Below are 52,751 nucleotides of genomic sequence, written 5' to 3'. Positions count from 1 at the left end.
CCTTGATGTAACCCTCCTCGATGACGATCTTGGCGCCCATCAGCTCCAGACCGTGCACGTGCAGGTTGACCGGACGGGCACCGATGGCGCAGCCGCCGGGCAGGGAGACGTCAGCCGCGCCAAAACGGGCTGCCAGCGGGCCCAGCGCCAGGATGGAGGCGCGCATGGTCTTCACCAGCTCGTAGGGGGCGACGTGGTTGTTCACGGCCCCGGTCAGCACGGTCACGTTGCCGTTCACCTTGGTGGTGGCGCCCAGCATCTCCAGCAGCTTGATGGTGGTCCCCACGTCTTTCAGACGCGGCACGTTGGAGAGGTGGATCTCCTCGTCACACAGCAGGGTGGCGAACAGGATCGGCAGAGCGGCGTTCTTGGCGCCAGAGATGGTCACTTCGCCGTTGAGAGTACAACGACCATCGATCTTGAATTTGTCCATTTACGTTTGATACCAAATCAGGAGGGCAGTAGAAATTTACGTTCGCGTTTCCACTCGGCATCGGTAAAGGCCTTGATGGAGAGTGCGTGAATGGTGTTGCTGGCGATCTTGTCCATCAGCGGGGCATAGATGGCCTGCTGCTTCTTGACCCGGCTCATGCCGTCAAACATGTCACCGACGGCGATCACTTGGTAGTGACTGCCATCCCCTTTGACATGGACTTCGGACAATGGCAGAGCCTCGAGGAGTATCGCTTCAATTTCAGAGACTTGCATTATGCGTCCTCAGTTGTGAGCGGGGTTGATTGAAACAATCCGGCCACTCCGTAGAGGTTGGCCAGGGTATAGAAATCAGCGGAGGCACCCACCAGTTGCGGTGTGGCGCCTCGTGCCAGAGCGGCTTTGGCCCATTTGACCAGCAGGGCCAGCCCGGCGGAATCCAGCGTGGTCACGTCGCCGAGCTCGAGCAGATCTTCCTGCCACCAGTCAGCCCGCCGTTGCCACAGCTCAATCACCTGAGCCGCCTGCAGCTCGCCGCTCAGTCTCATGACTTGAGCACCAGCGGCTTGGCATTGTGGGCGCGCAGCTGGGCGATCACCGCATCGATGCCGTTCTGGCGAATGAGGCCACCCAGCTCGTTCTGTTTGGCAGAGAGCAGGCTGATCCCCTCGGCGACCATGTCGAAGGCTTTCCATTCGCCGGTCTTGTTGTTCTTGCGCAGCTTGAACTCGAGGAAGATATCCGGCTTGCCGGCCTCTTTCACGCTGACGTTGACGGCGGTGATGTTGCTGTCACCGGCGGCCTTGCCCGGCTCGACCTTGACGGTCTGCTTGTCGAAATGGGCCAGGGCGTCGGCGTAGGAGCTCACCATGTACTCGGTGAACACCTCGACGAAGGCGTCACGCTGGGCCGGGGTGGTCTGCTTGATCTGGTTGCCGAGCACCTTGTAGGCGGCGAAGCGGTTGTCCACGTAGGGCAGCAGCTCTTCGCGGATGATCACCCGCAGGTGATCCGGGTTGCTCTTCACCTGGGCCTGATCGGATTTCAGGCGAGCGAAGGTCTGCTTGGCAGCCTGATCCACCAGGGCGTAGGGGTCGGTGGCGTCGGTGGCTTGCGCGGTCAGGGAAAACAGCATGCTGGTCATCAGGCCCAGCAACAGGGCGATCTTCTTGAACATGGTTACTCCTTACTTGCTGTCTGACTTGGTGTCGGAAGACTGGCTGTAGAGGAATTTGCCAATCAGGTCTTCCAGCACAATGGCGGATTTGGTGTCTTCAATCATGTCGCCATCCTTGAGCATGCTGGTGCCCATCTCCTCATCGGTAAAACCGGGTACCAGGCCGATGTACTGCTCACCCAGCAGGCCTGAGGTCAGGATGGAGAGGGTGCTGGTCTCGGAGAACTCGCCGGCGCTCTTCTGCATCTGCAGGGAGACGACCGGAACCTGGCTCTTGGCATCCAGGCTGATGTCGCTGACCCGACCGACCACCACGCCGCCCACCTTGACCGGAGAGCGTACTTTCAGGCCGCCGATATTATCGAAATGGGCGCGCAGGGTATAGGTTTCTCCTTCCGGTTTGAAACTCAAACCGGCCACTTGCAGTGCCAATGCCAGAATGGCACCGATGCCGGCCAGCATGAAGGTGCCAACCAGGAATTCTACTTTGCTGAACTTCATCTTTACCTTATCCAAACATGACTGCGGTGAGTATAAAATCCAGGCCGAGCACGGCCAGGGAGGAGTGGACCACGGTACGGGTCGTGGCCTGACTGATCCCGGCCGAAGTCGGCTTGGCATCATAACCGTTAAAGAGCGCAATCCAGGTGACCACCAGGGCGAAGATCAGGCTCTTGATGGCGCCCTGCATGATGTCATCCTGCCAGTCGACGGAAGCCTGCATGGCGGACCAGAACCCCCCCTCATCGACCCCCAGCCAGTCCACCCCGACCAGCTTGCCGCCGAAGATGCCGATCAGGCTGAACATGAAGGCCAGCAGCGGCATGCTGATGACCCCGGCCCAGAAACGCGGCGCCACCACCCGACGCAGCGGATCCACCGCCATCATCTCGAGGCTCGAGAGCTGCTCGGTGGCCTTCATCAGACCGATCTCGGCGGTGAGGGCGGAGCCCGCACGACCGGCAAACAGCAGAGCGGTCACCACCGGACCCAGCTCCCGCAGCAGGGAGAGGGAGACCAGCGGGCCCAGGCTCTGCTCGGCGCCAAAGTCCTTCAGGACGTTGTAGCCCTGCAGCGAGAGCACCATGCCGATGAACAGGCCCGACACCAGAATGATGGCGACCGACTGCACCCCGACCACATAGAGCTGCTGTACCAGCAGCGGAAAGTGCTTGCGCGGCGCGGGTTTGCCCGCCAACGCGTGAAACAACATGATAGTGGCGCGGCCGATGGCGCTGATGAACCGCACCCCGCTTCGCCCCAGTTTGCTTACCTGGCTTGTCAACATCAGAGATCCTGTAGCAGCTCGCCTGCCGGAAAATGAAACGGAACAGGACCGTCGGGCAGTCCCTTCAGGAACTGCTCGACCTCGGGATTGTGCTCCTCGCGCAGCTGGGCCGGCGTGCCGTGCGCCACCACCTTGCGGTTGGCGATGATATAGGCGTAGTCGGCGATGCTCAGCACCTCCTTCACGTCGTGGGTGACGATGACGGAGGTGATGCCGAGGGCATCGTTCATATCCTTGATGAGCTTCACCAGCACCGCCATGGTGATGGGATCCTGGCCGACGAACGGCTCGTCATACATGATGAGGTCCGGATCCAGCGCGATGGAACGGGCCAGCGCCGCGCGCCTGGCCATGCCGCCGGAGAGCTCGGAGGGCATCAGCTTTGCTGCGCCGCGCAGACCCACCGCCTGCAGCTTCATCATTACGATGGTGTGGATCAGCTCCTCGGGCAGGCCGGAGTGCTCGCGCAGCGGGAAGGCCACGTTGTCGTATACCGTCATGCCGGTAAACAAGGCGCCGCTCTGAAACAGCATGCTCATCCGCTTGCGCACTTCGTACAGGCGCGAGCGGGAGAGGGTGGGGATATCTTCCCCGTCAAACAGGATATGACCGGACTCGGGCTTGAGCTGGCCGCCGATCAACCGCAGCAAGGTGGTCTTGCCGATGCCGCTGGGGCCCATGACCGCAGTGACCTTGCCACGGGGAATGGTCAGGTTTATCCCGTCGTATAACAGCCGATCTCCGTGACTGAAGGTCAGGTCGGAGATGGTGATCAGGTCATCGTTCAAACAATTGTCCATCCGGTGTAAATGAAGAGCGAATTTTATGGGCTAGTCTAGGTCTAAGCAACAGCAAGGAACAACTATTGAACAGTCTGCCCATCCAGACGCGCGACAGTTTTTTGTAACCAATTGTCTCTCTTTTACGCCCAATAAGTATCCGATTCGCTTATCTCGACAGACTTTTTTATAATCCCGCAGCAAATTTCAGCCCGGAGCTGTGCCTTTATGTCTGTAAAGTCTGAAAAAGTGTCTGAACTGTTCGATTTTCGTCGCAGCGCCCGTACCGTGCTGGACATCGAGAAACAAGCGATTGATGGACTCTACCAGTACCTGAACGATGCCTTCGATCAGGCGTGCGAGATGATACTGCGTTGCAGTGGCAAGATAGTGGTCACCGGCATGGGCAAGTCAGGTCATGTCGGAAGCAAGATAGCTGCGACCCTGGCCAGCACCGGCACTCCCGCCTTCTTCCTGCACCCGGGTGAAGCCAGCCACGGCGATCTGGGGATGATCTCCGGCGGCGATCTCATCATCGCCATCTCCAACTCCGGTGAGAGCGACGAGATCCTGGCCCTGCTGCCGGTACTCAAGCGCCGCGGCATTCCGCTCATCTGCATGACCGGCAACCCGGCCTCCACCATGGCAAAAGAAGCCAACGTGCACCTGTGCATCAAGGTGGAGAAGGAAGCCTGCCCGCTGGGGCTGGCGCCGACCTCCAGTACCACCGCGACCCTGGTGATGGGCGATGCGCTGGCGGTGGCCCTGCTGGAAGCCCGCGGTTTTACCGCCGACGATTTTGCTCTCTCTCACCCGGGCGGGTCGCTCGGCAAGCGCTTGCTGCTGCGAGTCGGCGATCTGATGCACAGCGGCGAGCTGTTGCCCCAGGTGGGGATAGATGCCACCATCAGCCAGGCACTGCTGGAAGTGAGCCGCAAGGGACTCGGCATGACGGCGGTAGTTGATGGCAACGGCGTGCTGGCCGGCCTGTTTACCGATGGCGACCTGCGCCGCATTCTGGATCTGCAGGTGGATATCCATCACACCCCGATCAGCCGCGTCATGACGGTGAACTGTGTTACCGTGGGACCAGAGATGATGGCGGCCGAGGCCGTCAAGCTGATGGAAACCAGAAAGATCAACGGATTACTGGTCGTGGATGGCGACAAGCGCCCGCTGGGGGCCTTCAACATGCACGACCTGCTGAAAGCCGGAGTAATTTGATGCAAAACGTACCGACCCTCTATGGTCCGGTGACGCGCAGCCAGTTTGATCAGGCGGCGCAGATCCGCCTGCTGGTGTGCGATGTGGACGGGGTGCTCTCCAACGGCCTCATCTACATGGGAAATGACGGCGAAGAGCTGAAAACCTTCTGCACTCGCGACGGCGCCGGCATGCGGGCACTGCTCAATGCCGGGATCGAGATTGCCATCATCACCGGGCGCAACTCCCGCATCGTCAGCGATCGGATGAAGAGCCTGGGGGTGCAGCACCTGGTGCAGGGGGCGGATCAGAAGCTGCCCCACTTCGAGGCGCTGCTGGCCAAGCTGGGGCTGGATGCATCGCAAGCAGCCTACATGGGGGATGACACCATCGATCTGCCGGTGATGCAGGCCTGCGGCCTCGGCATTGCCGTGGCCGATGCCCATCCGCTGGTGCTGGCGCGCGCCGACATGGTGACCCGGCTGGCCGGCGGTGTGGGGGCGGTGCGCGAGGTGTGCGATCTCATCCTGCAGGCCCAGGGGCTGGGTGATTATCAGCCTGAGGCCTCGGTATGAGCAGACAGACCCTGTTGTTCGCCCTGCTGTTTCTGGTGGCGCTGGCGGCCTGGCAACTCGGCGATATCGAGCTGGCGCCGGAGCCGACCACCAAGGTGGAAAATTATCAGCCGGACTTCACCGCCAAGAATCTGGTGACGACCCGCTTCAACGCCGAGGGGCTGCGTACCGAGCGACTGGAGTCCCGCTATGCGGAGTATTACCAGATCCTGGAACAGGCCACCTTCGACAAGCCGGTGGTCTACATGTTCGACAAGCAGGGCGAGGCCGAATGGAAGGTCAACGCCGAGACCGGGGTGCTCAACACCGATGACAACGTGATCCTGCGGGACAAGGTGCATCTGGACGGTCTGCTGCCCACCTCCTTCATCTCCACGCTGGATACCCCCTATCTGGAGCTGGATCTGGTGACCCAGAACGTGAGAAGCAATCAGCAGGTCAGCATAGTGGGTAAGGACTTCCAGACCGAGGGCGTTGGCCTGAAGGGTCATCTGGAACGCAAATATTTCGAATTACTGGATCAGGGCCATGCCATCTATTTCAATGAAAAACGCTAATCTGGCCCTCGCGGCCTTGCTGCTGTGCGGCACCGTGAGCGCCAAAGAGTCCGACTTTGCCGAGAAGGTCTATGTGGACGCGGTCAAGCAGGTGGCCGAGCTGCAGGACAACCGCATCACCTTCGAGCAGGATGTGACCATCACTCAGGGCTCCATCAAGATCAAGGCCGACAAGGTAGTGGTGATCCGCTCCGGCGAGAAGGGGGCCGAGGTGATGACGGCCTATGGCAAGCCAGCCACCTTCTTCCAGATCCTGGACAACGGCAAGCCGGTCAATGCCCACGGCAACAGCATCCGCTATGAGCTGAAGAACCGGCTGGTGACCATTACCGGCGATGGCCAGCTCAAGCAGGAAGACAGCCAGGTCAATGGCGATCTCATTCGCTACGACATCGTCAAACAGAAGATGGTTGCCGAGAGCAAGACCCCGAACCAGAGGGTCAAGACGGTGTTCCTGCCGGATCAGGTCGAGAGTTTCGACAAGCCGGCCGATCAGAAGAAGCAGGGAAAATAAACCATGGCAGTGTTGAAAGCAGCCGGCCTGCAAAAGAGCTACAAGCGCCGCATGGTGGTCAGCGATGTGAGCCTGGAAGTGGGCACCGGCCAGATCGTTGGCCTGCTCGGCCCGAACGGTGCCGGCAAGACCACCTCCTTCTACATGATCGTGGGACTGGTGCAGAGCGATGCCGGTCTCATCACCATCGATGATCAGGACATCAGCCTGCAACCCATGCATATCCGTGCTCGCAACGGCATCGGCTATCTGCCGCAGGAGGCTTCCATCTTCCGGCGCCTGTCGGTGTTCGACAACCTGATGGGGGTCATGCAGACCCGCAAGGGATTGAGCCGCGAGGAGCGGGAGGACAAGGTCCAGCAACTGCTGGAAGAGTTCAACATCACCCATATCCGCGACAGCCTGGGCCAGAGCCTGTCGGGCGGTGAGCGACGCCGGGTCGAGATTGCCCGTGCGCTGGCGGCGGAGCCGCGTTTTATCCTGCTGGATGAACCTTTTGCCGGGGTAGACCCCATTTCTGTGATAGACATCAAGAAGATCATCCAGCACCTCAAAGATAGAGGCCTGGGCGTCTTGATCACCGACCACAACGTCAGAGAGACTCTGGACGTATGTGAGAAGGCCTATATCGTCAGCCACGGCAAGATGATTGCCGAAGGTGCACCGGCGGAAATACTCGCCGATGAGCAGGTCAAGCGCGTCTATTTGGGCGATCAATTCAGTCTATAGTAAGGGGGCATCTCTTCATTTCCTGTGACCACTGCCTCGCTGACCATAAGGATATCCCGACGTAGATGAAGCCGACATTACAGTTGCGTCTCGGTCAGTCCCTGACCATGACGCCGCAATTACAACAAGCGATTCGTCTGCTCCAGCTCTCCACTCTGGAACTCCAGCAGGAAATTCAGCAAGCGCTCGACAACAACCCCTTGCTGGAGCAAGAGGAAAACGACATTCAGGAGACCAGCCCGGTCGACCAGGTGGACGTCAGCCAGCTCGATTCCAGCGATGCCATGGCCCAGGACCAGATGCCGGACGAACTGCCGGTGGATACCACCTGGGAAGAGGTCTACTCGGCCGGCACAGCCCAGAGCGCAGGCCCCATCCATGACGGGGAAGACAGCATCTATCAGGGTGAGACCACCGAGAACCTGCAGGACTACCTGTTGTGGCAGATGCGCTTGACCCCGTTCAGCGATGTGGATGCCGCCATCGCCCTCGCCATCATAGATGCCATCGACGAATCCGGTTACCTGACGGTGTCGCTTGAGGATATTCAGACGGCGGTGAGCAGCGAGGATGTCGAGGTGGAACTCGATGAAGTGGAGGCCGTGCTCAAGCGGGTGCAGCATTTCGATCCGGTCGGCATCGCCGCCCGCTCGGTGCAGGAGTGCCTGCTGATCCAGCTGGGCCAGTACTCCCCTGACTTGCCCTGGCTCAACGAAGCCAGGGAGGTGATCCTCGAGCACATGGATCTGCTCGGCAACCGCGATTACCGCACCCTGGCCCGCAAGACCAAGCTGAAGGAGAACGACCTCAAGGAGGTGCTGGATCTCATCCAGCAGCTGGAGCCGCGGCCCGGCAACGGCGTCATCCAGAGCGAATCCCAGTACGTGATCCCGGATGTTTCCGTGGTCAAGAAGGGCAACAAGTGGGTGGTCGAGCTCAACCCTGACTCGGCCCCGCGCATCCGGGTCAACGAAACCTATGCCGCCATGGCCAGACAGGCCCGCACCAGTCAGGATACCCAGTTCATCCGCTCCCACCTGCAGGAAGCCAAGTGGTTCATCAAGAGTCTGGAGAGTCGCAACGACACCCTGCTCAAGGTGGCCAGCTGCATCGTCGAGCAGCAGCAGGGCTTCTTCGAATACGGTGAAGAGGCCATGAAACCCATGGTGCTCAACGACATCGCCGAAGCGGTGGAGATGCACGAGTCGACCATCTCGCGGGTGACCACCCAGAAGTACATGCACACGCCGCGCGGCATCTTCGAACTGAAGTTTTTTTTCTCCAGCCATGTGAACACCGAGGGAGGAGGAGAGTGCTCATCGACCGCAATTCGCGCGCTCATCAAGAAGCTGGTCACGGCGGAGAATCCCGCCAAGCCGCTAAGTGATAGCAAGATCGCGGATTTGCTGGCCGAACAGGGTATTATGGTGGCGAGACGCACGATCGCAAAGTACCGTGAATCCTTGTTGATCCCGCCATCCAATCAGCGCAAACGCCTGGTTTAGGCAAAACAAAAGGAAGACGTTATGCAAATCAACCTGACCGGACACCATGTCGAGATCACCGAAGCTCTGCGTGATTATGTGAACAACAAATTTGCCAAACTCGAGCGTCACTTTGACCACATCAACAATGTTCATGTGGTGTTGAGCGTAGAAAAACTGAACCAGATCGCCGAAGCCAAGCTGCATGTCAGCGGGGGTGAGGTGTTCGCCAACTCGCAGCATGCTGACATGTATGCGGCGATTGATACCCTGCTGGACAAGCTGGATCGGCAGATCATCAAGCACAAAGATAAGTTAAACCAAAAATAACCATGCAACTTGAACACATACTGAGTCGGGACTGCACCAAAAGTGCGGTCCCTTGTACCAGCAAGAAACGCGCCCTGGAGATCATCAGCGAGTTAGCCGCTGAGCGCCTGGGGACCTCTCGTCAGGTACTCTTCGAGTGCCTGCTGGCGCGAGAAAAGATGGGCAGTACCGGGATCGGAGCCGGTATCGCCATTCCCCACGGCCGGATCGGCGACGAGTTTCCGCCGACCGCGATCCTGATGACCTTCGCAGAGCCTATCCCCTTCGATTCCATCGACAATCAACCGGTTGACCTGCTGTTTGCCCTGCTGGTGCCGGAAAGCGAGTGCAAGCAGCACCTCAAGACCCTTTCCCTGATGGCATCCAAACTGGGCGACAAGGCGGTATGCCGCCAGTTGCGCCAGGCAACCAGCGATGAAGAACTCTATCAGATCATGACATCGGCCTGAGATGCAGGCCCTTGCAATGACGCCAAGCGGTGAGGGAACAAGATGCAATTAATAGTGGTGAGTGGGCGCTCCGGCTCGGGCAAGACAGTTGCCCTGCGTGTGCTGGAGGATCTTGGTTATTACTGCGTGGATAACCTGCCGGTCAACCTGCTGCCCCAGTTGATCGTCTCGGTCGAGAGCCAGTATGACAAGCTGGCGGTCAGCATCGACGTGCGCAACCTGCCGGCGAGTTCCGACAAGCTGGAAACCCTGCTGGCTCAGGTTCGCAACGAGGGGCGAGTGGAGTTCACGAGCTTCTTCTTCGATGCGGAAAACTCCACCCTGCTCAAGCGTTACGGCGAGAGCCGCCGGCTGCACCCCCTGTCGCGCAACAAGCTGTCGCTCGACGAGGCGATCCGGGAAGAGACCCACCTGCTGGCGCCGCTCTCCTCGACAGCCGACCTGCGCATCGATACCACCAACCTCAGCATTCACGACCTGAGCGAGCTCATCAAGACCCGGGTGCTCGGCAAGAAGGAGAACGAGCTGGTGCTGGTGTTCGAGTCGTTCGGCTTCAAGTACGGCATTCCCAAGGATGCCGACTTTGTGTTCGACGCCCGCTTCCTGCCCAATCCGCACTGGATCCCGGAGCTCAAGCCGTTTACCGGCAAGGATGAACCTGTAGCCCGCTACCTCTCCAGCCAGCCCGACGTGATGCAGTTCATCCTGCAGATCGAGAACATGCTGGCGACCTGGTTGCCCCACCTGGAGCGCAACAATCGCAGCTATGTGACGGTCGGGATTGGCTGTACCGGTGGTCAGCACAGATCGGTATTCATTGCCGAGCAGCTGGCCGGCGCCTTCCGCCTGCTGGGCAAGAACGTCCAGATCCGCCACCGCACCCTTGACAAGAGTGCGCCGCAATTTTGATGGACCAATAGGAAGATCAGATGACCGTCTCAGCCTCGGTGGAAGTGAAAAACAAACTGGGCATGCATGCCAGACCGGCCATGATGCTGTTCGAGCTGGTGCAGGGGTTCGATGCCCACGTGTTGCTGCGCAACGAAGAGGGAGTCGAGGCCGACGCGGACAGCGTGATCGGCCTGTTGATGCTGGACTCCGCCCAGGGCAAGCAGGTGGAAGTCCAGGTGGAGGGGCCCGAGGAAGTGGAGGCCCTGGCCGCCGTGGTGGCGCTGTTCACCTCGGGTTTCAACGAGGAGTAGCCGACCCCTTCATGCTCAAGGTGCGCTGCGTGCCAGCGCCTTGAAGGCGGCAAAGTCCCGACAAGCCAGCAGATTTCTGCTGGCTTTTTCGTTCATCAACGCCAGGAACAGGTCGTAGAGCCCCATCGCCTCCTCATAGTCGGCCTTGGCGATGGCCAGCACGAAGACGAGGGTTGCGCTCTCGCCGTTGCCCCAGTCGATCCCCTGCGGGGCCAGCACGGTATAGACCAGGGTGCGGCGCGCCAGCAGGCCGAGGGAGTGGGGCAGGGCGATGCCGTCCCCCAGCAGGGTGGAGACGATCCGCTCCCGCTCCTGCAAGGATCCCCGAAAGCCGCTCTCCACCAGATCCTCCGCCTCCAGCTGGCTGCAGATGCGATCAAACAGCGCCCCCTGGCTGAGCGGTTCGCTGACCACCATGAAGTGGTCGGCATCGAAGTACTTGTCGAGCAGGTAAGGGCGGGTGCGATCGACCAGCACCAGCTTGCCGAGCTGCTCCAGCTGGTACTGGGTCGGGAAGGGAGCGACCTGCACCACGGGCACGTTCTTGTCGCTCACCTTGACGGTGCTGATCACGAAATCCTGCTCGACTCGCGCCAGCCCTTCGTAATCCCGCACCGACTCCAGCGTGGTCAACTGCAGCTGGGGATATTCCCGCTTGATGCGGGCCTCCAGCACCCGGAAGGTGGCGTTGCCCGCATCGCACAACAGCAGCGCCTGGGGGCGGCGGGTGTAACCGATGTCGTAGTGACGCTCCAGTCCGACCCCGATATGGATCACCAGATAGCCTATCTCGTGGTGGGTCAGCCGGTAAGGGGTCTGCTTGATCCACTCTGAAATGGCCGCCAGCGTGATGTCGTAGGCGAGGGGGTAATACTGCTTGATATGGTCTGCCAGCGGATTGTGGCTGCCAATCTGGTATTTGACCCGCAGCAGCATGGCACTGATATGGGTCTGCAGGTCGGCCCGCAGTTGCAGGTCGCCGCGCAGGTCATAGGGGTAGTGCTGGTGGATGTAGGCCAGCAGATGCTCCACCAGTTGTTCGCTCTCGGCCGCCATGGCCGGGCTGAGCTGGGGGGAATCGGCGGTGAGGCGGGCCTGGATCTGGATGGCGAGGCAGGCTATCTCCTCCTCCCCCGGCGGGGTCAGGGTCGGCAGCTCGCCATAGATGTCGTGGGCGACCGCCAGCAGCGGCGCCGTGAGATCCTCGCTGGTGAATTGGCGCAGCTCGTGGCCCGCGGCCTGGCGCAGTAGGGCGACGGCGCAGTAGATGGCGAGCTGCTGCAGGCTCTCGTCGGCCAGGCGCAACTGGTGGCGGCCGAGTTGCTCGTGGATGTGATTGCCCACTACCTCCAGCGTCTTGCTAGGACAGAGGTTGGGCAGCAGGCTCTGCAGCGGGTTGCTGTGCAGTAGTTCCTGATAGAGCAGCTGGGTGAGACAGGCGCGGATGGCCGTCTCTCCCCCCTGGATCCGCATCCCCTGCCTGGGCTTGCTGTCGATGGCGAGGTCGAAGTGGGCGAGCCGCTCCCGCACCTCCGCCATGTCCCCCTGCAGCGCCGCCCGGCTCAGATACCAGGTGTCCGCCAGTTCGTCGAGCTTGATGCCCTGCTCCGCCGTCAACAACAGGATCTGCAGGTGCAGCACCCGCTCACGGCTTGTGCGAGGCAATCCGCTCTCCTGCTCCTGGGCCGCCAGCAGTGCCGCGAACAGCTCCTGATTGTAGATCTTGAGCTGATAGCCGCTGCCGCGCTGGTGGATCAGGTGGGCGCCCCGGGTGGCGATGATCTCGTTGAGGGTCGCCACGTCGGTGCGCACGGTACGGGTGGAGACGTTGAGGCGGCGGGCCAGCTCCTCCTGCGGCAGCGGTTCGGCGTGGAGCAGGGTGAGCAGTTGCTGGAGTCTGGGGTGGGACAGCTTGGTCATGAGGGGGATCGGACTCCTGTCGCGGAATAGAAAATCGATGTTAACAAGCGAGTCAATGACAAGCCAGGCACCGGCCAGTGATCGGACCGGTGCCTGAGGGCGATCAGGCCAGCAGCCGCTTCACCGTGGCCAGCAGGGTCCGCACGTCCTCGGGACGGGTCTGACCGCTTGCGCTGTCGATGATGGAGCTGTAGATGTGGGGGATCACCTTCTCGACGCCGGCATCCAGCGCAATTCGCACTATCTCCTCGAAGTTGTCGAGATCGATGCCGCCGGTGGGCTCCAGCCAGAAACCGTGCCGCGCACAGGCCTCGGCCACTGCCTGATACTCGGTGCGGCAGGTCAGCCCGCCCATGGGGAAGAACTTGACCGAGCTGCCACCCATGTCCTTGAGCAGGGCGATGGCGGTATCGATGGGGACAATCCCGTCCGGCTGCCCGGCGCTGAGCGGGCCTGTGGAGATCTTCACCATGCCCGGCGTACCGGTAGGGGAGATCAGCCCATTCACCAGCGTTTGCGATTGGCCGAGCAGCGCCCGGCTGGCGCCGACCCCGGTGAACACCTGGTTGACATGCTGGGGCTGCAGCTGGCGAGCCAGCTCGGCCACCATGGCGGACTGGCGCGGATCGCCGGCCCCCAGTCCGATGGAGAGGGCGTTGTCGATTAGCTTGGCGTAGGCCTGCATGTCAGCGACGGCGGAGGGCACATCCGGGTAGTTCTTGGAGAGCACACCGACCAGCACGTGGCCCTCGGCAGCCTCATAAATGTCGACGGCATTCTGTCGGGAGCCGGCCAGCACGTTGAGGCAGACCCGATCGTGGTAGTAATTGGGAGTAAGAGACATCAGTTGTTCTCCTGAACGAGGTGGGCAATGGCGGCATGGATCTGGTCGAGCTGGGGCAGGGTGACGCTGCGCACGTCGATCTCGATGTGCCCCTCGTTGGCCTTGTAGCCGCGGCAGTAGATGGCAGGCGTGCCCTGCTGCAGACGGGCGACGACCTGCACTGTGGTCATGCCGATCTGCTGGTGGTCGAAGGCGATATCGGTGCGGGCGATGTCGCGCCCCGCACTGTCCCATACCACCTTGGCGGTGACACCGGACAGCTGGTTGAGCCGCTCGATGAAGGGGGTCATCTTGGCGACCATGGCGGCGCCGCTCTCCTTCTCTTTGGCCAGGTAGCGCTCGATGGCGTGGGTGAGGCCGAGGATCCCCTCCTTGCCCACCTTCATGGCTCGGCCGATGCCGTTGGCCTGCTGCTTGACCCACTCCACGTACTGACGCTTGCCGAGTACCAGCCCGCTGGTGGGCCCTTCGATGGCCTTGGCACCGCTGTAGATGACCAGATCGGCCCCCAGGTTGTAGTAGAGACGCAGCTCCTCCTCGGCCGCCGCATCGACGATGAGCGGGAGCCCGTGGGCCTTGGCCACCTCGGCTGCCTCGGCCACCGACAGAATGCTCTTCTGCACGCAGTGGTGAGACTTGATGTAGAGGATGGCGGCGGTATTGGCATTGATGGCGGCGGCCAGCTGGGCGGCAGAACACTCGTTGGCGTAGCCGGCCTCCACCACCTTGCCGCCACCCAGGTTGACCATGGTGCCGACCGGGGCGCCGAAGTTGACGTTGTGTCCCTTGGGCAGCACGATTTCGCTCGGCACATTGTGGGCATGAGCGTGCAACTGTTCGAGGCGGTAGGGGTCGCCGCGCACGATCACGGCGGCCACCGACTGGGCGATGCCGGCACTGGCGCAGGAGACCACCACCGCATCTTCCACATCCAGCAAGCCCGCCAGGTAGGCGCCGGTCTTGTTGACCAGGTCCTTGACCTCGAAGTAGTGGCCGAGGCCGAAGTTGACCGCATCGACCACCTCCTGCTCGGGGGTGGAGACGCCGAGAATGGTCATGCGCCCGGAGGCGTTGATCACCGGTTTGAGCTGATATTTCTCATACACAGAAGACATGGTGTGATTTCCCATAGTGAGTCAGAACCAGTTCACCACCGACCAGGGCGGCGAGGGGCAGCAACTGCCGATCGCCATTGCGGGCGCCGGCTTCGGTATCGGTAAAGAGGGTGGGGCCGCTCATCACCTCGAACAGGGTCAGATCGGCAGCGGCGCCCACCTCGAGTCGCCCCTTGCCGGACAGGCGCAGGGCATCGGCAGCATGGTGGGTGACGCAGGCCAGCACCTGCTCCAGGGTCATGCCGATGGCGAGAAACTTCGACATCACGTGGGCCAGGCTGTAGACCGGCCCCTTGATGCGGTTCTTGCAGTAGATATCGGAGCTGATGGTGCGGGGCAGGATCCCCTGAGCAATGGCCAATTCCGCCACCTCGAAGCTGAAGCTGGCGCCGCCGTGGCCGATGTCGAGCAAGAGGCCCCGCTGCATTGCCTCACGCACCGCCTGGCGCAGCTCGCCGGCCGGGGTCAGGATGCGGTTGGGCTTGCCGTTGAAGCAGTGGGTCAGCAGATCGCCATCCCCCAGCAGGGCGACGATCTCGTCCAGATCCGGCGGCGTGTTGCCCACGTGTACCATCAGCGGCAGCCGGCCGTGGGCCTGTTGCAGTGCCTTGGCCATGCGCAGCGGCTGCAGGCCGCTCTCGCCCACCACGCTGCCGCTCATCCGCGCCTTGATGCCGACGATGAAGCCGGGGTGGCGGGCAATGGCCGCCGAGGCGAGATCCATGTCGAGGTCCCGGCTGTCGGCCAGCTCGTTCTGGCGCAGCAGGCCGATACGGGAGATGTTGAGCAGGGCATGCACCCGGGTCTTGCAGCCAGCGGCGAGACGCTGGAAGTTATCCACGTCGTCGGCCCCGGTGCTGCCGGCGTCGATGACAGTGGTGACACCTGACGCTACCCCCACCTTGTCCGGCTCATCGTGATAGAGGGGGGACGCGGGGTAGCAGTGGGTGTGGCCGTCGATCCAGCCGGCGCTCACATGAACCTGTCCGGCCAGAGTGAGGGTTTGCTTCGCCTCAGTGCTCTCTGGCAGCGAACCCAGCGCCGCTATCTTGCCATTCTTGATGGCGATGTCGACGAGCTGCCCGTTTCCCAGGCGTCCCGCCCTGATGATCGTGTCGTACATGCTGATGGCCTCTAGCGTGCCGCCCCGCAGGGCGGCGGATGGTTATGCAAGCGCAACCGGGAAGAAGGTACCCAGCAGCATGGCCCCCAGGATGGCGCCACCAGTGATGGGCTTGCCCCACACGTAGAACAGCAGCGCACCCAGCAGGGAACCGATGCCGATGGGGATGGAGGCGCCCATGGCGGAGAGGATGATGAGGGGGCCGAGGAAACGGCCCGAGCTGTTGCCGGCCCCCATCATGACGTCTGCCCCGTAGGTGGAGTTGCTCTGGTTGATGGTGAACTTGCGCGCCAGGATGATCACATAGCCGATGGCCAGACCAATCACCATGCCGGTCACCAACGAAGCGGGGAAGTTCTCCACCGGATAGATGATGCCGGCCCCCAGCAGCAGGGCAGGCACGCCTAGGCCCACCCCGGTCTGGATGGCACCGCCGATGTCTAGGATCCCCACCAGAGAGCCCTCGATGATGCGGGCAAACAGGAAGCTGGCGCCGAAAGCCGCCACCGCACCATAGGCACCGGTGTCCATTCCGGCTTTCAACATGGCGACGAAGGCTACCTCGTTGAAGGCGCCGACCCCGTACAGATAGAACATGTGGGTACCGGCAAAGACCCCGGCCGAGAGCAGGCCGACGAAGATGGGGAAGGACCAGTCGGCATACCAGAAGTTGTTTTTCAGTTTCTCATCCATGGCATGACCCCTTATTTGCCGCTCAGCAGGTTATGGACGTTTTCCAGCCACAGGGGAACACCCAGATGGAAGGACTCGATGAGTTTCATGTCGAAGCCGCGGAAGAAGCCGCTCAGCACGAACAGCAGGACGATGGCGGCCATCATCACCTTGGTGACGTGGTTCCAGCCGCTCTCTTCCACCCCCTTGCCGATCAGGATGCCGAGCACCAGACCCGGTACCGCGTTGCCCATGATGAGCTGGGCCAGACCGCCGAAGATGGTGGCCCAGAAGCCGGACTTCTTGCCCGCCTCGATGGCGGCCAGCCAGAAGATCACCGGCATGACGGTGTTGACCAGCAGGTTGGCGGCCGGCACCAGTACCTTGACCGCGGTGACCTGCAGGGCGGCCGGCACGGCGGCGGCGGTGCTGTTGAGGAAGGCGACCACGATGGCACCTATGATGCCGCAGGCGATGGCCATCTTCTTCGGGTCATGCAGGGTGGTGGCGAGATCCCGGTTCTTGATCATCAGGGCTGCCGCACCCCAGTTCGGCAGGATGCGGTGATCCACGTCCTGGGTGAAGGCGCCGGCTGCGACCGTGGAGGCCCAGGCGTTGAAGAAGAAGCCCAGACCAAACGAGAAGTGGGAGGCGGGATCCCCTTCGCAGGAGTTGAGCTCGCCCAGGGTTCGGAAGGCGCCCATCCCCTGCACGGTCGGGGCATGGAACATCCGTGCCGCGCCGGCCCCCACCCCGACGCCAACCAGGCCGCCAATGATGAGTGACTTGATAAATATGATTAGAAACATCCCATGTATCCTTCTTGTGGCGGTGTTGCCGCGGGCGGCGTCACACCCGGGTAAAGGTCACCTTGTCGGTGTCCAGGCTGGTGACCCTGACCGTGATGGCGAGCCGAACCCGGTATTCGTGGCGTTGGCGCGGCAGGAAGAAGAACAGGAACTTCTCCACCCGGACCGACTCCTCGGCCTCGATCACCTCGACCTCGACCGGTTCGATGCGCAGCAGCACCTGCGGGTTGTCCTTGAGCAGCGTGGATTGCACCTGGCTGAGGGCGGCGGCGAATGCCTGCTGACGGGTCGCGCCCTTGCCGTTGACGGTGACCCGGGTGGTGAAGTCCTCTTTCATCATGCGCGTCCGTGTTTCTTGGCGAAGGCTTCGATCAGCTTCTGGCCCAGTTCTTCCTTGTCCATGAAGCCGAAGCCCAGCACCACGCACCCCTCGTTGATGGCGGTCACGCCCTCCTCGATGGAGCGCATGCCGTAGCGGCACTTGTAGCCGTACTTGGTCTGGGCTGTGATGGCGCCGGCACCGCCGCTGCCGCAGAAGGAGATGCCGAGATCCGCCTGCTCCTTGTTCATCACGTCGCCGAGCTTCATGTCGGCGGCCATGCCGGGGATGACGGTCACGCTGGCGCCGGCGGCTTCCGCGCCTGCCCCCACTTTCTGGCCCTTGCCGAGGCGATCACCGATCACGAGTTTGATGGCTGTCATTTAGCATTCTCCTTTGACTGAACTGAGTTCGTTTTCTTTGGCTACTTCGAAATGGACGGACAAGAGGTGTGCCTCTTCATAGGCGAGCCGCTCCAGCCAGCTGACGACCTGTTCGGCCAGACGCAGGGAGAGCGGGGAGATCTCCTCGAACAGGCTGAGGTCGACCTCCGGCAGCGGTTCGCCACTGTGGGAGCGCCACACCATGGCTTTGGCGTGAGAGGCCAGCATCTGCTGCTGTACCTCGTTGGGGCGGATGCCCTGTTCGGCCAGCAGGATATGGATACGCGCCAGGATCTGGTCGGTTTGGCGCAGCAGGGCCGGGCTGTCCGGGGTCAGGGGCTGGTCATGGGTCTCTGTGTGCAATGTCTGCTCTCCAAGGCTGGCAGAAGGGATAGCGTTACCCTAAGCCGGTCATGTTCGGGAGAGGAGGCACCGTTTTTCCGATTCGAAGCGGAAATTCGCGCGTCAGCTGGCCAATTGAAGCCGCTTTTGCTGCATCAAGCGGAAAAGAGATCTCATTGGCGCCTATTTTGTGTGATCAGGGGCGCACTTGGGGTTGGATGAAGGGCTGCTGGCCCTTGGCTGAAACTGTGAGTCGCCTCACGGCCGGGAGGGGAAAAGGGAGGAGAAGGGGCGACTCGTCGCCCCGATCGTGGAGATGTCAGCTGGCGGTGGCCGCACTAGCGCTGGCCCGGTTCTGGTAGCGCAGATCCTCTTCGATGGTGACCTCCACCTCGAGCGGTTTGCCGTCGCGGATCACCGAGATGGTGAGTTTGGTGCCGGGCCGGCTCTCGACGATCTTGTCCATGGCGGCCCGCACGCCGCTGATGGCCTCGCCATTGATCTTGAGCAGCACGTCGCCCCGTCGCAGTCCGCCCTTGGTGGCCGGCCCGTTGGGATCCAGGCTCTCCACCACCAGGCCGCGCAGGTCACCCAGATTCATCATGCGCGCGACGATGGGATTGATCTCGACGCTGGAGATGCCGAGGTAGCCGCGGATCACCCGGCCGTTGGCGATCAGCTCGTCCATGATGCGCTTGGCCAGCTTGTAGGGAATGGCGAAGCTGATGCCGTAGCTCTCCTGATTGCCGTTCAGGTGGTAGGCGGCGGTGTTGATGCCCACCAGATCGCCGCGGGCATTGACCAGGGCGCCCCCCGAGTTGCCCTCGTTGATGGCGGCGTCGGTCTGCAGCAGATCCTGCCGGCCGTTGCTGTCCGGCCCCATGCTGGAGAGGCCGATGCGGCCGGTGGCGCTGATGATGCCCTGGGTGATGGTCTGGCCGACGTTGTAGGGGTTGCCGATGGCGAGCACCACGTCGCCCACGTCGGGCAACCGCTCCGGATCCTGCGGGATCACCGGCAGGTTGTCCGACTCGATGTAGAGCACCGCCAGGTCGGTGAGCTGGTCGGTGCCGACCAGTTCGGCGCTGAACACCCGCCCGTCCTGCAGCGCGACTATGATCTGGTCCGCATCGGCGATGACGTGATAGTTGGTCAACACGTGGCCGCGCTGGTTCATGATGACGCCGGAGCCCAGCCCCTGGGGCCTGAGTTCGGTCTGGTTGCCCTGATTGCGGGCGAAGCTGCGGGTATAGATGTTGACGACGGCAGGGCCGGCGCGGTGCGCCGCGTAGGAGAAGCTCAGTTCACGGGCATTGGTGATGAGGCCGGGCAGTTGGGCCCCGCCTCGAAAATTGGGAAACAGCAGCAACAGTAGCGCCGCCACGGTGAGACCGAAGCCGACAGACTTGCCCAAGTAACTGACTATAGGGGGGATTTTCATGTCATTCTCATCCGTACATAGAGCGGGCAGAGAATAACACTATCGGTGGATAAAAATCACCCGCGGCAGGCGCCGCGGGTGAGAGGAGATTAACGAATTACCAGGTAGAGCGAAGAGTCGCCGCGCTGGATGTTGAGGGCCAGCACATCCGGCTTGTTCTTCAGTGCCTTGCTCAGCTCTTCCAGCGAGTTGATGCGCAGGCGGTTGACGCCGATAATGACGTCGCCCTTCTGCAGACCGGAGGCGGCGGCAGGGGAGCGCGGATCGATCTCGGAGACGGCCACGCCGGTGACCGGCTCGCTGGTGGTGCTCAGCTTGGCCCCTTCCAGTGCCGGGTGCAGCGCGCTGGCCAGGATTTCGCTGTCATCCGCCTTCTTCAAGGTGACCTTGACGGTTTGCTCCTTGCCATCGCGGATCAGGCCCAGTGCCACCTGCTTGTCGGCACCCATGGTGGCAATCTTGGCCCGCAGCTCGCCGAAGGAGCGGATGGCCTTGCCGTCGATGCTGACGATGATGTCGCCCGGCTTGATGCCGGCCTTGGCGGCCGCGGAGTCAGGCATGACCTGGTTGACGAAGGCGCCGTCCTTCTTGTTGTAGCCGAAGGTCTTGGCCACTTCGGAGGTGAGCTCGGTCCCTATGATGCCCAGCTGGCCACGGCGGACTTCACCGTATTTCACGATCTGTTCGGACAGGTCGCGCACCATGTTGGACGGAATGGCAAAGCCGATGCCGATGTTGCCGCCGTTGGGGCCCAGGATGGCGGTGTTGATGCCGATCAGCTCGCCACGCAGGTTGAGCAAGGCGCCACCCGAGTTGCCCGAGTTGATGGCCGCATCGGTCTGGATGAAGTTTTCCAGGTTCTCGATGTTGAGGCCGCTGCGACCGAGCGCACTGACGATGCCGGAGGTGACGGTCTGGCCGAGGCCGAACGGGTTGCCGATGGCCAGCGCATAGTCACCGACCCGAAGCTCGTCAGAGTCGGCGAATTTGATTTGAACCAGATCCTCGGCCTTGATTTGCAGCAGAGCGATGTCGGACTGCTTGTCTTCGCCGATCTTCTTGGCGGCGTATTCACGGCCATCTTTCAGATTGACCTTGATCTCGTCCGCCTCGTGCACCACGTGGGCGTTGGTGATCACGTAGCCCTTCTTGGCGTCGATGATGACGCCGGAACCGAGCGCCTGGAAGGGCTGCTCGCTTACCTGTTCGTCAGGCATGTTGGGGCCGAAGAAGAAGCGGAACTGTTCCGGCAGACGCTGGCGGGTGATCTTCTTGCCGGAGACGGAAATGTTGACCACGGCAGGGGTGACTTGTTCGAGTACCGGCGCCAGGCTCGGCATCTCCTGATTGTTCGCCAAAAGGGAGGGCAGTGCAGCCTGCACGGGGGCCGCAGACATGGCGATACCGACACTGAGGGCTAACACACTGAGCACAGAAAGAGGTTTACGCATATGAAAAACAGCTCCCAGAAAAAGTTGCAATGCAATCGTGAAGGTCTGACCACGATACAGCGCAATTAGTTCCGCGGGGAACTAACTGGACTGCTTGAGCAGACCGGAGGCCCCTGCATAGTCACGGGGCGGTACACCCGGTTCTTCATTGGCCGGGACATCGCTGCTCTCGTCGAGCAGGGTTTCACGGAACAGCGGCTCCTGGGCCTTGGCCAGGAATTTGCTCTGCTCCGCCATATGGCGATAAAGGGTCTGGTACTGCTCGGCCAACTGCTCCATCAGGGCGGCACTGTCGGCGAAGTGGGTATTGATCTGACCCTGGTAGCTTTCCAGTTCCTTGTGAGCCTTCTTCAGTTCTTGTTCCAGACGGCCGGCATCCCGGCTGCGCACTGTGAAGCGACCGATGATGATACCGATAATCAAGGCGGCGACAGCCAGCAGGATCCCGTTTAACAGACTCATAGATGCTCCTTGTTACAGCTAAACCAATGTATGTTAATGCGGCCTGAACGGCCGCTACGCCTTGATGGCACTATACCGTGCACCCCGAGGGCGTGATACCATTTTGTCCTTCATTCAGGGACTTGAAGGCAATTGACAGGATGACCCCGCAGCAAAAATATCAGCAGGATTTGCAGCGCCCCGGCTTCGTGGCCGACCCTGCTCAGGCGATGGCAGTGGCCCGTCTGGAGCGACTCTATCAGGATTTGTGCCAAACCCCGACTCCGACCAGATCCCGCGGTCTGCTGGGCTGGCTGCAAAAGCCGAAGCCCCGTACGCCCATCCTGGGGTTATATATGTGGGGTGGCGTGGGCAGAGGCAAGACCTGGCTGATGGATACTTTTTTCGACAGCCTGCCCGGGGAGCGCAAACTGCGTATCCACTTCCATCGTTTCATGCACCGGGTGCACGATGAGCTCAAGGGGCTGACCGGCCAGGCCGATCCGCTCAAGCTGATCGCCCGCAAGCTGGCCGACGAGACCGACGTCATCTGCTTCGACGAATTTTTCGTCTCCGACATTACCGATGCCATGCTGCTGGGGACCCTGTTCCAGGAGCTGTTCGGCCATGGGGTCGTGCTGGTGGCGACCTCGAACATACCGCCGCAGGATTTGTATCGAAATGGTTTGCAACGTGCCCGTTTTCTACCGGCCATTGCCCTCATAGAGCGTCATTGCGAGATACTTAACGTGGATGGCGGTACCGATTATCGCCTGCGCACGCTGGAGCAGGCGGAGATATATCACTTCCCGCTGGATCGGCAGGCAAAATCCAATCTCGAGCTCTATTTTCAACAATTAACCGGGCTGCAACAGGCCCTGCCGGGCCAGGTCGAGATCAATCACCGTCAGCTGGCGTCGCTGGGGATGGGGGAAGGTGTGCTCTATATGGAGTTCGAGCAACTTTGCTGCACACCCCGTTCCCAGAGCGACTATATCGAGCTGGCGCGGCTGTTCCACACCGTGCTGCTGGCCAATGTGCAGCCCATGGGGGCAGGCACGGATGACGCGGCGCGCCGCTTCATCGCCATGGTGGACGAGTTCTATGAGCGGCACGTCAAGCTCATCATGTCGGCGGCGGTGCCCATGCAGGAACTCTATGGTCACGGGCTGCTGGATTTTGAATTCCAACGTTGTCTTTCACGGCTTCAGGAAATGCAATCGCACGAATACCTTGCCAGAGTGCACCTTCCTTAGTCACAATACCGCGCCTGCCAGTCGGATGGGCATCTGCGGCAGGTAGGGCCGGGCGACATTTGCTAGCTTCATGGCAGTGAAATTAGCAGGTGATATTTAAGGCAACTTCACTTATAATCGCCCGGCCCACGTTACAGCTGTCGATAAGACAGCAACACTTTAAGCTTTACTTGTATTCGAAGGGGTACAGGTAGGCCATCGTTTGTTGTTTGTGGGAGAGCCCCCATAAGCAATTGGGTCTGTAACAGGTAATTGGGTTTAACTTAATGAAAACTTTCGTTGCCAAGCCAGAAACCGTAAAACGTGACTGGTACATTGTGGACGCAGAAGGTAAAACTCTGGGTCGTATCGCAACCGAGATCGCTGCTCGTCTGCGTGGTAAGCACAAAGCCGAGTACACTCCGCACGTTGACACCGGTGATTACATCATCGTTGTAAACGCCGAGAAGGTACACGTAACCGGTAAGAAATCTACCGACAAAATGTACCACGCTCACTCCGGTTTCCCGGGTGGTATCAAGTCCATCAGCTTCGACAAGCTGATTCAGCGTAAACCGGAAATGGTAATCGAAGCTGCCGTCAAAGGCATGCTGCCGAAGGGTCCGCTGGGCCGTGCCATGTTCCGTAAACTGAAAGTTTACGCAGGCGCCGAGCACGCTCATGCTGCTCAGCAACCTCAAGTACTGGATATCTAATCGGGAACTGGCAACATGGCAGAAAATCAATACTACGGTACTGGCCGTCGCAAAAGCTCCACTGCTCGCGTATTCATCAAAGCGGGTAGCGGTAAAATCGTAATCAACCAGCGCTCCCTGGAGCAGTACTTCGGCCGTCCGACTGCCCGCATGGTAGTTCGTCAGCCGCTGGAACTGGTTGAGATGACCGAGAAACTGGATCTGTTCATCACCGTTAACGGTGGCGGCATCTCCGGTCAAGCTGGTGCGATCCGTCACGGTATCACTCGTGCTCTGATGCAGTACGATGAAACCCTGCGTTCCGAACTGCGTAAAGCTGGCTTTGTTACTCGTGATGCCCGTAAGGTTGAGCGTAAGAAAGTCGGTCTGCACAAAGCTCGTAAGCGTCCGCAGTACTCCAAGCGTTAATTCGCTTTTTGTACGCACTCTCGCGAGTGTCAAAAAAGCCTGGCCACGTGCCAGGCTTTTTTTATTAGTAATATTACGAACCGCATTGCTAACACCACGTCACAAAAGACAAAAAATTGTGTATTTATTGTTTTTGACCTTCGCTTCTCTTTCTTGTCAAGTTGTTATCTTTTCTTTAAAATTCCCTCGGTTTTTCTGTGACAATTGTAACTCCGCTTCCGCCGCTGTTGTCACGGAAGAAAGGGGAACAGGGACACAATAAGAATGTGCGGAGTCCACATGGGAGAGTTTTTGGATGAGCAATGCGCCAGTTGATACCGGTCGCCGCAGATTTCTTACCTGGTCAACGGTCGCCGTTGGTGGGGTAGGAGCTGCTTTTACCGCAGTGCCGTTTATTAAGTCATGGAACCCGAGTGCCAAAGCCAAAGCGGCGGGTGCTCCGGTTGAAGTGGATATCAGTAAGTTGGAACCAGGCCAGCTCATCCGTGTTGAGTGGCGAGGCAAGCCGGTCTGGGTGGTGAAACGCACCAAACAGACGCTGGATGCCCTGGCCGCGCATGACGACAAGCTGCGCGACCCGGCTTCTGACGAACCCCAACAACCCGACTATGCCCACAATGGCTACAGATCCATCAAGCCGGAGATCTTCGTGGCCGTCGGTATCTGTACCCACCTAGGCTGCTCTCCCTCCTACCTGCCGGACAACTTCGGCGAACAGGTGCAGGGGGTGACTTCCGGTTTCTTCTGCCCGTGCCATGGCTCCAAGTTCGACATGGCTGGTCGAGTGTTCCAGGGGGTGCCTGCGCCCTTGAACCTGGTCATTCCGCCGTACCAATATCTTAGCGACACCACCATCCTGGTCGGTGCCGATGGCAAGGAGGCCTGACCATGTTTGCCAAACTGATGGGCTGGATTGACTATCGCTTTCCGCTCACCGCCATGTACAACGACCACATGGCCAAGTATCCGGCGCCCAAGAATCTGAACTTCTGGTACTTCTTCGGCTCGCTCGCCATGCTGGTGCTGGTCAACCAGATCATCACGGGCATCTGGCTGACCATGAACTACAACCCCTCCGCCGAAGGTGCCTTCGCCTCCGTCGAGTACATCATGCGGGATGTGGATTACGGCTGGCTGCTGCGCTACATGCACTCCACCGGCGCGTCCGCCTTCTTCATCGTGGTCTACCTGCACATGTTCCGCGGCATGATCTACGGCTCCTACCAGAAGCCGCGCGAGCTGCTGTGGATCTTCGGCATGCTGATCTTCCTCTGCCTGATGGCGGAAGCCTTCATGGGCTACCTGCTGCCGTGGGGGCAGATGTCCTTCTGGGGCGCGCAGGTCATCATCTCGCTGTTCGGTGCCATTCCGGTCATCGGCGACGATCTGACCCTGTGGATCCGCGGTGACTACGTCATCTCCGGCGCTACCCTCAACCGCTTCTTCGCGCTGCACGTCATCGCCCTGCCGCTGGTGCTGGTGATGCTGGTTGCCATGCACATCCTGGCGCTGCACGAAGTGGGTTCGAACAACCCGGACGGCATCGACATCAAGAAGCACAAGGATGAGAACGGCTGGCCGCTGGATGCGGTGGCATTCCACCCCTACTTCACCGTCAAGGACATGATTGGCGTAGCCGGTTTCCTGTTCTTCTTCTGCGCCATCATCTTCTTCAAGCCGGACATGTGGGGTTACTTCCTCGAGAAGCCGAACTTTGAAGTGGCCAACGGCCTGAAGACCCCGGCTCACATCGCCCCCGTATGGTACTTCACCCCCTTCTACGCCATTCTGCGGGCGGTACCGGACAAGCTGCTGGGCGTCATCATGATGGGCCTCTCCATCGTAGTGCTGTTCCTGCTGCCCTGGCTGGATCGCTGCAAGGTGCGTTCGGTGCGCTATCGTAGCACCCTGCACAAGCTGAACATCGCCCAGTTCGTGGTCTGCTTCATCATTCTCGGGGTACTCGGCGTGCTGCCATCGACCCCGACCCTGACGCTGATCGCCCAGATCTGTACCCTGGGTTATTTCGGGTTCTTCGTCCTGTTGTTCTTCTACAGCAAGAATGAAAGCACCAAGCCGCTGCCGGAAAGGGTGACATTCAAATGAAAAAAATAATATTTGCAGTGCTGACCCTGCTGCCGTCACTGGTGTTTGCCAACACCGGGGCCGTGCATCTGGACAAGGCTCACTATGATCTGAACGACAAGGCGTCCCTGCAGCGTGGTGCCGCCACCTTCATGAACTACTGCTTTGGCTGTCACAGCACCCAGTACCAGCGTTACAACCGGGTAGCGGCAGACATCGGTATCCCGGAAGACCTGATGGCGGCCAACCTGATCGTCAATGGCGCCAAGATCGGTGATCTGATGGAAAACTCGGTGCCGGACAAGGATGCGGCCAAGTGGTTCGGTGCACCGCCCCCCGATCTGACGCTGGTCGCCCGGGTGCGTGGTGCGGACTGGATCTACACCTACCTGCGTTCCTTCTACGTGGACGAGACCCGTCCATTCGGGGTGAACAACGCCGTGTTCCCGTCCGTGGGCATGCCCCACGTGCTGGAGCCGCTGCAGGGGACGCCCCGCGCCGAGTTTGCGACCCACCAGGTCGATGGTGTCGACGTTCAGCAGGTTGTCAGCATCAAATCTGACGGCAACGGTGAAATGAATAACGAAGAGTATGATCAGACGGTGCTGGATCTGGTAAACTTCTTGGTCTACTCGGCTGAACCGGTACAACAGGAGCGCGAACGCATGGGCTTCTGGGTGCTTGGTTTCATCGTGATCTTCTTCATCTTCACTGTGCTGTTGAAGAAGGAATTCTGGCGCGACGTTCACTAAGCGACCAGATCCGGGTAATATAATGCACGGCAATGAAGTCCAAGATGCTTCATTGCCGTTTCTGCTTTTTAATGACGGGAGGGTTCAATGGCTGTAGCTGCCAATAAGCGTTCGGTAATGACGCTGTTTTCCGGTGCCAACGACATGTTCAGCCATCAGGTGCGCATTGTCCTGGCGGAGAAGGGTGTTAGCGTAGATATTTGCCAGGTAGACCCTGCCAACCTGCCGGATGAGCTGGCCGAGCTGAACCCGTACAACACTGTACCGACCCTGGTTGATCGGGAGCTGGCTCTCTACACCTCGCGCATCATCATGGAATATCTGGACGAGCGTTTCCCGCACCCGCCCCTGATGCCGGTATACCCGGTGGCGCGCGGCAACAGCCGTCTGATGATGCATCGCATCGAGCTGGACTGGTACTCCCTGGCCGACAAGATCATGGCGGGTACCGACGTGGATGCGGCGCGTGCCGAGCTGAGGGACAACCTGCTGGCCATCGCCCCCATCTTCGGTGAGATGCCCTATTTCATGAGTGAAGAGTTCGGTCTGGTCGACTGCTACATGGCCCCGCTGCTGTGGCGTCTGCCGAGTCTGGGCATCGACTTCACCGGTCGTGGTGCCAAAGAGCTGAAGGCCTACATGGTTCGTCTGTTCGAACGTGAATCCTTCCAGGCTTCCCTGACCGAAGCCGAGCGCGAGATCCGCGCCGGCGTATGAGCATGGAACCGACGATGACGCCCAGTCGCCCGTATCTGTTGCGGGCGTTCTTTGACTGGTTGCTGGACAATGACCTGACCCCTCACCTGGTGGTCAACGTCAACATCCCCCATGTGATGGTGCCGATGCAGTTCGTTCAGGATGGGCAGATAGTGCTGAACATCGCACCTCGTGCGGTTGGGCAGTTCCACATGGACAATGATGCCATCAGCTTCAGCGCCCGCTTTGGTGGAGTTTCCCAGCAGGTCTACATCCCGATGGCAGCCGTGCTGGCCATTCATGCCCGGGAAAATGGCGTGGGCACCCTGTTCCCACCCGAGCCTGGCTATGATCTCTGGCTGGAGCAGGCCGAAGCGCCGGTAGAGCCTGAGCCGGAACCACCGCGCCCGAGCGGTCGTCCGACCCTGAAGGTCATCAAATAAAAAACGCAGCCAATTGGCTGCGTTTTTTTATGGCGATCAACAGGGTCAGTTCTGGGCAAACTCGAAGGCCTTGATCACGCGCTTCACACCGCTGACGTGGCGGGCGATCTCGACGGCCTGATCCCCCTCCTGGCGGGTCACCAGGCCGATCAGGAACACCTCGCCATTCTCGGTGACCACCTTGACCTTGGCGCTGTCGAAGTTCTTGGCGCCCAGCATGTCAGCCCGCACCTTGGAGGTGATCCAGGTGTCGTTGCTGCGTACCCCTATGCTGACCGGCTGTCCGAGGCGCAGCTCGTTGTAGACGTGGCGCACCCCCTCGATACGGGCCACTATCTTGCCAGCCTCGAGCTTGTAAGCGTCAGAAGGTGTCTGACCGACCAGCAGTACCCGGCCATTGTTGCTGTAGACGCTGATCTTGCTGGCCGCGCTCAGCGGCTTGTTGTCGGCCAGCAGGTTGGCCGCTTTCAGTTCGATGGCCTGATCGTCCCATTGGGCGCCCAGGGTGCGGCGATCGCCGGAAGCCTTGGCAGTACCGGCGGCACCACCGACCACCACGGCCGCACAACCTTGCAGCAGCAGGGTGCCGGCCAGCAGGCCGAGCAGGAGCGTTTGCTTCTTCATGGTTTCAATCTTCCTGTTGCGGGAAAAGAGTCTGGTCGATGAGATCACACAGGCAGTGCAGGGTCAACAGGTTCACTTCCAGAATGCGGGGGCGACGGGCAGACGGCACCCGGATCTCCACATCGTTGGGACCGAGCAGACCGGCGATCTCACCGCCATCACCGCCCCCCAGCACCACTATGGTCATGTCGCGGGAGAGGGCGGCCTCGGCGGCCTTGATCAGGCTGCGGCTGTTACCCGTAGTGGTGATGACCACCAGGATGTCGCCGGGCTGACCGAGCGCACGGATCTGCTTGGCGTACACCTCTTCAAAGCCGTGGTCGGTGGCGATGGCACTGATGGTTGCCATGTCCGGGGTCAGCGCCATGCCGGGCAGGGAGGGGCGCTCGGTTTCGTAGCAGTTGACCAGCTCAGAGATGAACAGCTGGGCCAGTGCTGCGGAGGGACCATTGCCGCATGCCATCACCTTGTGGCCATTGAGCAGACAGATGGTCAGCATCTGGGCTGCAGTATGGATGGCATCCGGCAGCGCCTCGGCGGCGGCTATCTTGGTCTGGATGCTCTCGGTGTAGTTTTCTTTGATGCGGTCAGTCATGGGGTCCTCTTAAAATGCGTTCTGGATCCAGTCCGGCTGGTCGCCTTCGAACGCGATCACATCGAATCGGCAGGCCTGATTGGCCTCGTTGATGGCATGTTGCTTGAAATAGTGGCGTGCCGCCAGCACGATCTTGTGCTGTTTGCGTCGGGTGACGGAGCTGGCGGCGCCGCCGTGGCTGGCCTGGGCGCGATAACGGACTTCAACAAACACCAGGGTCTCCCCCTGGCGCATGACGAGATCGATCTCGCCGCCCCGGCAGCGATAGTTGCGGGTCACGGGTTGCAGGCCGCGGGCCTGCAACCAGCGCTCCGCTACCTGCTCAAAGTGCTGTCCCTTGCTCGTTGGTGACGGGAACAGGTTCTGTAACTGCCGGCGCATCCGTGCCAGAAGTACCTTCATGGGGGACTCCCTCGAGCTGGGGCATGGCGCTGTCACTGACCAGCTTGCCATTCTGGTAGGTGGCCCAGTCCAGTACCCGTACTATGTTGCCGCCGGCATCCACGCTCAGCTGACCGCTCATGCCGGGCTGCTGCATGGCGTTGACCTTGCGCATCTGCTGCAGGTTTTCCGCCAGGCTGACGGCGTCATAACCCAGCGCAAACAGACGCAGCAGGTCGCCCTGGGTCTGCGGCCAAAGCAGGGCGATCTGCTCGCGCTGCTTCTCGTAACCGCCAAGCAGCAGCGGCATGTCGGAGATGTGCATGCCGTTGAGCTCGGAGGCCACCTCGGTGGTGGCGCTGTCGTAGCTGCGCGAACTGCTGTAGATCGGCAGGCTGCCCATCGGATTGACCGAGATGTCGACGTAGGGCTTGATCATCCGGGTCTCCAGGCTGTTGGCGACCACATAGACCACGTCGATGCTGCGCGGGGCGGCAGCGGAGAGCTGAACTACTTCGCCAGCCCGTGCGGTGGAGCGGCCGCTCAACGCATTCTTGACCATACCCTGGACTTCGTTGCGGGCACCGAAGGTGGCGACGACCGGTTTGTCCTGGCTTACGGTCGCCCAGGCCTGTTCAAACGCCTTGATGCTGCTGTAGCCGATCCGCCCCTGGGCGGCGATGAGCAGGGGTTTGCGATAACCCTGGCCATAGAGGTATTGGGCGGCCTGCGTTGCATCGGCGGCGGCTGAGAGGGAGAAGTAATAGGTGGTGTCGTTGACGATCGGCTTGTCCAGCTCGTTGAGCGCCAGTACCGGCACGGTCGGATTGGCCTTGAGCAGCTCCTCGACCCGGTCTTTGAGCAGCGGGCCGATGATCATGTTGGCCCCTTCCTGAATGGCCTGCTTGTAGAGATCCGCCGTCGACTTGGTCTGGGTATCGTAGAAGTTCAGGGTGAACTGACTCTGATTTTCCTTGTAAGACATCAACATGCCGTTACGGATTGCCGCACCCTGCGGTTCCAGGTTGCCGGACAGCGGCAGGAAGACGGCGATCTGCTGCAGGGCATTGATGTTGCTGGTGGTCAGATCACCGAGTCCGGCCGGCATGTCTTTCTGGGCCGGGTGGTTCGGGAAGGCCTGTTTCCAGCCGGCCAGCTGGCGAGCCAGCTGATTGGGCTGGGCACCGAATTCATTCACCAGCGCTGCCAGCCGCAGCCAGCCGGTGGTGACATCGGGAGCCGGTGCCTCTTCCAGCGCCTGCAGGGTGGAAGGGGTCATGCTCTTGAGCAGGGACCAGATCTGCTGATGATTGGTGGCCAGCTCATTCTGGGCCAGGTAGGGCTCCAGCAGGATCAGCGACTTGGCGGCACCAAACTTGTTGTTGATGTCGAGCTGCAGCACCACGCGCTGGCGGTACCAGTCCTTCTGGGTATCGGCGTCCAGCGCCACATCGGGCTTGCCTTCCAGCAGGATCAGCGCCTGGTTGGCATTGCCCTGGGCGAGCAGCAGGTGAGCCTGCAGCAGTTGCAGCTGGGCTTTCTGCTCGGCGCTCTGGGCCTGCTTCTGCAATTGCTGGAACAGGGCCGCGGCCGGCTTGGCCTGACCGAGCGCCAGATAACTGCGCGCCGCCATCACCTGCCAGGTGAAGGCTTCGGCCGGTTTGGCCGGGTCCACCTGGGCCAGATACCACTGGGCATTCTTGGTAAGATCCGAGAAGGCCGACGGCATGCCGGACTGGCCGGCGGGTTGATTGGGCTCCGACGCACAGGCGGCGAGCAGGACTGCCGCGAGTAGGATGCCGAAGAGTCGTGATACACTTAGCTGCTTTATAACCCGGTTCAAGTTCATTCCCCGACCAGTGTTGAAATTCTCCATAGTGTAAACGGGCCAATATGGCGACACAATTGTCGGGACACTCGGAGCTCCCATGAGTGACATCCCAACCCTGTATATAGTCCCCACTCCGATCGGCAATCTGGCCGACATCACCCAGCGAGCACTGGATGTGCTGCGCAGCGTCGATCTGGTGGCCGCCGAGGATACCCGCCATACCGGCATCCTGCTCAGCCACTACCAGATCTCGGTACCGACCTTTGCGCTGCATGATCACAATGAACAGCAGAAAGCCGACGTGCTGATCGGCCGTATCAAGGAGGGCAAGAGCGTGGCTCTGGTCTCCGACGCGGGCACGCCGCTCATCAGCGACCCCGGTTATCACCTGGTCACCCGTTGTCGCGAAGCCGGGGTCAAGGTAGTGCCGCTGCCCGGCCCCTGCGCCGCCATCACGGCGCTCTCCGCCGCCGGGTTGCCTACCGACCGTTTTGCCTTTGAAGGTTTTCTGCCGGCCAAAGCCAAGGGGCGCGATGATCGCCTGCAGGCCGTGATTGAGGACACCCGCTCGCTGGTATTCTATGAATCGCCGCGCCGGGTGCAGGAGACGGTGGAAGCGATCGCCCGCATTCTGGGTGAACGCCAGGTGGTGGTCTGCCGCGAGCTGACCAAGACCTTCGAGTCGATCCATGGTCTGTCTGCCTCCGAGATGTTGACCTGGCTCGGTGAAGATGAAAACCGCTGCCGCGGCGAGATCGTGCTGGTGGTGGCCGGCGCCAGCAAGCTGGATGAAGAGCTGCCCGCTGAGGCTCTCCGCACTCTGGGGTTGCTGGTGGCCGAGCTGCCGCTGAAAAAAGCGGCGGCGCTGACCGCCGAGATCCACGGCGTGAAGAAGAATGCCCTCTACAAGTACGGCCTCGAGCATTATTAATTGTCGTAAACGGGAATTGCCGGTTTACCCCGCCGGCATCACGAGGCTATAATCCGCGCCTCGGAGTTGGCTGGGCAATCGCTGCTTCGTCGTTGTGTCCCTCGGGACAGACGGGCGGAGGGGAGGAAAGTCCGGGCTTCACAGGGCAGGGTGCCAGGTAACGCCTGGGGGGCGTGAGCCTACGACCAGTGCAACAGAGAGCAGACCGCCGATGGCCCGCAAGGGATCAGGTAAGGGTGAAAGGGTGCGGTAAGAGCGCACCGCGCGACTGGCAACAGTTCGTGGCACGGTAAACTCCACCCGAAGCAAGACCAAATAGGCCCCTATTGGCGCGGCCCGCGTTGGGGGCGGGTAGGTTGCTTGAGCCAGCGAGCGATTGCTGGCCTAGAGGAATGATTGCTACCCGGGGCAACCCGGTACAGAACCCGGCTTACAGGCCGACTCCGACCCAATTCAAGGTATGCAAATACCAACCAATCCCGGCACCTTCAGGTGCCGGGATTTTTATTATGGGGTTGCCAGACTGGCTCGTGGCGCCTTTTAGGGTTTTGTAATAAAGTTCTCGCCCATTCTGGTCGCTATAAGTCGGCTGGGTTATTTGTACCGATCACATGGCTGGCCTGATGGATGTCTCTGTGGCTGTAAGGCGAGATAAAAATGGCTAAGGTGGATTTTGAATGTCATCAAGCGGCGTAATGCTCACACCTTCCCGGTTGCTCTGTGCACAGCGGGGCAAAACTCTTCCTCATTATGACTTGCTTGGCGTCGAACGGGCTGACCAGGAGCGGCTCAAGCAGATCAACGCTCAGCTGGGTACCTTTTCTCTACAAGCGGCAGGCTGCATGGCGCAGTTATTCAATAGCGCCGACTGCGAGCTGAGTTATCAAGAGTTCACGACTGTGGCCTCGCCCATGCAAGACGATGGTCTGCTGTGGGTGGAAGCACGCAGTGCGCTCGACGTACAACGGGTCGCCTATTTCTCCATTTCTCCTGCCGTTATATATCGCCTGGCCGTGCTCTTTTTCGGTGGTGCCTTGCGCGACCAGAGCGAGGCTCCCTCCCATGGTAAAGGGCTGACCGATACCGAGCAGCGTCTGATGCTGCGTCTTTGTCAATACCAGGTCGATATCTGGTCCTCATGTCTCGGATTGGGTGATCTTGGCTGGCAGCTGACTCTCATTACCAGGGATGCATTGCCGCAATCACGGCTATGGATGTCTGAAGCCAGCCTCACGGTCGGCAGTTTTGCACATGGCTGGCAGCTCTGGCTGGTGCCGCCGACCGAGAACTCTGGCCCCGCGGCCGGACATGAGCTGCAGGATGGCGCGCTTGAGCAGGTGTTGACGCATGTTCCGGTGCGTCTGCGTGTGGTAATGGGGCAGATGTCCATGACCCTGGCGGATCTGGAGTGCCTCAAGGTGGGCGATGTGCTCTCGCTGGATCTGCCGGAAGTCGTTCCGGCCCTGATTGGTAATCGTCCCTGCTTTAGCGGACGAGTCGCTGAACATAAAGGCAGCCTGGTGTATCAGGTCGCGACTGTTGTAGAGGAATAATCACATCATGAACGAGCACAATATGAATGACCCGCTGGATCTGGATGGACTGGATCAATTGTTTAGTGACGATATCAGCATGCCCAGCGCAGCCGACTATATGGCACCGACCAGCAACAGCAAGCAGCGGGACCTTTCCTTCTTCCGCCAGATCCCGGTCAAGGTAACCCTCGAGGTAGCCAGTACCGAAGTGCCTCTGGGCGATCTGATGCGAGTGGAAGAGGGGGCTGTGATTGAGCTGGACAAACTGGCGGGTGAGCCGCTGGATGTTCGGGTCAACGGTCGGCTGCTGGCCAAAGGCGAAGTTGTCGTGGTCAATGGCAAATATGGCTTGCGCCTGGTGGATGTGATCGACACCAATCTGCTGGGTGGCATGGACGACTGATGCGCCGGTTGCTGCTTGTCCTGCTGTTGTTTTCGCTGCCCAGTTGGGGGGCGGATATGACGTTGTTCTCGGTGATGCCGGGGGCTGAAGGAGGAGAGGACTACAACATCAAGTTGCAGATCCTTTTCTTCATGACCCTGTTGGGGTTGTTGCCGACGCTGTTGTTGATGATGACCAGCTTTACCAGGATCATCATAGTGTTGGCGATCTTGCGGCAGGCGATGGGACTGCAGCAGAGTCCTCCCAATAGGGTTCTGATCGGCATCAGCCTGATCCTGACTCTGGTGATCATGCGCCCGGTATGGACCGACATGTATCAGAACGCGTTTATTCCCTACGACCAGAATGAAATCACCTTGTCGGAAGGGCTGGCGCGCGCCGAAAAACCGTTGCGCCACTTTATGCTGGCTCAGACCCGGGAGCCGGATCTGGAGCAGATGCTGCGCATTTCCGGTGAGCCCACCACCCTCAGCAAAGCCGATGTCCCGTTTGGTGTATTGTTGCCGGCGTTTGTGCTGAGCGAGCTGAATACGGCATTTCAGATTGGCTTCATGTTGTTTATCCCCTTTCTGGTGATCGATCTGGTGGTGGCCAGCGTGCTGATGGCCATGGGGATGATGATGTTGTCCCCTCTGATCATTTCGTTGCCATTCAAACTGATGGTGTTCGTGCTGGTGGATGGCTGGTCGATGACGGTCGGTACGCTGGCTGCCAGCTTTGGTGGGGGAGGCTGACATGACGCCGGAACAGAGCGTTGCGCTGGTTGGCGGTGCCGTCAACCTGGTCGTAGTGATGGTGTCGGTGCTGATTGTTCCGGGCCTCATCATCGGTCTCATTGTCAGTGTGTTCCAGGCCGCAACGCAGATCCAGGAGCAGACCCTCAGCTTTTTGCCCCGTTTTCTGGTGACTCTGATGACGCTCATTTTTACCGGAAACTGGCTGCTCTCACAAATCACTACCCTGTTCCACGATCTGTTTTTGAAGATACCCGGACTAATCGGATGAATTCTCTGCTGTCCCTCAGCGCAGCCGACCTGACGGCCTGGTTGGGGCAGTGGTGGTGGCCGTTTATCCGGATCGCTACCGCCTTCTGGGTGATGCCCATCTTTGGTGATGGTCGGTTGCCACCCCAGGTCCGTCTGCTTTTTGCCTTCATCATCAGCCTGCTGCTGGCACCCATGCTCAAGGGCATGCCAGTGGTCGACCCGTTCAGCACGGGCGCACTGGTGCTGACCATAGAGCAACTGCTGTTCGGGTTGCTGTTCGGACTTTGTGTCCAGATGCTGTTCATGATCATGACCATGGCCGGTCAGATCCTCTCCATGCAGATGGGTCTGGCGATGGCAGTGATGAATGATCCCAGCAATGGAGATACGGCCCCCATCGTTAGCCAGCTGATGCTTATCTTCTGCTCATTGCTGTTTCTCGGCCTGAACGGCCATCTGGTCACGCTGGATGTGCTGGTGCAGAGTCTGCGGAGCTGGCCGCCCGGCTCTTCGCTCGACCTGCTGGACATGAAAGGTGTCATCGGTCTGTTTGGCTGGAGTATCGGGGCAGCCCTGATCCTGACTCTGCCAGCTGTGGTTGCCATGTTGATGGTCAACCTTACCTTCGGGGTGATGAACAGAACCGCCCCTTCCCTGAATATCTTCTCGCTGGGCTTTCCCATGACGCTGCTGCTGGGCCTGCTGACCATGGCCATTTCCATCAGCGGCGTGCCGGCTCGTTACCTTGATCTGGTGACCTATGTACTGGAACAGCTCAAGGCATTGACACCCTCATGAGTCAGAACAGCGCTCAGGACAAGACCGAAGAGGCCTCTTCCCAGAAACTGCGCAAGGCACGGGAAGAGGGGCAAATTGCGCGCTCAAAGGAGCTGAGTTCGGCCGGACTGCTGTTGCTGGGGGGGCTCGCCATGCAATGGATGGTGCCAAGCTTCGGCAACTTCTTTGCCGAGTTGATGAAACGTCCCCAGCGTTTCGACTGGCAGGGGGCCCGGGAGCCTCAGATGATGATCCACTGGACGGCTGAATCCCTGCTCAGCATGTTGTGGGTACTGCTGCCCCTGTTCGGTTTTCTCGCCCTGCTGCTGGTGTTGCTCAGTATTGTACCGGGGGGCATGGTGCTGACCTGGAAGAAACTATTGCCCAGTGCGGAAAAAATCAATCCGCTCAAAGGGCTCAAACGGATGTTCTCGTCTCACAGCATGATGGAGCTGCTGAAGTCGGTACTCAAGATCCTGCTGATTGGTTCGACGCTGGCCCTGATGTTGCAGCACCAGTGGCCCTTGCTGATGATGATGAACCGTATGCCTCCCCAGGCTGCGATGGAGCAGGCGCTGCGCATTCTTTCGCAGGCATTCATTTTGCTTGGTTCCGTACAGATGCTGATAGCCGTGCTGGACGTACCCTATCAGCGCTGGTCGTTGAACAAGCAGCTGCGCATGACCAAGCAGGAGGTCAAGGATGAACACAAGAATAGTGAAGGCCGGCCCGAGATAAAGGCCAAGATCCGTCAGGTTCAGGGAATGCTAGCCAGGGCGCGGATTGAACAGCGTGTGCCGCAGGCGGATGTCATCATCGTCAACCCGACCCACTATGCGGTGGCCATCAAGTATGATCCGGCGCGTGCCAATGCCCCCTATGTGATTGCCAAAGGGGTCGACGGTATGGCGGAGCGGATCCGCCAGGTCGCAAAACAGCACGACAAGATGATCATGAGCCTGCCGGAGCTGACCCGGGCCATCTATTACTCTACACGGGTGGATCAGGAGGTCCCGGCGGGCCTTTATACCGCGGTCGCCTATGTGCTGAACCATGTATTGCAGTTGCGGGCCTATGCAGCAGGCAAGGGGAAGAAACCCACCCCCCTTGCTCCCCTGTATGTGCCGCCCGAGTTACGTCAACCTGAGAGGTAAGTTGTGAACTGGCGTGTATTGACCCAATCCTATACCGCGATACCCATGATGCTCCTGGCCATTCTGGCCATGATGATCCTGCCTCTGCCGGGTTGGCTGCTGGATACCCTGTTTACGTTCAACATTGTGTTGGCCGTGCTGGTTCTGCTGGTCTCCGTGTCGGCTCGTCGGCCACTCGATTTTTCCGTCTTCCCGACCGTCCTGCTGGTTGCGACCTTGATGCGATTGTCGCTCAACGTGGCCTCGACCCGGGTAGTGTTGCTGCATGGTCATGAGGGGCATGAGGCGGCGGGCAAGGTCATCCAGGCCTTCGGTGAGGTGGTGATCGGTGGCAACTATGTCGTCGGCCTGGTGGTGTTCGTGATCCTGATGATCATCAACTTCGTGGTGATCACCAAGGGGGGGGAGCGGATCTCCGAGGTATCGGCCCGTTTCACCCTGGATGCCATGCCGGGCAAACAGATGGCGATCGATGCCGATCTCAATGCCGGCACCATGGATCAGCATCAGGCAAGGGCAAGACGGGACGAAATCGCCAGGGAAGCCGACTTCTACGGCGCCATGGACGGTGCGTCCAAATTCGTACGCGGTGATGCCATCGCTGGTTTGCTGGTACTCATCATCAATCTGGTGGGCGGTCTGGCCATCGGCATTTTCCAGCATTCTCTGCCGGTTTCGGAAGCGTTCCAGAGCTATGCACTGCTCACTATCGGTGATGGTCTTGTTGCCCAGATCCCTTCCCTGCTGATGTCCACGGCTGCGGCCATCATCGTGACCCGGGTCAGCGACGAAGGGGAGATGTCGGATCAGGTGGGCCAACAGATCCTGGCATCGCCGCGGGTAATCTACACGGCGGCAGCCATCATGCTGATCCTGGGCCTGGTACCCGGTATGCCTATGGTGGCATTCCTCAGCTTTGCGGCCGTATTGGCCTGGGCAGGCTGGAGCGTGAGCAAGCGGCAGGTCAGTCAGCCCGACCTGGAGGCAGCACATGAACTGACGCGTCAGATGGTGCAACCGGAGCCGCAGGGCCTTGAGTGGCAGGATCTGCCACCCGTGGATACAGTTGCCATCGAGCTTGGCTACCGATTGGTCCCTTTGGCTGAAGCAGACAAGGGGGCTGAGTTGTTGGCGCGGGTGCGGGGTATTCGCAAGACGCTTTCTGAGCAGTATGGCTTCCTGTTGCCGGAAATCCGGGTACGCGACAACCTGCAACTGCAGCCGGATCAATACCGGATCAAGCTGTCAGGTGTGGGGTTGGCTAGCGGCAATGTTGATTGCCAGAGACTGATGGCGATCAGCAGTGGTGAAACCTATGGAGCCCTGGATGGAGAATTGACCCAGGATCCAGCCTATGGGATGAGTGCGGTCTGGATTTCGCCGGAGAACAAGGCCAAGGCGCTGAATTTGGGCTACTCGGTGGTGGACTCGGCGACCGTTATCGCAACGCATGCCAGCAAGCTGCTGAGGGAGCAGCTGGATAACCTGTTTGGTCACGATGAAGTCGGCAAGTTGGGACAGTATCTGGCCAGCCAGTCTCCCCGTCTGTCGGAAGAGCTAAACTTGGCGTTGACCCAGATGCAGCAGTTGCGAGTTTTTCGTCAACTGCTCAAGGAGCAGGTCAGCCTGACCGATATCCGGACCATCGCCACTACCCTGCTGGATGCGAGTGAGCTGACCAAGGATCCTGTCTTGCTGGCATCGGATGTGCGCTGCGCGCTCAAGCGCCAGATTGTGAGGCAGGCGATCGGCAGTCGGGATGTGCTGGCGACGTTTACACTGGATGACCGTCTGGAGCAAACCCTGCTGGCGGCCATGAACCAGTCACAGCAACAGGGGAAGATCCAGCTGGACAGCTTCCCTGTCGACCCTCAGCTTCTGGCCCAGTTGCAGCAAAACATGCCGCTGGTGAAGGAACAGCTGCAACAGCAGGGGCATGCCCCCGTGTTGGTGGTGATGCCGCAACTGCGTCCCCTGATGGCACGGTATGCCCGCTCATTTTCGAAAGGTCTCAAAGTGCTCTCTTATAATGAAATCCCGGAAGATTTACGGGTGGAAGTTATTGGTACATTAGGCTGAAGCAGAATTGCCATGTTAATGAAGTGACGGGAAGATGATATTCCGCATATCTACTTGAATTGTCATTAGAAGCCGCTATGATGTGACTGTTTTTGACGCAACGACGTTGAAGATTAATAACAAATATAACAATTCACATGTGCTATGCAGCTCTTCGTCAATAAGTTGAGCTGTCTTGTCCCAATACGGGCAGTCGCATGATAAAGGCAAACTGAACTGAAAAGTCAGGACGCAAAGCCTCCGGTCTAATAGCAGGAATGCTAATGATAGCGGGGTTACCAAGGCCATTGTTACCGCCTTGATACCATCAATAACCCACTTGAAGACGCTTTTTCGGCGCTTTTTGGGCGTGGTGCGCTTTTATTTTTGACACATCAGTTCTGTTGATTGGTTTGTCCACAATCACGGGTTCGGGTTCTTATGCTTTCGGATTTATCTAACAAGAAAAACTCAAGGCCAATCGGTATTGAGAGTGTCCCTCATTTGTTATTGATTGGCACTTCGTTATCAAATGGAAACGATATTGCGGAAATATTGTTAGCGCAAGGCTATAACATCTCCTGCGTTGACTCGATTAAAAAGTCAAAAGTAATTCTCGCGGATAATTCAGTTGACCTGATCCTGCTTGATATGGATGTCATGACCGAGGCAGGCCCGCAATTGGTGCATGACTTCAGTGGTATCGATTGCATGGTTCTGGTCAATGAACATCAGGCCTATCTTGCTGCAGAAGCCATGCGGGCGGGGGCCATCGACTACATCATCAAGCCTTTCGGTGGTCGGCAGATGGTGGATGCGGTAAAGGGGGCGCTGCGTCTGCGCCAGTCCATTCCGAATCTCATCGCGGTCTCTGCCATGAGCCTGCAAGTGCTGCAACTAGCACGTCGTGCAGCCAAGACATCCGCCACCATCCTCATCGGTGGGGAGTCCGGTACTGGCAAGGAACGACTGGCCCGCTACATCCACGACATGTCCAGCCGGGCTGGCCGACCATTCGTTGCCATCAACTGTGCAGCCATTCCTGAATCCATGCTCGAGTCCATCCTGTTTGGCCACAACAAGGGGGCGTTCACCGGCGCAACGGGAGCCCAGGCCGGCAAATTCGAGCAGGCTCAGGGGGGGACTCTGCTGCTCGACGAGATCTCTGAATTGCCGTTACCGCTGCAGGCCAAACTGCTGCGGGTCTTGCAAGAACGGGAGGTCGAACGGCTTGGCAGTCACCAGACCATCGCTTTGGATGTACGGATCATTGCCGCCAGCAACAAGGATCTGCGTACTCTCGTTGTCGCTGGTCAGTTCCGGGAAGATCTGTTCTACCGTCTGGATGTGCTGCCCATGAACTGGCCCGCGCTGCGGGAGCGTCCCGACGACATTCTCCCGTTGGCGGAGTACTTCATTGAACTGCATGCCTCTCAGCAGGGCTATCGCCTCAGTGAAAATGCCCGCAAGCAACTGCTGACATACGGTTGGCCCGGCAATGTCCGGGAGCTGGACAATGTCATACAACGTTCATTAATCATGGCTCGCGGATTGCATATTCAGGCCGTCGATTTGATGCTGCCCAGTTACACCATTGAATCCGACGATGTGTTGCCGGAAGTGCTTTCCGCCCCGGAAGGGCTGAGTGAGACCCGCCGCTACGCAGAATTTCAATTTGTACTAGAGACCTTGCGCCGCTTTCGCGGCCATCGGACCCGCACAGCTGAAGCCCTTGGGATGACGACCCGGGCACTGAGATACAAGCTGGCGGCCATGCGTGAGCAGGGCATAGACATTGAGCAGCAGCTTCAAAACTAAGGGATAAACCGAGTGAAGATTGAAATGATGTCATCACAGGTGACGCTCTTGCAGCAGATGCAGGAGATGCAGCGAGTCGCCAGCCAAACCCCTGTTATCGAATCGAATGATGTCTCGAACGTATCATTCGGTGATGCCATGCGCGACGTCGTTGGCCGGGTCAACGAGCAGCAAAATATCGCCTCACGGCTGATGACTGCCGTGGATGCGGGTCAGAGCGACGATCTGGTTGGTGCCATGGTCGCCAGCCAGAAAGCGGGACTCAGTTTTTCTGCCCTCATGCAGGTGAGGAACAAGCTGATGACCGGTTTCGACGACATTATGCGTATGCCACTCTGAGGTAAGTGATGACTGAACTGGTAACGTCCCCGCAAGGGGCTTCGGATTCCTTCAGAACACGCGTCCAGGAGGGCTTGCGCAACTGGCGCAGTCTGTCCCGCGACAACAAATCCATCCTGACCATAGCGTTGCTTGCCGCCATCGTGGCGGGAACCATCGTGGTGATCCTGTGGACTTCCAGCAAGAACTACGTGCCCTTGTACGGCAAGCAGGAGTTGTATGACACCGCCAACATCATGGAGATGTTGGAAAAAGAGCAGGTCCCATTCAGGCTGGAGAAGAGCTCCGGCCAGATCCTGGTGCCGGAAAATCAGCTGGCCCATGTGCGCATGGCGCTGGCGGCCAGAGGGGTGAGGGCCGCCATGCCCGCCGGTCTGGAAGGGCTGGACAATGTGACGGGCCTGGGGACCAGCGAGTTCATGGAGGGAGCCCGTTACCGGCATGCGCTGGAAGGGGAACTGGCGAGAACCATCATTTCACTGGATGCGGTGCGCAGTGCCCGGGTGCATCTGGCGATCCCCAAGCGGACGCTGTTCGTCGGACGAGATGAAGAGAAGCCCAGTGCGTCCGTCATGCTGGACCTGCAGCCTGGCCAGGCCATGGAGCCGGGGCAGGTTGAAGCGATCGCCAACCTGGTTGCTGGCAGCATATCCGGCATGAAGCCGGGGGCGGTAACCATAGTGGATCAGGCTGGTCAGTTGCTCAGCGCAGAGTTGGGGGACAAGGCTGGGTTTGGCAAGCAGAGCGTGCAGCAGATGGAGTATGTGCGAAAGCTTGAACAGTACATCCGCCAGCGTGCCAGCGACATGCTCTATCCCATGCTGGGCACGGGTAACTTCAGGGTACAGATTGCCGCCGACGTGAACTTCAATGCGGTAGAGGAGACCCAGCAACAGCTGGATCCACAGGGCGTGGTCACCAAGGAGTCCAGCAAGTCGGATAAAACCATCGATGCACTGGCATTGGGGATCCCCGGTGCCTTGTCCAATCGCCCGCCCGAAACGACCCCCAAGAGCGAGCAGCCGGCTCAGAATCAGGGTGCTGCCAGTGCAGAAGCCCAGAAGAACGATTCTCGCACCGAGCGCCAAGAGGTCAACAAGCAGTACGAAAACAGCCGCACCATAGTGCATACCCGCTACCAGCAGGGTCGTTTGGAGAAGATGAACGTCTCCATTTTGCTGAACCAGCAGAGTGCCCCCAAGGGCGGCTGGAATGAGCAGCAGCTGGAGCAGATCCGGCAGATGGTGGAACGTTCGGTGGGGTTTGACGATACCCGTGGCGATCAGATCAGCCTGCAGGTATTCGATTTTACCGGTGCCGTGCCGATTGCCCCGCCCGAGTCGAGCTGGTGGGAAACCCCGTACTGGCAGGACTCTCTGCGTTATCTGGTGGGCGGCCTGCTTGGCCTTACACTGGTGTTCTTCGGCATCAGACCGCTGGTCAAACATCTGGTGCGTACCCAGCAGTTGCCTGAGGAAACCGCGACCGAGGAGCAGGATGAGCAACAGGAACCGACAGTGGGTCCTTCCATGCGCCGGGATGATGATGCCGCTATGGCTGCCTCTGGGATGGGTAACGGTTTGATCCGCTCTGACAACCAGATGGAACCGCAGTTCTCCTCGCTGGATCTGGAGGCTTTGCCAGAGCCGGGCTCCGAACTAGAAGTACAGCTCAAACACCTGCAACTGCTGGTGGAAAAAGACACGGCGCGCGTCGCGGAAGTGGTCAGATCATGGGTGAGTGGCAATGAACAACGTTAATCTGAACCAAAACGCCGTCGATATCGACATCGACAACCTGGAGAAGGCCGCGATTCTGCTGCTGAGCATGGGGACCGAGGCCGCCGCCAAGGTGATGCAAAAGTTGTCCCGTGATGAGGTGCAACGACTCATCTCCAAGATGGCTGGCCTGTCGGGGGTCAGTTCGATGGAGGCCAAGTGGACGCTGCAACAGTTCTTCAACCAGTACCGTGAGCAGAGCGGCATCGGTAGCGCCTCACGCGAGTATCTGGAACAGACGCTGGATCTGGCGCTGGGTCAGCGCCTCTCCCGCAGTCTGCTGGACAGCCTCTATGGCGACGTGATGAGCCAGGACATCCAGCGTTTGCAGTGGGTGCCCGCCGAGGTGCTTGCCCGTTTCTTCCGCAATGAACATCCACAGATGCAGGCCGTATTGCTGGCCTTCCTGCCCCCGCAGACGGCATCCGCCGTGCTGGATGCTCTGCCGGGGTCGGTGCACGATGATCTGCTGGTTCGTGTCGCCAGTCTCAACAGTGTCAGCGAACATGTGCTGGGAGAACTGCGTCTGACCCTGGACCGTTGTCTGGCTTATGTTGCCGATCAGTCGGGAGCCAAGGTCAACGGGGTGCGCCAGGTGGCGGATATTCTGAACCGCTATCAGGGGGACAAGGAGCAAATGCTCTCTCTGCTGCGCGAACACGATGGCGACATGGCGCTGGAAATCGAGAAAAACATGTTCGATTTCATGGCGTTGCGCCGTCAGACCGACGAAACACTGCAGCGTCTGGTGCAGGAGCTGCCAAGCGATCTGCTGGCGCTGGCACTGAAAAATACCGAGGCCAGCTTCCGCAAGGTGGTACTGGGCGCCATGCCGAAGCGGATGGCGCAGGCGCTGGAAGCCCAAATCCAGGGACAGGGCAGCGTCTCCTTGCGCAAGGTCGAACAGGCTCGCGAAGAGGTGATGCAGCTGGTTCGCGAATTGGTGGAGCAGGGCGAAGTCGAATTCCAGCTATTCGAAGAACCCACCGTCAATTAACAGGAGGCGTCCATGAACCACAGTGTGCGCAAGTTGGCGGCGGGAGCTACCCGCCTCTACCGTTTCCCGTCGTTGGGACAGAGTGGAGAAGAGGCACAGAGCCAGCAGGAACAATTCGAATTCGGTTATCAGCAGGGGTTGGAACAAGGCCACGACGAAGGCTATCAGTCAGGATACCAGCAGGGCCTGACCAGCGGTCTGGTGGAAGGGGAAGCGAAGGGGCTGCAACAAGGGCAAACTCGCGGGTTTGCCCAGGGGCTGGCGGAAGGGCGAGCCTCTTTCGATCAGGCCATGGTGCCGTTTGCCAAATTGCAGGCGCAGTGGGAGTCCCTGACCCGCAGTCGAATGCAGGAACAGAAGGAACTGGTTGCCCAGCTGGTTGCCCAGGTGGCAAAGCGGGTGATCCAGGCCGAATTTACGCTCAATCCGCAACAGGTACTCAAACAGGTAGAACAGGCATTGGCGAGCCTGCCTGCCACCTCGGAAGAGCTGGTGATCTATCTCAGCGAAGGGGATCGGCAGCGACTGGCAGAGCAGGGGGTGACTCGCTGCGAGGGGTGGCCATTGCAGGTGGACCCGGCACTGGGCATAGGCGATGCACGCCTGGAGACCCGAGCGGCGGTCATAGAGGTCAACACGAGCGAACGTCTTGCCGCCTGTATGGAGCAGCTCAACAGCACACTGGAACTGCCCCAGGATGCATGAGGCCCTGCAACAGGCGCTCACATCGGCGCTAGACAGCTTTGACGATGTCCCCGGCTTTCGCCGCTATGGTCGGCTGGTGAGGGTAACAGGGTTGACGCTGGAGGTGGTGGGCTGCCAGCTGGTGATGGGTCAGCGTTGCCGGGTCGATACTGCGACAGGCACGCCATTGCTGGCTGAAGTGGTGGGCTTCAACCGTGATGTCTCCTATCTGATGCCGTTGCAACCGATGGGTGGTCTCTATGCCGGTGCCCGGGTGCTGCCCATCGACGGGGAAGAGACGATTCGGGTCGGTGAACACCTGCTGGGTCGAGTCGTAGATGGTCTGCTGCAGCCACTGGATGGCCGGCCGCTGCGCGATGAGGGAGAGCATGTGGCGCTGTTCTGTTCCCCTCCGAACCCCTTGCTGCGTACACCGGTTCGAGAGCCGCTGGATGTCGGTATCCGCGCCATCAATGGCCTGCTGACCGTCGGCAAGGGACAGCGGCTGGGCCTGTTTGCGGGCTCAGGGGTCGGCAAGAGTATGCTGCTCGGCATGATGACCCGCAATACCACAGCCCAGATAGTCGTCGTCGGCCTGATTGGTGAGCGGGGACGGGAGGTGCGCGAGTTCATTGAGCACAGCCTGGGGGTGGAGGGGCTGGCTCGCGCCGTGGTGATAGCGGCGCCAGCAGATCAGTCACCGCTGATGCGGCTGCGGGCGGCTCAGCTGTGCCACCGTATCGCCGAGTACTTTCGTGAGCAGGGGCAGGATGTGTTGCTGTTGATGGACTCCCTGACCCGCTATGCCCAGGCCCAGCGTGAAATAGCCCTGGCAATAGGGGAACCGCCCGCGACTCGAGGTTATCCGCCCTCGGTATTCAGCATGCTGACCCAGCTGGTGGAGCGAGCCGGTAATGGTACGCACCCGGATGGCTCTCTGAGCGCCTTCTATACGGTGCTGGCTGAGGGGGATGATCAGCAGGATCCCGTGGTGGATTCGGCCCGCGCCATTCTGGATGGTCACATAGTGTTGACCCGCAGACTGGCGGAGGAAGGTCACTATCCTGCCATCGACATTGGTGCCTCGGTCAGCCGGGTAATGCCGCAAGTGGTGCCTGCCGAGTGGCAGCAACTGGCCGTCACGCTACGGCAACTGTGGGGCCGTTATCAGCAGGTGCGTGAGCTGTTGCCGCTAGGTGGTTATCAGCCTGGCGCCGATCCCCAGATGGATGAAGCCGTGCAGCGTTATCCAGCCATCGCCGCCTTCCTGCAGCAAGGTATCCACGAAGAGACCCCCCTCGCCCAGGTCACCACCGGGCTCCGACAAGTGCTCGGAAGGCAATAAGGGGCTACCGTGCTGAAGTCTTATCTTGGTTTGCAGCAGGATGCGCTGGAAAACATGGGCAAGGAGCGCCAACGACTGCGGGAAGATGCCATGCGTGAAGAGCAGCGGGCATTGCGGTTGCAGGAGGTCATTGGCTCATTGCACAGTGGTTCGGCAACGTTTCACCCCCTGTTGTGGCAGAACAAGCATCAGATGGATGGTCAGTTGCGGCGACTGCTGGCCCATCAAATACAGCAGTCTGCTCTGGCCAGACTCGATCTGGAGCGACACGAGGGAGAGGTGCTCAAACAGTTTGGGCGGGTCAAAGGGCTGGAGCTGTTGCTGGATAAACGTGAACAGGCACTGCAGCGGCAGCTGGAGTCGAGCGATCAACGCCAGCTGGATGAGCTGGCCAGTCTGCGGCATCGCATGATGAAAGGGGAGTAGGGATTAATCCGGCAAGCGTTCCTGCTGCCCATAAGCGGGTTCCTGACCCAGCAGCGTATTGATGGTTTCTATCTGGCCGGCCAGCAAGCGGCCGTTGAGCTCGTTCTGACGCAGACATTGCTGCAACAGCTGTTCCAGCTTCAGCCACTGTTTGGCAACCTTGTGCTGCAGGTTGGCGGGCAGTTTTTCGATGAGTGCCGCCATCCCCTTTTCATTAGGCTTAAATCCCAGCGCCAGCAGATGCTGGCAGCGTTGTTGCGCCTGTTGCTGCACCTGCATCATCAGTTGTGTTTGCTGCTGATTATGTTCAGCCAGCGCGTCGACGTCGTGAGCGGCCAGCAGACTGTGCTGACGCAGCAGCAGTTGTTGCAGGGCGACATAGCGGGTGCCGTCTTGCTGAATGCCCAGGATCAGCTCTTTGACCCTCTGCTTGGCGTCCATGCTCATCGACGATGCATGTCCAGAATGGCCTGACCCAGTGCATCCATGTCGAGTTCTAGCTTGCCCTCGCTGATGGCCTGTCGGATCCGGTTGACCTTGTCCATGTCCACGTCGGAAGTCGTAGCCAGCTCGGCCCTCGCCTGATTCACGAACTGGGCCGTGGTGCTGATCTGGGCATCAGCCTGGCTGGCGCGTGGTTGCGACGGCGTGGATGGCGCTTCCTGCTTGCGTTGCAGCGGGGCCTGAACATAGAGCGGGTCGGTGCGTGTGATCTTCATAACGTCAATTCCTGATGGTCTATCTATGACAAGCGACCCAAGGTCGATGTAACTTAAATCAAACCCGTGCTTTGAATTAAAAACGGGTTTCAACTTCCCCCTTGTCGATCACCCAGGCCTGGATTTCCTTGCCCGAACTCAGATTTTTCACTCGAATTCCGTCGCCGATGGCCCCGTTGGCCAGTGCCCGTCCTCGCATCGTGGCGGAAAATCCATCCTGGCCAGCCCGGATCAACACACCTTCACCTTCTCGTATGGCCCAGGCTTTCTGCAAATCCAATTCGCCGATCAGCTGACCCATTCGCAGGTTGCGGTTGCTTTTGCTGCCCACCAGAGACTCTGAGGAGGGTACAAAGCCACGTTGCAACCGGCTGACCTCAAGCGATTTTTCGATCAGATCGCCGGGCCGGATGACATGGCCTCTTGGCAGCTCCTGAGCCGTCACCCAGACCGGCAGCATCAGTGTCACCTCGACCCTGGCCCTGATCTGCCAGGCCGGGTCGACGCACTCTGCCAGATAGGGTCGCCGTCCCCAGGGCTGACGGTACTGACCGCCGGCCTGCAGGCGGATAGGCTGCGAACAGTCCGGCAGATGGGCGACTGCAGGGGAGATCCAGACCTGATATTCCGCTTCGGGCGCTGGCCAGCCCTGCTGCTGCAGATAGGCATGCAGGGCCTGGCTGGCATCCTCCTGCAACAGTGCTTCGAGCTGCCGGGTCAGGGCGGTCGGCTCGGCCAGCAGTGGCCATGACAGCAGCCACAGGGCCAGCAGGTTGCTTCGCTTCCATACGGGAAACAGTGCTTCCCCTTTTATCCGTGTTATCAGCCACTGTTGACGCTGTAACCAGCGGAAATAAAGGTTCTTCATGGTTGGCATGAGTCTTGATAAAGAGTGCACCGGTCTGACTGATTCATAGAAGGATGAAGCATGAGTATCTCATTTGACAGCGCTTTGGGTGTACACCCTTATGCCCTCGATGTGCGGGCGGATCGGGCGCGTATCCTGGCAGGCAACCTGGCCAATGTAGATACCCCAGGTTATCTGGCCCGGGATGTCGATTATAAGACGATTCTGGGGCGTGTCGCGCAGCAAGTTGCAGCGGGAGACGAGAGTGCCGCCATTGCACAGGGCAGCATGGCCAATGAGATGCAGCATCCTCTCTATCGCATTCCCTATCAGGTATCGATGGATGGCAATACCGCCGAACTCAGCGTCGAGCAGAGCAAGTTTGCCAACAATGCCACTGATTTCCAGACCAGTCTCACCTTTCTGAATATGAAAATTACCGGGATCGCCAAGGCGATCGAGGGCCGCTGATCATGTCGTTCAATCGCATCTATGACATTGCCGGTAGTGCAATGCGAGCACAAACCGTTCGTCTGGACACCGTCGCCTCCAACCTGGCGAACGTGGACAGTGCTGCGGGCAGTGAAGAGGCTGCCTTCCGTGCCATCAAGCCGGTGTTTTCCACCCTCTATCAGCGGGTGCAGGATGCCGAGTCGCTGGGATCGGCCCAGGTGCAGATTGCCGGCATAGTGCAATCAGATCGTCAGGTCGAGAAGCGTCTTGAGCCCACCAACCCCCTGGCTGATCAGGACGGCTTTGTCTACTACTCCAACGTCAACGCGGTGGAGGAGATGGCCGACATGATGAGTGCCTCCCGTGGTTTTGAAACCTCCGTCGAGGTGATCAACCGTATCAACAGCATGCAGCAGGGTCTGTTGCGCCTGGGTCAGGGAGTGTAAGTCATGAGCCTGCCTCAGGTAAGCAGTCTGGATACGGCCCGCAGCACCAGCCAGCGCAACACGACACCGGACATTGCCCCCAATAACACGGCTGCCGGCCAGAACGCCCAGAGCGATATGCAGTTGCGTAACGAATTCCTGCAGATGATGGTTGCCCAGATCCAGAACCAGGATCCCACCAATCCCTTGGATGGTGCCCAGTATGTTACCCAGCTGGCCCAGTTCAGCATGGTAGAAGGGGTGGAAAGCCTGAAGGTCTTGCAGCAGAAGTCCATCAACATGATGGATACCCAGCAGGTACTGCAGAGCACTGACCTGATCGACAAGGAAGTGATGGTTCCGAGCAAGACACTGACCAAGAGCGACGAAAAAGCGATCCGGGGGCAGGTGGAGCTGGCCGGTGCCGCCGATCAGGTTGAACTCAAGGTGTATGACAAGCACGGCACCCTGGTTGCGACCAAAAACTGGGGTGAGAGCAAGGCCGGTGGCCTTGATTATGAACTGCCCCCTTTGCCTGCCGGTGAATACAGCTTCGAGGTCAAAGCCTCGCTCCAAGGTGTGGCGACCACGACCAAGAATTATGTGGCCAGCACCGTAGAGCGGGTCACCCTGCCTGGTACAGGCGAAATCATGTTACAGGTGGCCGGAGTGGGCGATGTGCCTCTCTTCAGTGCCATCCAGTTTGGCAAATCGGCGTAATCAGATAGGAGCGAAACTGTGTCTTTCAGTATCGGATTGAGCGGCCTGCGCGCCGTAAACCAGGAATTGAGTGTCATCAGCAACAACGTTGCCAACGCCAGCACGGCCGGCTTCAAGTCCAGCCGTGCCGAGTTTGCCGCCATTTATGGCGGTGGTCAGGCTGGTGGTGTAGAGATGAACAACGTTTCCCAGAATTTTGACCGCAATGGTGACGTGACCCGTACCGGCCGTGGGCTGGATCTGGCGATCTCGGGCAGCGGCTTCTTTGTGCTCAAGGACAGCAACGGCCAGACCTCTTATACCCGGGCAGGCATGTTTCAGCGGGATCCCAACAATTACCTGACCACCGCCAGCGGTACCCGGCTGCAAGGTTACACCACCAATGATGCGGGCGAACTGCAGTCCGGTGTGGTGGGGGACATTCAAGTCAAGGCCGGCAGCCTGCCTGCCAAACCGTCCGACAAGCTGGAGTTCGTTGCCAACCTCAAGGCCGATGCTGGTGTGATCGACCAGACGGCCCATCCGTTCGATCCTGACAAGTCGGCCAGCTTCAGCTATTCCCAGTCCAGCAAGGTGTATGACTCGCTGGGGGTTGAGCACACAGTCACCCAGTATTTCGTCAAGACGGCCGACAACACCTGGCAGGTCAACTATGCCTTCAATGGCACCAAGACCGGCACCCCTGTGACGCTGGAGTTCAACACCAACGGTACCCTGAAGTCTCCGACGACCTCCCCGGTCCTGGACCTGACCCCGCCCGGTGCTGAAAAGATCTCCCTGCAGGTCGATATCGCCCGTGTCAGCCAGTACGCCTCCGATTTCAACGCCACGCGCAACCAGTCAAATGGGTATACCGCCGGTGATCTGACCGGGGTGCGGGTGGATGCCGATGGTGGTGTCTATGCCACTTTTACCAACGGTCAGAGCCTGTTGCAGGGCCAGGTGGTGATGGCGAACTTCACCAACCCCAACGGTCTGCTGCAAACCAACAATACCACCTGGCAGCAATCGTTCAGCTCTGGCCAGCCGGTATTGGGCGCTCCTGGCACGGGGACCATGGGGTCATTGACCGCAGGGGCTTATGAGGGGTCCAACGTGGATCTGACCGGGGAGCTGGTGAGCCTGATGACTTCTCAGCGCAACTATCAGGCCAACGCCAAGACCATCAGCTCCGCTGACAAGATGACCCAGGTTCTCTTCAACTCCTTCTAAGGCTTGATGCGTGGAAAAGCTTATCTATACCGCCATGTCGGGGGCACAGCATACCCTGATGGCCCAGCAAATCCGGGCAAACAACCTGGCCAACGTCAACACGGCCGGCTTTCGGGCCGACTTCGAGCGCGTGTCGGCCTATGCCCTGGCCGGTGATGGCTACCCAAGCCGGGTGATGGCCCGCGAGGAGCTGGCTGGTACCGACTTCAAGGCGGGAGCCCTTATGCAGACGGGCCGCAAGCTGGATGTGGCGATCCGCGGTGAAGGCTTTATCACGGTCCAGACCGCCGATGGCAAAGAGGCCTATACCCGAGCTGGCAATCTGGAGAGCGATGCCGATGGTCTGCTCACGCTCAATGGTCGTCCGGTACTGGGGGAAGGCGGGGAAATGGTACTTCCTGCCTATCGGGATCTGAGTTTTGGCAAGGACGGTTCGCTCAGTATCACACCGCCCGGCGGCGGTGCCCGGCTGGATGTAGGGCGTCTCAAGCTGGTGAACCCGGACCCAGCCGAACTGGTCAAGGGGCCGGATGGTCTCTTCCGGTTACGCCAGGGTGGGGATGCCGAGGCCAGCGAGCAGGTGGTACTAGCGTCCGGCTTTCTGGAAGGGGCGAACGTGAATGCAGTCGACGAGCTGATCAGCAGCATGTCGCTGACCCGCAACTTCGAGCTGCAGGTCAAATTGATGAAAACGGCGGACGATCAGGCTCGGCAAGGTGCCCGGCTGATATCCGGCCAGGGTTGATGAATGGCGGGCTTGCCGCCCGCCACGGCCAATTCGCATTGCGGGGGCGTTGACGCCCCCATGAATCAGGTGGAGAGACGAAGATGCACGCGGCACTTTGGGTAAGTAAAACCGGTCTGTCGGCGCAAGATGCCAAGATGGCCAGCATTTCCAACAACTTGGCTAACGTCAACACGGTCGGGTTCAAGCGCGATCGAGTTGCTTTTGAAGATCTGTTCTATCAGGTGCAACGCCAGCCCGGGGCCCAGCAGGATCAACAGAACTTGTCTCCCATCGGCATCCAGATGGGTAACGGTGTTCGTGTGGTCGGTACCCAGAAAGTGTTCACTCCCGGTCAGTTCCAGAACACCAACCAAGAACTGGACATGGCAGTTGTGGGGGCCGGTTTCTTCGGGGTGGAACGCCCTGACGGCGAGACCGCCTATACCCGCAATGGTCAGTGGCATCGCAACGCCGAAGGCCTGCTGGTCAACTCCGATGGTTTGCCCATGCTGCCGCAGATCCAGATCCCGGACAATGCGACCAAGGTGTCCATCGGCACCGACGGAACCGTGAGTGCGACCTTGCCGGGCCAACAGGAAAATGTGGAGCTGGGCCGCATCACCCTGACCAACTTTGCCAACCCTGCCGGCCTGGAAGCGCTCGGTGGCAACCTCTATCGAGCGACCGGTGCTTCCGGTGAAGCGATTGAGGGAGTACCCGGTGAAGAGGCGATGGGGGCCATCAAGCAGTTCACCCTGGAGAGCTCCAACGTCAACGTGGTGGAAGAAATGGTCGACATGATCACCACCCAGCGGGCTTATGAGATGAATGCCAAGGTTGTCTCGTCGGCTGACCAGATGCTCAAGTTCGTCACTCAAGCGCTGTGATGATGAAGACGATGTTGCGTTATCTGTGGGCAGTCCTGTTATTGGGCGGCTGCGCCACCTATGAACTGAAGGCTCCCGAACCAGGTGATGAGAAATGGGCGCCTTCACGCCCCATGCTATCGGCCTCGGCCAAGGGGGAGGATGGTAGTCTTTATCGCGATGATTACATGATGACCCTGTTTCAG

At 59.7% G+C, this 52,751-nt stretch carries 66 protein-coding genes, 1 other RNA gene and 1 riboswitch (2 of these 68 cut by a window edge); of the genes, 41 read left to right on the top strand and 26 right to left on the bottom strand.

Going from position 1 to position 52,751, the window contains the following annotated elements; translation table 11 throughout:
* The 7 genes in view from murA to mlaF are tightly spaced (at most 17 nt apart) and all read right to left on the bottom strand, a layout consistent with a single transcriptional unit that may run on beyond the window.
* On the bottom strand, positions 1–433 hold the start of the coding sequence (gene murA / locus BN1143_RS05330) for a UDP-N-acetylglucosamine 1-carboxyvinyltransferase (RefSeq protein WP_017766394.1). Its footprint begins 824 nt before the window's first position; the window shows 433 of its 1,257 coding nt (coding positions 1–433); its start codon is at positions 431–433; its stop codon lies beyond the left edge, outside the window.
* 17 nt (positions 434–450) lie between these two features.
* The gene (ibaG, locus tag BN1143_RS05325) at positions 451–708 is read right to left on the bottom strand and encodes a BolA family iron metabolism protein IbaG (RefSeq protein WP_042049878.1); all 258 of its coding nucleotides are present in this window, start codon (positions 706–708) and stop codon (positions 451–453) included.
* Positions 708–980, bottom strand: coding sequence for an STAS domain-containing protein (locus BN1143_RS05320; RefSeq protein WP_005305991.1), 273 nt, complete (start codon positions 978–980; stop codon positions 708–710). The genes ibaG and BN1143_RS05320 overlap by 1 nt, the downstream gene beginning before the upstream one ends.
* Positions 977–1,609 (bottom strand): phospholipid-binding protein MlaC, encoded by a 633-nt coding sequence (mlaC, locus tag BN1143_RS05315; RefSeq protein WP_005305988.1) that lies wholly within the window; start codon positions 1,607–1,609, stop codon positions 977–979. The genes BN1143_RS05320 and mlaC overlap by 4 nt, the downstream gene beginning before the upstream one ends.
* A 9-nt stretch (positions 1,610–1,618) precedes the next feature.
* A complete protein-coding gene (mlaD, locus tag BN1143_RS05310; protein ID WP_005305985.1) occupies positions 1,619–2,110 on the bottom strand; it encodes an outer membrane lipid asymmetry maintenance protein MlaD in 492 nt (163 codons plus the stop codon).
* 7 nt (positions 2,111–2,117) lie between these two features.
* On the bottom strand, positions 2,118–2,897 hold the full coding sequence (mlaE, locus tag BN1143_RS05305) for a lipid asymmetry maintenance ABC transporter permease subunit MlaE (RefSeq protein WP_005305981.1): 780 nt from the start codon (positions 2,895–2,897) through the stop codon (positions 2,118–2,120).
* On the bottom strand, positions 2,897–3,697 hold the full coding sequence (mlaF, locus tag BN1143_RS05300) for a phospholipid ABC transporter ATP-binding protein MlaF (RefSeq protein ID WP_005305979.1): 801 nt from the start codon (positions 3,695–3,697) through the stop codon (positions 2,897–2,899). The genes mlaE and mlaF overlap by 1 nt, the downstream gene beginning before the upstream one ends.
* A gap of 207 nt (positions 3,698–3,904) precedes the next feature.
* On the opposite strand from mlaF, the gene BN1143_RS05295 reads away from it, so the two are divergent.
* The 10 genes from BN1143_RS05295 (at position 3,905) to npr (ending at position 10,719) form a co-directional block, all read left to right on the top strand.
* Positions 3,905–4,900 (top strand): KpsF/GutQ family sugar-phosphate isomerase, encoded by a 996-nt coding sequence (locus BN1143_RS05295; protein ID WP_005305976.1) that lies wholly within the window; start codon positions 3,905–3,907, stop codon positions 4,898–4,900.
* Positions 4,900–5,454: a 3-deoxy-manno-octulosonate-8-phosphatase KdsC gene (gene kdsC / locus BN1143_RS05290; RefSeq protein ID WP_017766397.1), complete on the top strand. Its 555-nt coding sequence runs from the start codon at positions 4,900–4,902 to the stop codon at positions 5,452–5,454. Before BN1143_RS05295 ends, kdsC begins: the two co-directional genes overlap by 1 nt.
* The gene (gene lptC, locus BN1143_RS05285) at positions 5,451–6,011 is read left to right on the top strand and encodes an LPS export ABC transporter periplasmic protein LptC (RefSeq protein ID WP_010635927.1); all 561 of its coding nucleotides are present in this window, start codon (positions 5,451–5,453) and stop codon (positions 6,009–6,011) included. The genes kdsC and lptC overlap by 4 nt, the downstream gene beginning before the upstream one ends.
* The gene (gene lptA, locus BN1143_RS05280) at positions 5,998–6,525 is read left to right on the top strand and encodes a lipopolysaccharide transport periplasmic protein LptA (RefSeq protein WP_010635928.1); all 528 of its coding nucleotides are present in this window, start codon (positions 5,998–6,000) and stop codon (positions 6,523–6,525) included. Before lptC ends, lptA begins: the two co-directional genes overlap by 14 nt.
* Before the next feature lie 3 nt (positions 6,526–6,528).
* Positions 6,529–7,254, top strand: a complete 726-nt coding sequence (gene lptB, locus BN1143_RS05275) for an LPS export ABC transporter ATP-binding protein (RefSeq protein WP_005305964.1) — start codon at positions 6,529–6,531, stop codon at positions 7,252–7,254.
* A 65-nt stretch (positions 7,255–7,319) separates the two neighbouring features.
* Positions 7,320–8,759, top strand: coding sequence for an RNA polymerase factor sigma-54 (locus BN1143_RS05270; protein WP_042049875.1), 1,440 nt, complete (start codon positions 7,320–7,322; stop codon positions 8,757–8,759).
* A 21-nt stretch (positions 8,760–8,780) separates the two neighbouring features.
* Positions 8,781–9,068: a ribosome hibernation promoting factor gene (gene hpf, locus BN1143_RS05265; RefSeq protein WP_005305957.1), complete on the top strand. Its 288-nt coding sequence runs from the start codon at positions 8,781–8,783 to the stop codon at positions 9,066–9,068.
* A 2-nt stretch (positions 9,069–9,070) separates the two neighbouring features.
* Positions 9,071–9,517: a PTS IIA-like nitrogen regulatory protein PtsN gene (gene ptsN / locus BN1143_RS05260; RefSeq protein ID WP_005305951.1), complete on the top strand. Its 447-nt coding sequence runs from the start codon at positions 9,071–9,073 to the stop codon at positions 9,515–9,517.
* A 42-nt stretch (positions 9,518–9,559) separates the two neighbouring features.
* On the top strand, positions 9,560–10,426 hold the full coding sequence (gene rapZ, locus BN1143_RS05255) for an RNase adapter RapZ (RefSeq protein WP_005305946.1): 867 nt from the start codon (positions 9,560–9,562) through the stop codon (positions 10,424–10,426).
* 20 nt (positions 10,427–10,446) lie between these two features.
* Positions 10,447–10,719 (top strand): PTS phosphocarrier protein NPr, encoded by a 273-nt coding sequence (gene npr / locus BN1143_RS05250; RefSeq protein ID WP_005305943.1) that lies wholly within the window; start codon positions 10,447–10,449, stop codon positions 10,717–10,719.
* Between the two features lie 15 nt (positions 10,720–10,734).
* Here npr and BN1143_RS05245 read toward each other — a convergent pair whose 3' ends face one another.
* The 12 genes from BN1143_RS05245 to BN1143_RS05190 all read right to left on the bottom strand — a co-directional run bounded on the left by BN1143_RS05245 (position 10,735) and on the right by BN1143_RS05190 (position 21,600).
* Positions 10,735–12,639, bottom strand: coding sequence for a BglG family transcription antiterminator (locus BN1143_RS05245; protein WP_010635931.1), 1,905 nt, complete (start codon positions 12,637–12,639; stop codon positions 10,735–10,737).
* Positions 12,640–12,742: 103 nt separating this feature from the next.
* Entirely contained in the window at positions 12,743–13,483 is a 741-nt protein-coding gene (dagF, locus tag BN1143_RS05240; RefSeq protein WP_042049873.1) for a 2-dehydro-3-deoxy-phosphogluconate aldolase, read from the bottom strand.
* Positions 13,483–14,598: a DgaE family pyridoxal phosphate-dependent ammonia lyase gene (locus tag BN1143_RS05235; protein WP_042049872.1), complete on the bottom strand. Its 1,116-nt coding sequence runs from the start codon at positions 14,596–14,598 to the stop codon at positions 13,483–13,485. Before BN1143_RS05235 ends, dagF begins: the two co-directional genes overlap by 1 nt.
* A complete protein-coding gene (locus tag BN1143_RS05230) occupies positions 14,582–15,721 on the bottom strand; it encodes an amidohydrolase/deacetylase family metallohydrolase (RefSeq protein WP_042049871.1) in 1,140 nt (379 codons plus the stop codon). The genes BN1143_RS05235 and BN1143_RS05230 overlap by 17 nt, the downstream gene beginning before the upstream one ends.
* Positions 15,722–15,763: 42 nt before the next feature.
* The gene (locus BN1143_RS05225; protein ID WP_017766404.1) at positions 15,764–16,414 is read right to left on the bottom strand and encodes a DUF4310 family protein; all 651 of its coding nucleotides are present in this window, start codon (positions 16,412–16,414) and stop codon (positions 15,764–15,766) included.
* An 11-nt stretch (positions 16,415–16,425) separates the two neighbouring features.
* The gene (locus tag BN1143_RS05220; protein WP_017784945.1) at positions 16,426–17,202 is read right to left on the bottom strand and encodes a DUF4311 domain-containing protein; all 777 of its coding nucleotides are present in this window, start codon (positions 17,200–17,202) and stop codon (positions 16,426–16,428) included.
* 40 nt (positions 17,203–17,242) lie between these two features.
* Positions 17,243–17,539, bottom strand: coding sequence for a DUF4312 family protein (locus BN1143_RS05215; RefSeq protein ID WP_042049870.1), 297 nt, complete (start codon positions 17,537–17,539; stop codon positions 17,243–17,245).
* Positions 17,539–17,904, bottom strand: coding sequence for an SFCGS family glycine-rich protein (locus BN1143_RS05210; protein ID WP_017779756.1), 366 nt, complete (start codon positions 17,902–17,904; stop codon positions 17,539–17,541). The genes BN1143_RS05215 and BN1143_RS05210 overlap by 1 nt, the downstream gene beginning before the upstream one ends.
* Positions 17,905–18,267: a transcriptional regulator gene (locus BN1143_RS05205; protein ID WP_042049869.1), complete on the bottom strand. Its 363-nt coding sequence runs from the start codon at positions 18,265–18,267 to the stop codon at positions 17,905–17,907.
* Positions 18,268–18,565: 298 nt separating this feature from the next.
* Positions 18,566–19,687, bottom strand: coding sequence for an outer membrane-stress sensor serine endopeptidase DegS (degS, locus tag BN1143_RS05200; RefSeq protein WP_017779755.1), 1,122 nt, complete (start codon positions 19,685–19,687; stop codon positions 18,566–18,568).
* Between the two features lie 89 nt (positions 19,688–19,776).
* On the bottom strand, positions 19,777–21,138 hold the full coding sequence (locus BN1143_RS05195; RefSeq protein ID WP_042049868.1) for a Do family serine endopeptidase: 1,362 nt from the start codon (positions 21,136–21,138) through the stop codon (positions 19,777–19,779).
* Between the two features lie 81 nt (positions 21,139–21,219).
* Positions 21,220–21,600 carry a Z-ring associated ZapG family protein gene (locus BN1143_RS05190; RefSeq protein WP_005305902.1) on the bottom strand — a complete coding sequence of 127 codons (381 nt, stop codon included), beginning with the start codon at positions 21,598–21,600 and terminating at the stop codon, positions 21,220–21,222.
* 140 nt (positions 21,601–21,740) lie between these two features.
* On the opposite strand from BN1143_RS05190, the gene zapE reads away from it, so the two are divergent.
* The 8 genes from zapE (at position 21,741) to BN1143_RS05150 (ending at position 27,914) form a co-directional block, all read left to right on the top strand.
* A complete protein-coding gene (gene zapE / locus BN1143_RS05185) occupies positions 21,741–22,835 on the top strand; it encodes a cell division protein ZapE (protein WP_005305898.1) in 1,095 nt (364 codons plus the stop codon).
* Between the two features lie 266 nt (positions 22,836–23,101).
* Complete coding sequence (gene rplM, locus BN1143_RS05180; RefSeq protein WP_005305895.1) at positions 23,102–23,530, top strand: 50S ribosomal protein L13; 429 nt, start codon at positions 23,102–23,104, stop codon at positions 23,528–23,530.
* A 15-nt stretch (positions 23,531–23,545) separates the two neighbouring features.
* A complete protein-coding gene (gene rpsI / locus BN1143_RS05175) occupies positions 23,546–23,938 on the top strand; it encodes a 30S ribosomal protein S9 (protein WP_005305893.1) in 393 nt (130 codons plus the stop codon).
* A 295-nt stretch (positions 23,939–24,233) separates the two neighbouring features.
* Positions 24,234–24,824 carry a ubiquinol-cytochrome c reductase iron-sulfur subunit gene (gene petA, locus BN1143_RS05170; protein WP_005305890.1) on the top strand — a complete coding sequence of 197 codons (591 nt, stop codon included), beginning with the start codon at positions 24,234–24,236 and terminating at the stop codon, positions 24,822–24,824.
* Between the two features lie 2 nt (positions 24,825–24,826).
* Positions 24,827–26,044 (top strand): cytochrome b, encoded by a 1,218-nt coding sequence (locus BN1143_RS05165; RefSeq protein WP_005305888.1) that lies wholly within the window; start codon positions 24,827–24,829, stop codon positions 26,042–26,044.
* Positions 26,041–26,775: a cytochrome c1 gene (locus BN1143_RS05160; protein ID WP_010635938.1), complete on the top strand. Its 735-nt coding sequence runs from the start codon at positions 26,041–26,043 to the stop codon at positions 26,773–26,775. Before BN1143_RS05165 ends, BN1143_RS05160 begins: the two co-directional genes overlap by 4 nt.
* Positions 26,776–26,862: 87 nt before the next feature.
* Entirely contained in the window at positions 26,863–27,492 is a 630-nt protein-coding gene (gene sspA / locus BN1143_RS05155; RefSeq protein WP_010635939.1) for a stringent starvation protein SspA, read from the top strand.
* A complete protein-coding gene (locus BN1143_RS05150; RefSeq protein ID WP_017766408.1) occupies positions 27,489–27,914 on the top strand; it encodes a ClpXP protease specificity-enhancing factor in 426 nt (141 codons plus the stop codon). Before sspA ends, BN1143_RS05150 begins: the two co-directional genes overlap by 4 nt.
* 45 nt (positions 27,915–27,959) lie before the next feature.
* On the opposite strand, the gene dolP is transcribed toward BN1143_RS05150, so the two are convergent.
* Genes dolP through BN1143_RS05130 form a run of 4 tightly spaced genes read right to left on the bottom strand, consistent with a single transcriptional unit; the run spans position 27,960 to position 31,363 of the window.
* Positions 27,960–28,538, bottom strand: coding sequence for a division/outer membrane stress-associated lipid-binding lipoprotein (dolP, locus tag BN1143_RS05145; protein WP_005305875.1), 579 nt, complete (start codon positions 28,536–28,538; stop codon positions 27,960–27,962).
* A 4-nt stretch (positions 28,539–28,542) separates the two neighbouring features.
* On the bottom strand, positions 28,543–29,133 hold the full coding sequence (locus BN1143_RS05140; protein ID WP_005305871.1) for a D-sedoheptulose-7-phosphate isomerase: 591 nt from the start codon (positions 29,131–29,133) through the stop codon (positions 28,543–28,545).
* A 9-nt stretch (positions 29,134–29,142) separates the two neighbouring features.
* Positions 29,143–29,514 (bottom strand): YraN family protein, encoded by a 372-nt coding sequence (locus BN1143_RS05135; protein WP_026140996.1) that lies wholly within the window; start codon positions 29,512–29,514, stop codon positions 29,143–29,145.
* On the bottom strand, positions 29,456–31,363 hold the full coding sequence (locus BN1143_RS05130) for a penicillin-binding protein activator (RefSeq protein WP_082038437.1): 1,908 nt from the start codon (positions 31,361–31,363) through the stop codon (positions 29,456–29,458). The genes BN1143_RS05135 and BN1143_RS05130 overlap by 59 nt, the downstream gene beginning before the upstream one ends.
* 79 nt (positions 31,364–31,442) lie before the next feature.
* Between BN1143_RS05130 and rsmI the strand changes: the two genes are divergently transcribed.
* The 16 genes from rsmI to lfiJ all read left to right on the top strand — a co-directional run bounded on the left by rsmI (position 31,443) and on the right by lfiJ (position 46,576).
* A complete protein-coding gene (rsmI, locus tag BN1143_RS05125) occupies positions 31,443–32,276 on the top strand; it encodes a 16S rRNA (cytidine(1402)-2'-O)-methyltransferase (protein WP_042049866.1) in 834 nt (277 codons plus the stop codon).
* Between the two features lie 62 nt (positions 32,277–32,338).
* Positions 32,339–32,725: RNase P RNA component class A (gene rnpB, locus BN1143_RS21500), an RNA gene on the top strand.
* Between the two features lie 228 nt (positions 32,726–32,953).
* A complete protein-coding gene (lfiM, locus tag BN1143_RS05120; RefSeq protein WP_197069843.1) occupies positions 32,954–33,829 on the top strand; it encodes a lateral flagellar motor switch protein LfiM in 876 nt (291 codons plus the stop codon).
* A 7-nt stretch (positions 33,830–33,836) separates the two neighbouring features.
* Positions 33,837–34,214 (top strand): lateral flagellar motor switch protein LfiN, encoded by a 378-nt coding sequence (gene lfiN / locus BN1143_RS05115; RefSeq protein WP_005305855.1) that lies wholly within the window; start codon positions 33,837–33,839, stop codon positions 34,212–34,214.
* Positions 34,214–34,948, top strand: a complete 735-nt coding sequence (gene fliP / locus BN1143_RS05110) for a flagellar type III secretion system pore protein FliP (protein ID WP_042049865.1) — start codon at positions 34,214–34,216, stop codon at positions 34,946–34,948. Before lfiN ends, fliP begins: the two co-directional genes overlap by 1 nt.
* Before the next feature lies 1 nt (position 34,949).
* Complete coding sequence (gene lfiQ / locus BN1143_RS05105) at positions 34,950–35,219, top strand: lateral flagellar biosynthetic protein LfiQ (protein ID WP_005305849.1); 270 nt, start codon at positions 34,950–34,952, stop codon at positions 35,217–35,219.
* Positions 35,216–35,998, top strand: a complete 783-nt coding sequence (gene lfiR / locus BN1143_RS05100) for a lateral flagellar biosynthetic protein LfiR (protein WP_005305847.1) — start codon at positions 35,216–35,218, stop codon at positions 35,996–35,998. Before lfiQ ends, lfiR begins: the two co-directional genes overlap by 4 nt.
* A complete protein-coding gene (gene flhB / locus BN1143_RS05095; protein WP_005305844.1) occupies positions 35,995–37,131 on the top strand; it encodes a flagellar biosynthesis protein FlhB in 1,137 nt (378 codons plus the stop codon). The genes lfiR and flhB overlap by 4 nt, the downstream gene beginning before the upstream one ends.
* Before the next feature lie 3 nt (positions 37,132–37,134).
* Entirely contained in the window at positions 37,135–39,210 is a 2,076-nt protein-coding gene (gene lfhA, locus BN1143_RS05090; RefSeq protein ID WP_005305840.1) for a lateral flagellar biosynthesis protein LfhA, read from the top strand.
* Positions 39,211–39,405: 195 nt separating this feature from the next.
* Positions 39,406–39,493: riboswitch (cyclic di-GMP riboswitch) on the top strand.
* A 137-nt stretch (positions 39,494–39,630) separates the two neighbouring features.
* Entirely contained in the window at positions 39,631–41,007 is a 1,377-nt protein-coding gene (gene lafK / locus BN1143_RS05085) for a lateral flagellar response regulator transcription factor LafK (protein ID WP_005305837.1), read from the top strand.
* Positions 41,008–41,019: 12 nt separating this feature from the next.
* Positions 41,020–41,346, top strand: coding sequence for a lateral flagellar hook-basal body complex protein LfiE (lfiE, locus tag BN1143_RS05080; RefSeq protein ID WP_017409393.1), 327 nt, complete (start codon positions 41,020–41,022; stop codon positions 41,344–41,346).
* A gap of 17 nt (positions 41,347–41,363) precedes the next feature.
* Positions 41,364–43,106 (top strand): lateral flagellar M-ring protein FliFL, encoded by a 1,743-nt coding sequence (gene fliFL / locus BN1143_RS05075; RefSeq protein ID WP_082038439.1) that lies wholly within the window; start codon positions 41,364–41,366, stop codon positions 43,104–43,106.
* Positions 43,093–44,121 (top strand): lateral flagellar motor switch protein FliGL, encoded by a 1,029-nt coding sequence (fliGL, locus tag BN1143_RS05070; RefSeq protein WP_005305826.1) that lies wholly within the window; start codon positions 43,093–43,095, stop codon positions 44,119–44,121. Before fliFL ends, fliGL begins: the two co-directional genes overlap by 14 nt.
* 12 nt (positions 44,122–44,133) lie before the next feature.
* Positions 44,134–44,826, top strand: coding sequence for a lateral flagellar assembly protein FliH (gene lfiH / locus BN1143_RS05065; protein ID WP_017788256.1), 693 nt, complete (start codon positions 44,134–44,136; stop codon positions 44,824–44,826).
* Positions 44,819–46,150: a lateral flagellar FliI-like assembly ATPase LfiI gene (lfiI, locus tag BN1143_RS05060; RefSeq protein ID WP_042049863.1), complete on the top strand. Its 1,332-nt coding sequence runs from the start codon at positions 44,819–44,821 to the stop codon at positions 46,148–46,150. The genes lfiH and lfiI overlap by 8 nt, the downstream gene beginning before the upstream one ends.
* Before the next feature lie 9 nt (positions 46,151–46,159).
* A complete protein-coding gene (gene lfiJ / locus BN1143_RS05055; protein WP_026142042.1) occupies positions 46,160–46,576 on the top strand; it encodes a lateral flagellar protein LfiJ in 417 nt (138 codons plus the stop codon).
* A gap of 3 nt (positions 46,577–46,579) precedes the next feature.
* On the opposite strand, the gene lfgN is transcribed toward lfiJ, so the two are convergent.
* From lfgN to lfgA, 3 genes are all read right to left on the bottom strand, one after another.
* Positions 46,580–47,023: a lateral flagellar protein LfgN gene (lfgN, locus tag BN1143_RS05050; RefSeq protein WP_042049862.1), complete on the bottom strand. Its 444-nt coding sequence runs from the start codon at positions 47,021–47,023 to the stop codon at positions 46,580–46,582.
* Entirely contained in the window at positions 47,020–47,295 is a 276-nt protein-coding gene (gene flgM / locus BN1143_RS05045) for a flagellar biosynthesis anti-sigma factor FlgM (RefSeq protein WP_042049861.1), read from the bottom strand. Before flgM ends, lfgN begins: the two co-directional genes overlap by 4 nt.
* Positions 47,296–47,371: 76 nt before the next feature.
* Positions 47,372–48,172 (bottom strand): lateral flagellar basal body P-ring formation protein LfgA, encoded by an 801-nt coding sequence (lfgA, locus tag BN1143_RS05040; protein ID WP_197069842.1) that lies wholly within the window; start codon positions 48,170–48,172, stop codon positions 47,372–47,374.
* Positions 48,173–48,223: 51 nt separating this feature from the next.
* Between lfgA and lfgB the strand changes: the two genes are divergently transcribed.
* The 7 genes from lfgB to flgH all read left to right on the top strand — a co-directional run.
* On the top strand, positions 48,224–48,613 hold the full coding sequence (lfgB, locus tag BN1143_RS05035; RefSeq protein WP_042049859.1) for a lateral flagellar basal body rod protein LfgB: 390 nt from the start codon (positions 48,224–48,226) through the stop codon (positions 48,611–48,613).
* A gap of 2 nt (positions 48,614–48,615) precedes the next feature.
* Positions 48,616–49,041 carry a lateral flagellar basal body rod protein FlgCL gene (flgCL, locus tag BN1143_RS05030; protein WP_017409402.1) on the top strand — a complete coding sequence of 142 codons (426 nt, stop codon included), beginning with the start codon at positions 48,616–48,618 and terminating at the stop codon, positions 49,039–49,041.
* A gap of 3 nt (positions 49,042–49,044) precedes the next feature.
* Positions 49,045–49,740 (top strand): flagellar hook assembly protein FlgD, encoded by a 696-nt coding sequence (locus BN1143_RS05025; protein WP_042049858.1) that lies wholly within the window; start codon positions 49,045–49,047, stop codon positions 49,738–49,740.
* A gap of 18 nt (positions 49,741–49,758) precedes the next feature.
* Positions 49,759–50,952, top strand: coding sequence for a lateral flagellar hook protein FlgEL (gene flgEL, locus BN1143_RS05020; RefSeq protein ID WP_005305795.1), 1,194 nt, complete (start codon positions 49,759–49,761; stop codon positions 50,950–50,952).
* 10 nt (positions 50,953–50,962) lie between these two features.
* On the top strand, positions 50,963–51,697 hold the full coding sequence (lfgF, locus tag BN1143_RS05015; RefSeq protein WP_017409405.1) for a lateral flagellar basal-body rod protein LfgF: 735 nt from the start codon (positions 50,963–50,965) through the stop codon (positions 51,695–51,697).
* Between the two features lie 83 nt (positions 51,698–51,780).
* A complete protein-coding gene (gene lfgG, locus BN1143_RS05010) occupies positions 51,781–52,566 on the top strand; it encodes a lateral flagellar basal-body rod protein LfgG (RefSeq protein WP_005305789.1) in 786 nt (261 codons plus the stop codon).
* A protein-coding gene (flgH, locus tag BN1143_RS05005; protein ID WP_042049857.1) for a flagellar basal body L-ring protein FlgH crosses the window boundary here: on the top strand, positions 52,566–52,751 show its beginning. Its footprint extends 486 nt past the window's final position; only the first 186 of its 672 coding nucleotides appear in the window; its start codon is at positions 52,566–52,568; its stop codon lies beyond the right edge, outside the window. Before lfgG ends, flgH begins: the two co-directional genes overlap by 1 nt.

The sequence above is a fragment of the Aeromonas dhakensis genome, assembly GCF_000820305.1.
Lineage (GTDB): Bacteria > Pseudomonadota > Gammaproteobacteria > Enterobacterales > Aeromonadaceae > Aeromonas > Aeromonas dhakensis.
This window is presented reverse-complemented; position numbering and strand designations above follow the sequence as displayed.

What these genes read in the sequence shown, in the direction of transcription:
- ibaG (WP_042049878.1), bottom strand. Translation starts at nt 708, where the DNA reads ATGCAAGTCTCTGAAATTGAAGCGATACTCCTCGAGGCTCTGCCATTG.
- BN1143_RS05320 (WP_005305991.1), bottom strand. Translation starts at nt 980, where the DNA reads ATGAGACTGAGCGGCGAGCTGCAGGCGGCTCAGGTGATTGAGCTGTGG.
- mlaC (WP_005305988.1), bottom strand. Translation starts at nt 1,609, where the DNA reads ATGTTCAAGAAGATCGCCCTGTTGCTGGGCCTGATGACCAGCATGCTG.
- mlaD (WP_005305985.1), bottom strand. Translation starts at nt 2,110, where the DNA reads ATGAAGTTCAGCAAAGTAGAATTCCTGGTTGGCACCTTCATGCTGGCC.
- mlaE (WP_005305981.1), bottom strand. Translation starts at nt 2,897, where the DNA reads ATGTTGACAAGCCAGGTAAGCAAACTGGGGCGAAGCGGGGTGCGGTTC.
- mlaF (WP_005305979.1), bottom strand. Translation starts at nt 3,697, where the DNA reads ATGGACAATTGTTTGAACGATGACCTGATCACCATCTCCGACCTGACC.
- BN1143_RS05295 (WP_005305976.1), top strand. Translation starts at nt 3,905, where the DNA reads ATGTCTGTAAAGTCTGAAAAAGTGTCTGAACTGTTCGATTTTCGTCGC.
- kdsC (WP_017766397.1), top strand. Translation starts at nt 4,900, where the DNA reads ATGCAAAACGTACCGACCCTCTATGGTCCGGTGACGCGCAGCCAGTTT.
- lptC (WP_010635927.1), top strand. Translation starts at nt 5,451, where the DNA reads ATGAGCAGACAGACCCTGTTGTTCGCCCTGCTGTTTCTGGTGGCGCTG.
- lptA (WP_010635928.1), top strand. Translation starts at nt 5,998, where the DNA reads ATGAAAAACGCTAATCTGGCCCTCGCGGCCTTGCTGCTGTGCGGCACC.
- lptB (WP_005305964.1), top strand. Translation starts at nt 6,529, where the DNA reads ATGGCAGTGTTGAAAGCAGCCGGCCTGCAAAAGAGCTACAAGCGCCGC.
- BN1143_RS05270 (WP_042049875.1), top strand. Translation starts at nt 7,320, where the DNA reads ATGAAGCCGACATTACAGTTGCGTCTCGGTCAGTCCCTGACCATGACG.
- hpf (WP_005305957.1), top strand. Translation starts at nt 8,781, where the DNA reads ATGCAAATCAACCTGACCGGACACCATGTCGAGATCACCGAAGCTCTG.
- ptsN (WP_005305951.1), top strand. Translation starts at nt 9,071, where the DNA reads ATGCAACTTGAACACATACTGAGTCGGGACTGCACCAAAAGTGCGGTC.
- rapZ (WP_005305946.1), top strand. Translation starts at nt 9,560, where the DNA reads ATGCAATTAATAGTGGTGAGTGGGCGCTCCGGCTCGGGCAAGACAGTT.
- npr (WP_005305943.1), top strand. Translation starts at nt 10,447, where the DNA reads ATGACCGTCTCAGCCTCGGTGGAAGTGAAAAACAAACTGGGCATGCAT.
- BN1143_RS05245 (WP_010635931.1), bottom strand. Translation starts at nt 12,639, where the DNA reads ATGACCAAGCTGTCCCACCCCAGACTCCAGCAACTGCTCACCCTGCTC.
- dagF (WP_042049873.1), bottom strand. Translation starts at nt 13,483, where the DNA reads ATGTCTCTTACTCCCAATTACTACCACGATCGGGTCTGCCTCAACGTG.
- BN1143_RS05235 (WP_042049872.1), bottom strand. Translation starts at nt 14,598, where the DNA reads ATGTCTTCTGTGTATGAGAAATATCAGCTCAAACCGGTGATCAACGCC.
- BN1143_RS05230 (WP_042049871.1), bottom strand. Translation starts at nt 15,721, where the DNA reads ATGTACGACACGATCATCAGGGCGGGACGCCTGGGAAACGGGCAGCTC.
- BN1143_RS05225 (WP_017766404.1), bottom strand. Translation starts at nt 16,414, where the DNA reads ATGGATGAGAAACTGAAAAACAACTTCTGGTATGCCGACTGGTCCTTC.
- BN1143_RS05220 (WP_017784945.1), bottom strand. Translation starts at nt 17,202, where the DNA reads ATGTTTCTAATCATATTTATCAAGTCACTCATCATTGGCGGCCTGGTT.
- BN1143_RS05215 (WP_042049870.1), bottom strand. Translation starts at nt 17,539, where the DNA reads ATGAAAGAGGACTTCACCACCCGGGTCACCGTCAACGGCAAGGGCGCG.
- BN1143_RS05210 (WP_017779756.1), bottom strand. Translation starts at nt 17,904, where the DNA reads ATGACAGCCATCAAACTCGTGATCGGTGATCGCCTCGGCAAGGGCCAG.
- degS (WP_017779755.1), bottom strand. Translation starts at nt 19,687, where the DNA reads ATGAAAATCCCCCCTATAGTCAGTTACTTGGGCAAGTCTGTCGGCTTC.
- BN1143_RS05195 (WP_042049868.1), bottom strand. Translation starts at nt 21,138, where the DNA reads ATGCGTAAACCTCTTTCTGTGCTCAGTGTGTTAGCCCTCAGTGTCGGT.
- BN1143_RS05190 (WP_005305902.1), bottom strand. Translation starts at nt 21,600, where the DNA reads ATGAGTCTGTTAAACGGGATCCTGCTGGCTGTCGCCGCCTTGATTATC.
- zapE (WP_005305898.1), top strand. Translation starts at nt 21,741, where the DNA reads ATGACCCCGCAGCAAAAATATCAGCAGGATTTGCAGCGCCCCGGCTTC.
- rplM (WP_005305895.1), top strand. Translation starts at nt 23,102, where the DNA reads ATGAAAACTTTCGTTGCCAAGCCAGAAACCGTAAAACGTGACTGGTAC.
- rpsI (WP_005305893.1), top strand. Translation starts at nt 23,546, where the DNA reads ATGGCAGAAAATCAATACTACGGTACTGGCCGTCGCAAAAGCTCCACT.
- petA (WP_005305890.1), top strand. Translation starts at nt 24,234, where the DNA reads ATGAGCAATGCGCCAGTTGATACCGGTCGCCGCAGATTTCTTACCTGG.
- BN1143_RS05165 (WP_005305888.1), top strand. Translation starts at nt 24,827, where the DNA reads ATGTTTGCCAAACTGATGGGCTGGATTGACTATCGCTTTCCGCTCACC.
- BN1143_RS05160 (WP_010635938.1), top strand. Translation starts at nt 26,041, where the DNA reads ATGAAAAAAATAATATTTGCAGTGCTGACCCTGCTGCCGTCACTGGTG.
- sspA (WP_010635939.1), top strand. Translation starts at nt 26,863, where the DNA reads ATGGCTGTAGCTGCCAATAAGCGTTCGGTAATGACGCTGTTTTCCGGT.
- BN1143_RS05150 (WP_017766408.1), top strand. Translation starts at nt 27,489, where the DNA reads ATGAGCATGGAACCGACGATGACGCCCAGTCGCCCGTATCTGTTGCGG.
- dolP (WP_005305875.1), bottom strand. Translation starts at nt 28,538, where the DNA reads ATGAAGAAGCAAACGCTCCTGCTCGGCCTGCTGGCCGGCACCCTGCTG.
- BN1143_RS05140 (WP_005305871.1), bottom strand. Translation starts at nt 29,133, where the DNA reads ATGACTGACCGCATCAAAGAAAACTACACCGAGAGCATCCAGACCAAG.
- BN1143_RS05135 (WP_026140996.1), bottom strand. Translation starts at nt 29,514, where the DNA reads ATGCGCCGGCAGTTACAGAACCTGTTCCCGTCACCAACGAGCAAGGGA.
- BN1143_RS05130 (WP_082038437.1), bottom strand. Translation starts at nt 31,363, where the DNA reads ATGAACTTGAACCGGGTTATAAAGCAGCTAAGTGTATCACGACTCTTC.
- rsmI (WP_042049866.1), top strand. Translation starts at nt 31,443, where the DNA reads ATGAGTGACATCCCAACCCTGTATATAGTCCCCACTCCGATCGGCAAT.
- lfiM (WP_197069843.1), top strand. Translation starts at nt 32,954, where the DNA reads ATGTCATCAAGCGGCGTAATGCTCACACCTTCCCGGTTGCTCTGTGCA.
- lfiN (WP_005305855.1), top strand. Translation starts at nt 33,837, where the DNA reads ATGAACGAGCACAATATGAATGACCCGCTGGATCTGGATGGACTGGAT.
- fliP (WP_042049865.1), top strand. Translation starts at nt 34,214, where the DNA reads ATGCGCCGGTTGCTGCTTGTCCTGCTGTTGTTTTCGCTGCCCAGTTGG.
- lfiQ (WP_005305849.1), top strand. Translation starts at nt 34,950, where the DNA reads ATGACGCCGGAACAGAGCGTTGCGCTGGTTGGCGGTGCCGTCAACCTG.
- lfiR (WP_005305847.1), top strand. Translation starts at nt 35,216, where the DNA reads ATGAATTCTCTGCTGTCCCTCAGCGCAGCCGACCTGACGGCCTGGTTG.
- flhB (WP_005305844.1), top strand. Translation starts at nt 35,995, where the DNA reads ATGAGTCAGAACAGCGCTCAGGACAAGACCGAAGAGGCCTCTTCCCAG.
- lafK (WP_005305837.1), top strand. Translation starts at nt 39,631, where the DNA reads ATGCTTTCGGATTTATCTAACAAGAAAAACTCAAGGCCAATCGGTATT.
- fliGL (WP_005305826.1), top strand. Translation starts at nt 43,093, where the DNA reads ATGAACAACGTTAATCTGAACCAAAACGCCGTCGATATCGACATCGAC.
- lfiH (WP_017788256.1), top strand. Translation starts at nt 44,134, where the DNA reads ATGAACCACAGTGTGCGCAAGTTGGCGGCGGGAGCTACCCGCCTCTAC.
- lfiI (WP_042049863.1), top strand. Translation starts at nt 44,819, where the DNA reads ATGCATGAGGCCCTGCAACAGGCGCTCACATCGGCGCTAGACAGCTTT.
- lfgN (WP_042049862.1), bottom strand. Translation starts at nt 47,023, where the DNA reads ATGAGCATGGACGCCAAGCAGAGGGTCAAAGAGCTGATCCTGGGCATT.
- flgM (WP_042049861.1), bottom strand. Translation starts at nt 47,295, where the DNA reads ATGAAGATCACACGCACCGACCCGCTCTATGTTCAGGCCCCGCTGCAA.
- lfgA (WP_197069842.1), bottom strand. Translation starts at nt 48,172, where the DNA reads ATGCCAACCATGAAGAACCTTTATTTCCGCTGGTTACAGCGTCAACAG.
- lfgB (WP_042049859.1), top strand. Translation starts at nt 48,224, where the DNA reads ATGAGTATCTCATTTGACAGCGCTTTGGGTGTACACCCTTATGCCCTC.
- flgCL (WP_017409402.1), top strand. Translation starts at nt 48,616, where the DNA reads ATGTCGTTCAATCGCATCTATGACATTGCCGGTAGTGCAATGCGAGCA.
- BN1143_RS05025 (WP_042049858.1), top strand. Translation starts at nt 49,045, where the DNA reads ATGAGCCTGCCTCAGGTAAGCAGTCTGGATACGGCCCGCAGCACCAGC.
- lfgG (WP_005305789.1), top strand. Translation starts at nt 51,781, where the DNA reads ATGCACGCGGCACTTTGGGTAAGTAAAACCGGTCTGTCGGCGCAAGAT.